This is a genomic window from Deltaproteobacteria bacterium, assembly GCA_016875395.1.
In the GTDB taxonomy this organism is placed as follows: domain Bacteria; phylum Myxococcota_A; class UBA9160; order UBA9160; family UBA6930; genus VGRF01.
In genome coordinates this window covers 1-57,221 of record VGRF01000012.1, presented here as the reverse complement: position 1 = coordinate 57,221, position 57,221 = coordinate 1, and the positions used below count along the sequence as shown (strand labels likewise).

Sequence of the window (57,221 nt, the reverse complement as noted above, 5' to 3'; positions counted from 1 at the left end):
CTCGGACCAAACAGCAGCAGCGCGAGCCCGACGGCCGCGATCGCGCTGCCCGGCACGACTCCGACGAGCTTCTGAACGTGCTCCGCCGCGCCCGCCGCAGTCGCGGCTTTTTCCACGATGCCCGCGGCCGCCTTCACCGCGCCGTTCTCAGGCGCGAGTGCGCTCGCGAGGCCGAAGCCGCCCAGCGCAATGCACACGAGCGCAACGAGTGTCGTAACGGCGCGAATCATCCGGGGCCGTATCGGAAGGGCGGCGTGCCTTACTGAGGGCCTGTTTGCAGGTCCGCGACGCCCTCAGAACAGGTGTCCCTGACCCGCTCCCCCAGCAGGCGGCGCGATGCCGAGGTGGTCGTAGGCGCGGCGGGTGGCGACGCGGCCGCGGGGCGTGCGATCGAGGAAGCCGCCTTGGATCAGGAACGGCTCCACCAGCTCTTCGAGCGTGCCGCGGTCCTCGGAGAGCGCGGCGGCGAGCGTCTCCACCCCCACGGGTCCGCCGCCGAACTTCTCGATCAGCGTGAGCAGCAGCGCGCGGTCGAGCTTGTCGAACCCAGCAGCGTCTACGTCGAGGCGCTCGAGCGCGAAGCGCGCGATCTCGGCGCCCACCGCGGCGTCCGCGCCGTGCTCGACCGCCGAGAAGTCGCGCACGCGGCGCAGCAGTCGATTCGCGATGCGCGGCGTACCGCGCGAACGCTGCGCGATCTCGCCCGCGGCGTCGCGCTCGAGCGAGATGCCGAGCACCTTCGCGCTGCGCACGAGCACGCCCACGAGATCCGCGGTGGGGTAGTAGTCGAGCCGCGCGCTCCAGCCGAAGCGATCGCGCAGCGGCGAGGTGAGCAGACCGGCGCGCGTGGTGGCGCCGACCAGCGTGAAGCGCGGCAAGTCGATGCGCAGCGAGCGCGCGCTCGGGCCCTGCCCGATCAGGAGATCGAGCTGGAAGTCCTCCATCGCCGGATAGAGCACCTCCTCGACCGCGGGCGGCAGGCGGTGGATCTCGTCGATGAACAGCACGTCGTTCGCTTCGAGGTTCGAGAGCAGCGCCGCGAGATCGCTCGCGCGCTCGAGCACGGGCCCGCTCGTGGCGCGGAACTGCGCGTTCATCTCGCGCGCGACGATGCGCGCGAGGGAGGTCTTGCCGAGGCCCGGCGGGCCGTAGAAGAGGAGATGATCGAGGCACTCGCCGCGCCCCTTCGCAGCGGCGATGAAGACCGCGAGGTTCTCGCGCAGGCGGTCCTGCCCGACCATCTCGGCGAGGGTCTGCGGGCGTAGCTTGTCCTCGAACGCGGCCTCGCCCGGCAGCGGCGCCTTCTCGAGAATCGGCGCGCTCATCGGGCGAGCCTGCGCAGTGCGGCGCGCACGAGCTCGCCGAGACCTGCGCTCGCGCCGAGCTCTTCGAGCACGTCGTCGGCGACGCGCTCGGCCTTGGGCCGCGGCGTTTGCAGGTTCAGCAGCGCCGAGACGAGCTGCGCGCGCGTGCCGTCGTCGTCGCCCGCACGCGCGCGCGCCGGCGCGGCCGCGCCCTCGCTCGCGAACGCCGCGAGCTCTTCGACGCGATCGCGAAGCTCGACGCAGATCTTCTCCGCGAGCTTCGCGCCGACGCCCGGCACGGTGCGCAGCGTCGCGAGATCGCTCGCGCGAATCGCGCGCACGAGCGCGGCGGCCTCGATGCCCGAGAGAATGCGCTGCGCGAGCTTCGGCCCGACGCCGCTGGCGTGCAGTAACAACTCGAACGCCGCGCGCTCCGCCTCGCTGGCGAAGCCGTAGAGCACGAGCGCGTCCTCGCGCACGTGCGTGTACACGCGCAGCGCGACCGTCTTCCCGTCGTCGGGGAGCTGCGAGAACGTCGAGAGCGGAATCCACGCCTCGTACCCGACGCCGCGCACGTCGATCACCACGCGCGTCGGCGTGCGCTCGAGCAGCACTCCTTCGAGCCGCGCGATCACCGCGTCGTCCTTTGCGAGCTCCGCTCGCCTTCGGCTCGCGGCGCGCGCACCGTGCTGCCTCGCGGCGCTGGGTCGCTTGCGCTTCCCGAGCCGCGTCCGGTCGGGGCAGCAGCGACCGCGCCGGAGTTTCGCAGCACGAACTGCGCGGCCCGCGCGCCGCGACCGCGCTTTCGGCTCGCGCTCAGCTCGTACAGCCGGCGCGCCTCACTCACCGCGACGGGCGCGCCCTCGAGCGCGCGCAGCGCGCGCGAAGTCGCGCCTTGCCTCTGCGCGCGGCAGATCGCCGCAGCGAGCGCGTCGGCCGCATCGCGCTGCGGCGTCGCGTCGAGTGCGAGCAGCCGCCGAACCATCGCCTGCACCTGCACCTTCTCCGCCGCGCCGTTTCCCGTCACTGCGAGCTTGATCTGCTGCGGCGCGATCTCGTCGAACGGCAGCCCCGCAGCGCCGACCGCCGCGAGCGCCACGCCGCGCGCCTGCCCGAGCACGAGCGCCGAACGCGAGCTCGCCGCAACGAAGATCTTCTCGATCACGACGTGCGTCGGCGAGTGCAGCGCGATCAGCGCCGTCAGCCCCGAGTGAATCTCCGCCAGCCGCGCCGCCATCGACTGCGCCCGCACCGGCCGCAGCGTGCCATGCGCGACGTGCGTAAGCCGCGCGCCGGCGCGCTCGACGACGCCGAACCCCGTCGCATTCGTGCCCGGATCGATCCCGAGGATGCGCATGCGCTGAACCTATTAGGGAGGAGAGCCAATCGCGCGCAGGGGATAGCGCTGCACCACTCTAGAACCCATCTCAAAATTCCTCCCATAGCCGGGCGCGCGTCCTTGTCCGTTTGGCTTCGTTGCGCTTCGCTCGAAAAATCGACGGATGCACCTTCGCTCGCGCGCCTCGCCAGCTGGCAAAATCCGCGCGCCGGGCTCGGTCCGAAACTCTGAGATGGGTTCGAGTACCCGAGAGCTTCGGCTGCACCGCCGCAATCGAGCCGTGAGCGTTATCGTCCGCGCGTTCGAGGAGGACTCAATGGGCGCAAAAGCCGGATTCGAGATCTCGGCCTTTCTAGGTGCGCTCAAGCAGCGGCGCGAGGCATCCGAGCCCGCGAGCGCGACCCCCGTGCAACTCATTCGAGCACTCGCGGACGGGGAAATCGAAGTTGGCGCCCTGCGCCGGCAGCTCCGCGTCGACCTATTGGCATTCGCGAAGGCACTCGCCGTTCTGAGGTCGGAGGGGCTTGTCGATCTCGAGGCAAAGGGGGATGACGAGTTCGCACGCCTCACCCCCGACGGCCAGCGAATGCTCCGGCTTGCAAAGCAGAGTGAAGCGGAATGAGCCCCGACACCGGGAATGCCTTGCTCGCGTGCTTGTTGGGAGAGGCCGTTGGCGGGATCGAGCTCGTTGGCCGGTACCGCGATGCCCCTGCGCGGGCCCTGCGGACCGCGCCGGGCGGCTCTTACGTGGCGATCAATGCTGTCGCATCGATCGCGGCATTCCTCATGGCGGAATCCTTGACTTGGCCAGCGGGGATCACTTCCCCGGTAGCGAAAGTGCTCCTGAGTGGCTTGGGCGCGATGGCGATCTTTCGTACGGCGTTCTTCACCGTGCGAAGCGGTGACCAAGATGTCGGAATTGGGCCCTCGGCTCTGCTCCAGATTCTTCTGCAGGCGGTAGATCGCGCCGTCGATCGCGGTCGCGCTGCGCCGCGCGCCGAATCCGTTGTCCGCATCATGTCGAACGTCGACTTCGAGAAGGCGAAAGAGGGACTCCCCGCGTTCTGCATGGCGCTGATGCAGAACGCTTCCGCCGAGGAACAGCAGTCTCTCGCGCGCCAGATCGATGCGCTCGCGAGCTCGGGAATGCCGCCAGCAATCAAGAGCTACTTGCTGGGGCTCGCTGTGACCGGGCTTGTTGGCGAGGCGGTGCTGGAGAAAGCCGTCGCTGCGCTCGATTCTCAAATCCGCTGATCCGCAAGGTCCCACGCGCAGAAGAGCGGGGCGCCGCGGCATGCCCTTCTACTCGCTGTGCTCCGTACTCCGACTCGTCTCGTCGCTGCGGAACTCTTGACCGCGGCCATCGGGGCTCAAGCGATCCGCGCCAGCTCCTCCGCCGCGATGTCGAAATTCGCGTGAACGTTCTGCACGTCGTCGAGGTCCTCCAGAGCCTCCGCCAGCTTCACCATCGACTCCGCCGCGTCCCCGGTGAGCGGCACTTGCGTCGACGCCTGCATCGTGATCTCCGCGCTCTTCGTCGCGAAGCCCGCCTTCTCCAGCGCCGCCTTCACGCCTTCGAGGTCGCTCGGCCGCGTCACGACGGTGAACGTGCCCTCGTACTCCACGACATCGTCCGCGCCGGCTTCGAGCGCCGCCTCCATCAGGGCGTCGCCGTTCACGCCCTCGAGCACGACCTGCCCCTTCTTCTCGAACAGGTGCGAGACGCAGCCCTGCGCGCCGAGGTTGCCCCCGTGCTTCGAGAAGGCGTGGCGCACTTCGCCGACCGTGCGCGTGCGGTTGTCGGTGAGGCCCTCGATCAGAATCGCGACGCCGCCGGGGCCGTAGCCCTCGTACACGACCTCCTCGAAGTTCGAGCCGTCGCCGCCGCCGGAGCCCTTCTGGATCGCCCGCTGGATCGTGTCCTTGGGCATGTTCTCGGAGCGCGCCTTCTCGACCGCGAGGCGCAGCCGCGGGTTCCCGTCGACGCTGCCGCCGCCCATGCGGGCAGCGGTCTGAATCTCGCGGATCAGCTTGGTGAAGATCTTCCCGCGCTTCGCGTCGATCGCGCCCTTCTTGCGCCGAATCGTCGCCCATTTCGAATGGCCGGACATGCGTCACTCCCTGCAGAAAGGCTCCCTCTAGGAGAACGCCGCAGGATGCGCAACCAGCGTCCCGGCGGCTCCAGAACGCCACGGGCACGCTCGAACCTCGCGCCGCTTTGCCTCGCTGCGCGCCCCGCTACCGCACTCGACTTCGCTCGGCTTCGCCTCGCGGCGCGCTCCGCTTGCGCACTCGAGTTGCGCGCGAAGCCGCCGCGGCAGCCGGCGTTTTCCAATCTCAAGGGGACCGCCGTGAAGCGCCGATACGCAGCCGTGGAGTCCCGCACACGCGGGCGGAGGGCGCATGGCGGAAATCGCGGTCGGCATCGATCTCGGAACGAGCAACTCGTGCGTCGCGATCGCCCGCGGCCGCACGGTCGAGGTGCTTCCGAGCGGCTACGGCGAGCGCATCACCGCGAGCGTGGTTGCCTTCCACGAGGACGGCAGCGTGCAGGTCGGCAACGCCGCGCGCGCAAACCTGATCCTCGATCCGCAGAACACCGTCGCGTCCGCGAAGCGCCTGATCGGCCGCTACTCGTTCAGCGAGGAAGTGAAGAAGGCGCGCGCGATCTGCGCGTACAAGATTCTCGACGGCCCGGGCCACAGCGTCCGCATCCAGATCCGCGACGAGCTGTACTCGCTGCCCGAGATCTCCGCGATGGTGCTGAAGGAGATGAAGCAGATCGCGGAGGCGCGGCTCGGCCAGCCCGTCACGAAGGCGGTGATCACGGTGCCCGCCTACTTCAACGACAACCAGCGCCAAGCCACGAAGGACGCGGGGAAGATCGCCGGCCTCGAGGTGCTCCGGCTGCTCAACGAGCCGACGGCGGCGGCGCTCGCCTACGGCTTCGGCAAAGGCCTCTCGCAGAAAGTCGCGATCTACGACTTCGGCGGCGGCACCTTCGACATCTCGATCCTCGAGATCGGCAAGGACGTGTTCGAGGTGCTCGCGACCTGCGGCGACACCTACCTCGGCGGCGACGACTTCGACGACCGCATCATCGACCTGCTCGCCGACGAGTTCGTCTCGCAGCACGGCACCAACCTGCGCAGCGACATCTACGCGCTCGAGAAGCTGAAGGCCGCGGCCGAGGCGGCGAAGCGCACGCTGTCGGTGGAGGAGCAGGCGGAGATCCGCATCCCCGACATCGCGAAGGACGCGCAGGGCAATTCGATCTCGATCGAGCGCATGCTGACGGCCGCCGAGTTCGAGTCGCTCGTGGGCGACCTCGTGCTGCGCACGTTCAAGGTGTGCGACGAAGCGCTGCAGCAGGCCAGCCTCGTCGCGCGCGACCTCGACGGCGTGATCCTCGTGGGCGGCCCGACGCGGCTCCCGCTGATTCGCAACCACGTGCGCGCGTACTTCCAGCAGGAGCCGCGCACCGACGTCGACCCCGACGAAGTCGTCGCGATGGGCGCCTCGATCCACGCGGCGTCGCTCGTCGGCGATGTCGTCACGGAAGAGGCGGCGGGCGGCGGCGCGTTCCTGCTCGACGTCACGCCGCTCTCGCTGCGCATCGGCGTCGCGCGCGGGCTCGCCGAGACCGTGATCGAGCGCAACACGCCCGTGCCGATCGAGCAGACGCGCAGCTTCACGACCACGCAAGACAACCAGGAGCGCGTGCAGATCCGCGTGTGTCAGGGTGAGTCGCGCCGCGCGGAAGAGAACGAGCTGCTCGGGCAGTTCGACTTCAGCGGGTTCAAGAAGGCGCCGCGCGGCGGTGTCCGCATCGACGTCACCTTCGAGATCAACGCCGACGGCATCCTCAACGTGCAGGCGAAGGACCAGGAGACCGGCAAGGTCGCGGCGACCACGCTGACGTACTCGTCGGGCCTCTCGGACGGCGAGCTCGACGAGATCGTCCAGGCGAAGCGCACGGACCGCGTGCAAACGCAGGCCGCGCCCGATCAGGAGATCGAGCCGGCGCCGCCGCCGAAGCCTGCGCCCAAGCCCGCGCCGGTCGCGAAGGCGGCTCCTGCTTCTGCGCCAGCGGCGAAGCCCGCGGCCGTAGCGAAGCCCGCAGCACCACCCACCGCGCCCAAGCCCGCGGCGGCCCCGAAGCCGGCTGCGCCTGCCGCTGCCAAGCCCGCGGCGGCGCCTTCCGCTCCGCAGCCTGCGCCTGCGCCGGTCGCGGCGAATCCGGTTGCAGCGGAGAAGCCTGCCGCGCCGGTCGCGAAGGCTGCGCCGAAGGCGCCGGCGGTGATTGCAATCGCGCCGAGCGCGCCCGAAGACGTCGCCGTGATCGACAGCGAGGACACGAGCGACCTGATCGACGACGCCGACGATCTCGACCTCGACCTCGCCCTCGACTCGACGCAGCCGAGCGGGGCGCGCGCCGATGCGAACGAAGACACGCAGACGCGCGACGCGGCGCCCGTGGAGGCCGCCGAGCCGCCGAAGCCCGCGACGAGCGCGGCAGCTCCCGAAGCCGAGGCGCTCGATCTCATCGACGATCTCGAGATCCTGGCCGAGGTGGCCGAGATCGAGGAGGCCGACCTCGAAGGGATCGAGATCGAGGCGAGCGGTGACCCGGGCCAAGCACCCGACCTGATGACTGGCGCCGAGAGCCTGTTCGATCACGGTGCCGACCTCTCGCGATACCACCACGACGACGAGTAGGGATTGGCGCCGTGATCTCTGCTGCTGAAGTACGCGCGCTCGCGAGGCTGGTCGACGAGCTCGACTACTACCAGCTGCTCGAGCTGGAGCGCGGCGCCGCGGCGTCGGCGGTGAAGCAGGCTTATTACGGCGCGTCGCGAAAGCTGCACCCCGACGCGAACCGTCACCTCACCGGCGCCGACGCGGAGGCCCTCGGGCGGATCGCGAAGCGCATCAGCGAGGCGTACCAGGTGCTGCGCGATCAGCGCCGGCGCCAGGCCTACGACGCGCAGCTCGCGAGCGGCCAGACGCGCATCGCGCTCGCCGAAGCGGAGACGCGCGCGGACAAGCAGGCCCTCGACGACTACCTCGGCAAGACGCCCAATGGCCGCCGCTTCTTCGGCCTCGCGCGGGCCGACCTCGACAAGGGCGACCTCGCCTCGGCCGCGCGGAACATGAAGATGGCGCTCACGTTCGAGCCGGGGAACGACGGGTTCAAGAAGTTCGCGGAGCAGATTCGGGTGGCGCTTCGGAATGCGCCGCCGGGACAGGTCGGGCCACCGCCGATCGGTAGGTAGGTCGGCTCTTCTTCTTCGTAACTGGGGCTCGTGCTCTCCGCGCGTTTCCTTGTGCTTCGCTCGCCTCCGCGGACTCCGGCTCGCTGCGCGCCGCGTCACGCAACGAGCGCACACCTGCTTGGGCGCTCGCGGCTTGCGGCACACATCCAGCCCGCGGTTCGTTGTCCTCGCATCTCGCCAGCTTGCGGGGCCGCTTCGCTTCCTGGTTTCTTCTGTCGCTTCTTTGCGCGAGTTGAGGTTTCCTGCGCGCTTCACTCTTCTGAGGAGCGCGCATGTCTACGGATTCTGGTGACTTCAACGAGCTGGCCGCGTCGCTCGATTCGATTCCCAAGCTCGGGGTCGAGGAAATGCGGCTGATGTTCCGGCTCGAGAACGCGGGCGAGACTTTCTACAACCTGCTCGCGGACCGCCTCGCGAACGCGCAGGCGGCGGACCTGCTGCGCAAGAACGCGCGCGAGGAGCGCGGACATGCGGAGCGGCTGCGGCGCGCGATCGCGCTGAAGCTCGGCGGCAGCTGGGAGCCCGAGGCGCGCGACCTCGCGCCCTTCGCGATCGCGCTGCCCGACGCCGTCACGGGTGAGATGCTCGCGGGCATCGTGCAAGGCGAGCTGCAAGGCGACGCGGGCTACCAGAAGTGGGCGGACGCCGAGGAGAACGCCGAGATCCAAAAGCTCTTGAGGCAGAACGGGCGCGAGGAGACGGTCCACGCTGGGCGCGTCCGTGAAGCCCTCGCGTTGCTGGGCGGGTAGGCCGGAAGCGCGAGTCCCTGAAATCGCTTCGCCTGCTGCGGCCGCCTCGCTTCTCTGGCCCGTCGCTGCTAGCCGACGCTTCGGGGCTAAGTCATCCTCGCGCCTTCCGCGAAATCTCTCGCGAATCCCAGGAGACCCCCCAATGTCAGACGCGGCCAAGAAGCCGCTCCCGGCAGTCGACTTCCTCAAGCTGCCCGAGAACGGAGATCCCTACCTCGAAGGTCACAAGTGCGGCGCTTGCGGAGCGATCTTCCTCGGCGAGCGCGAGGTGTGCTCGAAGTGCGGCACGCGCGGGAAGCTGAGCGCGACCAAGCTCGCCAACACCGGCAAGCTCTACGTCTACTCGATCGTGACGCGCTCGTTCCCCGGCGTCGCGGTTCCGTACATCTCCGCGGTCGTCGATCTCGACGGCGGCGGCACGGTGAAGGGCAACCTGATCGGGATCGATCCGAACCCGGAGAAGATCAAGTTCGGGATGCCGGTCGACGTCGTCTACAAGGACGCGCTCGGCCGCAAGGATCGCGAAGGCAACTCCTACATCTCTTACTTCTTCCAGGCGCGCGCCTAACAACAGGCGAGCAAGGAGACACTCATGAGCGACGTTTACATCGTTGGCATCGACATGCTCAAGTTCATGAAGGCCGGCACCGGTCCTTCGGTGGACGTGATGGGCTCGCAGGCGGCGCTGATGGCGCTCGACGACTGCGGCCTCAAGATCCAGCAGATGGAGGCCTTTTACTGCGGGAACCTCGGCCAGGCCTCGGCGATGGTCGGCCAGCGTATCCTCCAGCAGATCGGCCAGACCGGCATTCCGGTCGTGAACTGCGCGAACGCCTGCGCGACCGGGGCCACGGCATTCCGCGAGGCGTGGATGTCGGTGAAGGCCGGCGTGTACGACGTCGTGCTCGCGGTCGGCGTCGAGAAGATGGGCGGCGGCCTGCTCGGCGGCGCGGGTGGCGGCACGGGCATCCCGAAGGAAGGTCTGCTCGGCTCGGGCACGATGCCGGCGGTGTTCGCCGAGGCGGGCCAAGAGCACGCGCGCAAGTACGGCACGACCTTCAAGCAGTTCGCCAAGGTCTCGGTGAAGAACCACTTCCACTCGACGATGAATCCGAAGGCGACGATGCAGAAGGAGTTCAGCCTCGAAGAGGTGATGAACTCGGAGATGATCGCCTACCCGAACACCAAGTTCATGTGCTCGATCAACGTCGACGGCGCCGCGGCGGCGGTGCTGTGCAGCGAGAAGAAGGCGAAGGAGCTCGGCCTGATGGGCCGCGCGGTTCGCGTGAAGGCGAGCGTGATGGCGAGCGATCCGTGGCAGGAGCGCGACCTCGTCATGCCCGACGTGAACACCTGCACGCGCATCGCGGCGAAGAAGGCCTACGAGATGGCCGGCGTCTCCGCGAAGGACATCAACCTGGTCGAGCTGCACGACTGCTTCGCGACCGCCGAGATCCTCCACTACGAGAACCTCGGCCTGTGCGCGGACGGCGAAGCCGGCCAGATGATCGACAGCGGCGCGGTGCAGCTCGGCGGGAAGGTGCCGGTGAACGTCTCGGGCGGCCTGCTCTCGAAGGGCCATCCGCTCGGCGCGACCGGCATCGCGAACATCTACGAAGTCTCGACGCATCTGCGCGGCGAGGCGGGCAAGCGCCAGGTTCAAGGCGCGCGCCTCGGGCTCACGCACGTGATCGGCCTCGGCTCCGCGTGCGGCATTCACATCCTCGAGAAGGTGTGATCGCACGAGTGACCTGAAGCACGGGCCGGTTGGCGAGCGCCAGCCGGCCCGTCGCTTTTGCACACGGGCCGCGCGTCCAGCGCGTTGCGATGAAGTCGCCCCCGCCTACCCTGCGCGCCGTGCGCAAGCCCGCCCTACTCCTCGCATCGGTCGTTCTCGCCCTAATCACTCTGCTCGCCGGTTGCCCTGGCGAGAAGCCGAGCGCGAGCGCTCCGGCCGCAGACCCTGGCGCCGCGCAGGCCGCGCCCGCGCCCAGTGCGCAGACGCCCGCGAGCGAGCGCCGCGGGACGCCGCTGCCTGCCTTCGAGGGCATCAGCATTCAGGGCGAGCCGCTCTCGGTCTCGAAGTTCATCGGCAAGCGCACGCTCTACTGGGGCTTCAATCCCGAGCTGCCCGACGCGCGCGTGATCGCGACGGCGATGAAGGCGATCGCGGCGGAGCGCGTGCACGCGAACTTCCAGATCGTCGGCTTCGCGATGGGCTCGAACGCGGCGACGACCCAGGCGTTCCTGGCCGACAACGGCCTCGACATCACGAGCTTTCTCGACGACGGCGGCGCGTTCATCTCGAAGCTAACCCGGCAGCCGATTCCGGCGTTCGCGATCGTGGCCGACGCCGACGCGAACATGATCGGCAGCGCGAGCTACTTCCCGACCGACATCGCGGAGCCCGAGAAGGCCGTCGAGAAACAGCTGCGCGAGCTGCTGCGGCTCGAGATCACGACCGGAACGCCGCTTGCGCCCGACTTCACCGCGGATCAGTTCGAGGGCAAGGGCAAGTTCACGCTGTCGTCGCTGCGCGGGAAGCCCGTCGTGCTGATGTTCTTCCTCTACACGTGCCCGCACTGCCACGAGGCGATGGCGTTCCTGAGCGAGGAGCTGCCGAAGCTGCCCGCCGCGAAGCGGCCGAAGATCGTGCTCGTCTCGACGCATGGAAGCGAGACCGCGGTGCTCGAGGATCTGAAGAGCCGCTTCACGAGGTACGACGCGATCGTGCCCGACTACGACGTCGCGATCCGTAACAAGTATGGCGCGACGCTCGGCGTGCCCGTGCTGATCGGGATCGACGCCGCGGGCCAGATCCAGTGGCGCTCGCAGGGCTGGGCAGCGGAGCGCTACGTGCCGCTCGCGCGCATGCGGCTCGCGACACTCGCAGAAGTGCCGGCCCCGATGCTGCTCAGCCAGAGCGGCTACAGCGGCAACGACTTCTGCACCGCCTGCCACACCGAGCAGCGCGCGACCTGGGAGATGACGCAGCACGCGACGGCGCTGAACACGCTCGTGAAGCACGGCGCCGACGCGAAGGGCGAGTGCGTGACGTGCCACGTCGTCGGCTTCGGGAAGCCCGGCGGCTTCGCGATCGCGCAGCCGAACACGGAGCTCGAGAACGTCGGCTGCGAGACCTGCCACGGCCGCGGCGGCCCGCATCTCTCGCCGGGGCACGTCGCCAATGACGACTACGAGCCCGTCTGTGCGACCTGCCACACGCCCGAGCACTCACTCGGCTTCGAGTACGCCGCGTTCCTACCCCGCGTCTCGCACGCGAAGCTCGCGGCACTCTCGCCCGAGGAGAAGGCCGCGCACGTCGCCGCGCTCGGCAAGCCGCGCAGCGACCTGCTACCCGAGACCGTGGCGAAGGTGGGCAGCGAGGCCTGCGCGAGCTGTCACGCGAGCGAGACCGCGAAGTGGCAGGCGCACCCGCACGCGAGCGCGACGCCGGAAGTCGGCTGCGAAACGTGCCACGGCGGCGGCGCGGACCACGTCGCCGAAGGCGCGGCGAAGAAGGGCACGATCATCAGCCTCGCCGACAAGTGCGGCTCGTGCGCCGTCACGCAGCTGTGCGGCTCCTGCCACAGCGAGGAGAAGGAGCCGGGCTTCATCTTCGACATCAAGGCGAAGATCGAGCACCAGCGCCACAGCGATCGCCCGCTGAAGGGCCTCGTCTCGCACGACCTCCCGCCGAGCGCGGTCGCGGCGGCGATCGAAGGCGCGCTCGTGGCGGGCGGCGGGCGCTAGCGGCCGCGCCGACGCGGAGGTCCTCATGACGCGCGTGCGTGTCGCCCAGACGCTGCTGTGGCTCGCGCTAGTCGGCTGGGCCATCGGGCTCGGCGCGAAGCTCTTCGACCTGGTCGTGCTCGGGAGCGCGTGGGGCGCGAACCCACCCGAGTCGCTCGCGCTCATGCCCTACGGCGCGAAGTATCCCGTCGATCCGGGCCTCTTCTTCCAGCCGCTGAGCGCGCTGCTGCTGCTCGGCACGCTCGGCGCCGTGGTCGCAGCGTGGCGAGCGCTGGCATCGCATCGCTGCTGGCTGGTCGCGCCGCTCGCCGCGTTCGCCGTGATTTGGGCGCTCACGCCGACCGTGTATTGGCCAATGATCGAGGCGCTCCGGGTAGCGGGCGCGGGCAAGGGCGTGCGCGATGTCGTGGAGCTCCAGGCACTCGTGAGCCGCTGGATGTGGTGGGACTCTCTGCGCACGGCCCTGATCGCCGTGGGCCTGGTCGCGCTCGTGAGGCTGCTCGTGCTGATCGAGCCGCGGCGGACCCCGTAACAAGTCGAGGAATCCGATGCCCAACGTGAAGCTCGAAACCGCAGGCGGCATCGCCACCATCACGATCGATCGCGAGGAGAAACGCAACGCGCTCGACCGCGCGACGCTGCGCGAGCTCGAAGCCGCTTTCGACGACGCCGCGAAAAACACGGGCGTGCGCGCGATCGTGCTGCGCGGCGCAGGCGACAAGGTGTTCTGCGCGGGCGCCGACCTGAAGGAAGTGCTCGGCCACGCGAGCATGGACGAGAGCCGCCAGCACTTCGACGGCGTGGTGCGCGTGATGCGCGCCATGGAGCGCGCGCCGCAGCCCGTGATCGCGCGCGTGCCCGGCTTCGCGCTCGCGGGCGGCTTCGGCCTCGCGGTGGCGGCGGACCTCACGATTGCGGGCGAGAGCGCCCAGTTTGGCCTGCCCGAGATCACCCTCGGCCTGCTGCCGCTGATGGTGAGCGTCCCGATCCTGCGCGCGGTCGGCAGCCGCAAGGTGCTACTCGACCTCGTGCTCACCGGCCGCCGCGTCGCCGCATCGGAAGCGCTCACGCTCGGCATCGCGACGCGCGTGGTTCCGGATGCGCAGCTCGACGCCGCGATCGCGAAGCTGTGCGACACCTTCATCTCGTACTCGCCGTCGACGCTGCGCATGGGCAAGGAGGCCGTCTACACGATGGCTGAGATGGAGGCGCACGCGGCGCTCACCTACCTGCGCGAAGCGATCGTTCTGACGTCGCGCACCGAGGACGCGCAGGAAGGCATCGCCGCGTTCTTCGAGAAGCGGAGCCCGAAGTGGACCGGGCGCTAGAGGCCGAAGCGAAGGCGCTGCTGCAAGCCGCCCGCGCGCGGCTCGCGGAGCTGGCGGAGGAAGACTTCGCCTGGGCGCCACCACGGGGCGCGGAGCGTGCGCCCGAGGCCACATCGCCCGCGCGGCCCGAGCCACTGCGCACACCTCCCGCGAGCGAAGTCGTTACGCGCGCGCCGACCGCGGCAACTGCGCCGTCGCCTGCGCCCACCGGCGAGCGCCGCACGCTCGAGCAAGTGCAGGCGCATCTCGGCGACTGCACGCGCTGCCCGCTGCACGCGGGCCGCAACAAGATCGTCTTCGGCGACGGCAACCCCAGCGCGGAGCTGATGTTCGTGGGCGAGGGCCCCGGCGAGCAAGAAGACCTGCGCGGCCTGCCCTTCGTCGGCCGCGCGGGCGAGCTGCTCACGCAGATGATCGAGGCGGGTCTGAAGATCCCGCGCGCGAGCGTCTACATCGCGAACGTCGTGAAGTGCCGCCCGCCGAACAACCGTACGCCGCTGCCCGCCGAGGTCGCCGCCTGCCGCGAATTCCTCGACGGCCAGATCGACGCGATCCGCCCACGCGCGATCGTCGCGCTCGGCAAGCCCGCCACGAGCCTCTTGTTAGGGCGCGACGTCTCGATCACGCGCGTACGCGGCACCTGGCACGACTACCGTGGCATCCCCGTCATGCCCACCTTCCACCCCGCGTTCCTGCTGCGGCAGTACACGCCCGAGAATCGGCGGCTCGTGTGGGAGGACCTGAAGGCGGCGCTGGAGCGCAGCAAAGCCTCGGTGTGAGCTGAACGAGCGCGAGGTGTGAACCAGGTCATCGCGCTCGGGCTCGCCGCTGCACCAACGTGACGCCTCACCCAGGAGGCTCCATGGCGGCAAGGAAGGCGAAACGGCGCGCGGGTCAGCGCGGAGAAAGCACGGCGCGAGCGAAGGATCTCTACACCTATCGCGGCGGCGTGCGGGTTCCCCTCAAGAAACGGGTGGATCAGTTCGTGGCGCGCGTCTCGCCCGAACGCGCGGCGGCTGCGGGGTTCGCGAAGGCCGAGCGCGTCTCACCGCACTCGACGCGCGTGACGACGACAGCCGCGGAGCTCGACGCTGCGATGCTGCGCGCGCGCGAGCTTGCGCCCGTGCACCACGCCTACGACGAGGCCGCCACGGGGCAGGAGTTCCTGATCACGGATCGTGTGATCGTGACCTTCAAGCGCGCGCCCAGCGCGGCAGAGCTGAGCGAGTTCCTCGCGCGCTATGCGCTGATCCAGCTGAACGCCTACTCGGACCGCGAGTTTCTGCTTCAGCTCACGAACCACACGGGCATGAACCCGGTGAAGGTGGTCGTGCGGATCTCCGAGGGCGAGCCGCTCGTAGACACGATCGATCATGACCTGAACATGCGTGCGACGACGGCGCAGCTTGCGCTCCCGAGCGATCCCGCGTACCAGCGCCAGTGGCACCTCCACACGCACTCCGGGCTCGCGAACGTCGACCGGCGCTCGTGCGCGAACTGCGAAGGCGCATGGCAGCTACTCGACCACTTCGGCGACGCGCAGGTCGTCGTTGGCGTGACCGACGACGGCTGCCGGCTCGACCACGGCGACTTCAACTCGCAGGCGAAGTTCGCCGCCTGGGGTTACTTCGAGGGCAGCACGCTCGTCACGAATGGCTCGCCGAGCGCCGACGCGCAGCGGATGTACTCCCCCGGCGACAATCACGGCACCAACTGCGCGGGCGTCGTCGCTGCCGAAGTCGACGCTGCGCTCACCGTGGGAGCGGCGCCCGGCTGTCGCTTGCTGCCGATCAAGTGGGAGCTCGACGTCAACGGGTTCCTCCAAATCTCCGGCAGCAAGCTGCGTGCGGCGATCGACTTCATGGCGGACAAGGTCGACGTCATCTCGAACTCGTGGGGGAGCTCGCCGAGGGCGACGTATTCGAGCCTGGTGCTGAGTCGCGTGCGCCAGCTCGCGGTGACGGGTGGCCGCCGTGGGCGCGGCATCGTGTTCTTATGGGCGGCGGGCAACGACAACTGTCCGATCCAACACTCGGGCAGCCTGGATATCCCTTACACGAACGGCTGGAACGCTACGGCCACTCAGTGGGTCGGCGTGAGAACCGCGCGCGCGTTCGAGCACAACTTGACCACGGTGCCGGGAGTCGTGCACGTCGCCGCACTCGCCTCGACGGCGCAGCGCAGCCACTACTCGAACTACGGCACGGGCATCGGCATCTGCGCGCCTTCGAACAACTCGCACAAGTACCGGCGTGCTTCCGTGCAGGGGAGGGGAATCACGACCGCGCAGGGGACCAGCCCGACCAGTACGACTGACCTGTTCGGGGGAACCTCGAGCGCCACGCCGCTCGTCGCCGGCATCGCGGCGCTCGTGATCTCCGCGAATCCGCAGCTCACCGCGCTCGAAGTGGTCAGCGTGCTGCAGCGCACGGCGAGCAAGGATCTCGACGCGACGGCGTACGCGCGCACGCCGGCCGCGTCCTTCGATCAGAACCCGACCTGGGACATTTCCCCGGCGGCTCCATTCGCGAGCGGAGCGTTCCAGAACACGGGTCACCCCGACGGCACGTGGAGCCCCTGGTTCGGACATGGACGGGTCGACGCGATTGCTGCCGTCGCCGAGGCGATTCGGATGCGGCCACCCGCGCAGCAGGGCCTCGCTCGCGCGAGCGCTCCCGGTCGTGCGATCCCGGACAACGCGCCCGCGGGCGTGAGCGACTCGATCACGTTCAGCGAAGCGGGGCGCGTCTCGGCACTCAGTGTCTCAGTCGACATCTCACACAGCTACGTCGGCGACCTCACCATCTCCCTTCGCGCACCCAGCGGACGGAGCGTGAATCTGCAGAGCCGATCCGGCGGCAACGCAGCGAACTTGCGCAAGACGTTCTCGCTCGCGAACACGCCCGCGCTTGGCGGTGTCACGGGCGAATCCCTCGCTGGCGCGTGGACGCTACAGGTGGTCGACGCGGCGCCGGTCGACACGGGCGTGCTCAACCGCTGGGAGATCGACGCCGCGCTCGCCGAGCTTCCGGCAGTCGAGCTCGAGGACGCGCCGGGGCTCTCGATTCCCGACAACGACGCGCGCGGGATCGAGCGCAGCCTGACCGTCAACGGGGCGGGCGCGATTGGCGACGTGCGCGTGTCGCTCGACATCACGCACTCCTACATCGGCGACCTCGAGATCACGCTCGTCCCGCCCTCGAGCGCGCCGATCGTGCTCCATCAGCGAGCGGGCGGCGACGCAGACAACATCCTCGGCGTGTACGACGCCACACGAACCCCCGCGCTGGCAGCGCTGCGCGGGCAAGCGATGTCCGGCGCGTGGCGGCTGAAAGTCGCGGACCGAGCGCGCGTCGATACCGGCAAACTAAACCGTTGGTCGCTGCGCATAGATCGATGACTCCGCGCGATGCACGCCAGCGTCCCAAGACAGGATCCCCGCCGCAGCTCTTCTACAGCCCAACGTGCAGGCCCGACGACCGCGCTCGCGTCCGCCGCGTCGCCGGGCCCGTGGCTGTTCGACGATCACTTCACCGCCGCCGACCTCTACCTCGCCTCGTCGCTCGGCTTCGGCATGCGCTTCGGACTTCAGGACAAGCGCCCTGCGTTCGAGTCCTTCGTCGCGCGCGCCGAGCAGCGACCCGCGTTCCAGCGCGCACTGCGCCTCGGTGCCTAGAACCCATCTCAGAATTCCGGACCGAGCCCGGCGCGCGGATTTGGCCGGCTGGCGAGGCGCGCGAGCGAAGGCGTATCCGTCGATACTTCGAGCGAAGCGCAACGAAGCCAGACGGACAAAGACGCGCGCCCGGCGACGGGAGGAGTTTTGAGATGGGTTCTAGTCACTCTCCAGCGCCGCGCGAAAGTTCGGGTGGGCGATGCGCGCCAACGCTTCCGCCCGCGCGCGCAGCGGCAGCCCGCGCAGGCGCGCGACGCCGTACTCCGTAACGACTCGGTCCGCGAGCCAGCTCGGCACCGTCGTCGTCGCCTCGGCCGCGAGGCTGCGCACGATGCGCGAGACGCGCCCGCGCGCGGCGGTCGACGGGAATGCGAGGATGCTGCGATGCGATGCGGCGAGGCTCGCGGCGATCACGAAGTCAGGCTGACCGCCGGGACCCGAGACAAGCTCCGCGCCCACGGATTCCGCGTTCGCGGCGCCGTCGAGCGCGACCTCCACCGCGGAGTTGATCGCGACGAAGTCCGGGCACGCGGCGAGCGCCGCGGCGCCGTGCGAGATCTCGGGCGGCGCCATCTGCACGAGGGGATTGCGGTGCACCCAGTCGTAGAGGCGCCGCGAGCCGATCACCTCGCCCGCGACGAGGAAGCCCGGCGCGAACGGCTTGCGCGCGCCCGTGAGCGCGCCGCGCTCGACGAGCTCGATGCAGGCGTCGCCGATCATGCCGCCGTGCAGGCCGAGCTCGCGGTGATCGCGCAGCGCCTGCAGAATCGCGTCGGGCACCGCGCCGATGCCGAACTGCAGCGTCGCGCCGTCGGGGATCTCGCCGGCGGCATGCTTGCCGATCGCGCGCGACACGTCGTCGAGCGGCAGCGGATCGACTTCGAGAATCGGCTCGTCCGCCTCGACGAGAAAGTCGAACGCGCTGCGCGGCAGCTCGCCCGCTCCGAACGTGTACGGCATCTGCGGATTCATCTGCGCGATCACGAGCGGCGCCCCGAACACGACCGGGAGCGTGCTGCCCGTGCTCACGCCGAGGCTCACGCGACCGCCCGGCCCGGGCGTGCTCACCTGCACGAGCGCGGCGTCGCACGGGTATGCGCCGCCCGCGCTGAAGAGGCGCCCGTAGTCGGAGTAGCGGCACGGCAGGATGTCGAGCGCGCGCGGATCCGAGATCGCGCGGAGCGCGTCGCTCGCGTGCAACGACGTGATGCGAAACGGCGCGCCCGCGTGCGCGAAGGGCGCGAGGGGGCGGCGCAGGTGGCCCACGACGAGCTCGAGCGAAGTGAAGTGATCACGCAGCGCGTCGAGCTGTTCGAGCAAGCGAAACGGCGTCGAGCACGCGGCCGAGATGAACACGCGCGAGCGATCCGCAATCGCTCGCAGCGCTTCCTGCGCCAAAGCGATGCGGCCGGCGCGCTGCCGCGGCGGCGGGAGGTGCTGAGCCCAGTCGATTTGCGAAGCGCCCACGCGCGTCACGCTAGGCGAAGCGCACCGGCTCCTTCGCTTACGGCCGCTCCGGCACGCTCGCGCTCTGCTTGGCGCGGAACTCGTCGAGCTTCTTGCGCACGGCGGGGTCGCGGCCCGCGATGATCGCGCCGGCGAAGAGGCCCGCGTTCTTCGCGCCGGCCTTGCCGATCGCGAACGTGGCGACGGGGATGCCGCCGGGCATTTGCACCGTGCTGAGCAGCGCGTCGAGGCCCTGCAGCGGCGACGAGTCGATCGGCACGCCGAGCACGGGCAGCGTGGTGTGCGCGGCGGTAACCCCTGCGAGATGCGCGGCGGCGCCGGCACCGCAGATCACGACCTCGATGCCGTTCGTCTCCGCCATCGCGAGGAAGCGCGTGAGGCGCTCGGGCGTGCGGTGCGCACTGATCACGCGCACGTCGCTCTCGATCCCGAGATCCTTGAGCGCGTCCTCCGCCGCCTTCATCACGTCGTAGTCGTTCGCGCTGCCCATCAGAATCCCCACCCGCGCCGTCATCTCGATCGCTCCTTTGGTTGAGAAGGGTCGGCACTCTAGTGCATGCGAAGCGCGCAGCGAGGCAAAGCCGCGCGAAGTTCGAGCGCGGCCTCGTGCGTTGATCGCGCGCCCAGCGACGTCAACGTAGGCTTAGGGCTTGGAAGTCGGGAGATGCGATGCGCGCAGTGGTTTCACGAGCACCGGGCGAGCTCTCCGTCGAGGAGGTGCCCGAGCCGAAGCCGAGCGCGGGGCAGGCGGTGCTGCGAGTGCTCGCGTGCGGCATCTGCGGGAGCGATCTGCACCTGCATCAGCACAAGCTGCTGCCCGCCGGCGCGATCATGGGCCACGAGTTCTGCGGCGAGGTGGTGGAAGCCGCGGGCGTGCTGAAGGCGGGCGAGCGCGTGTGCGCGATCCCGAATCTCTCGTGCGGCGCGTGCGAGCGCTGTCGCGCGGGGATGGGCGCTTACTGCCAGGCGCAGACGCCGATCGGCCTCGGCGCGCCGAACGGCGCGTTCGCGGAGTACGTCGCGATCGCGGCGCACGAGGCGGTGCGCGTGCCGAGCGGCGTGAGCATCGAGCTCGCGGCGCTGACGGAGCCGCTGGCGGTGGGCGTGCACGCGCTGAACGCGAGCCGCCTGCGACGCGGCGAGCGCTGCCTCGTGGTCGGCGCGGGCCCGATCGGCCTCGCGATCGCGCTCTGGGCGCGCCATTTCGGTGCGCGCGAGGTGATCGTGTCGGAGCGCGCGGCCGGCCGCCGCGCGCTCGCGGAGAAGCTCGGCGCGACTCGCGTCGTCGACCCCGTGCGCGAGGACCTGACCAGCGTGCTCGAGCGGGTCGCGCCCGGGGGCCCCGACATCGTGTTCGAGGCGGTCGGCGCGCGGGGGCTGATCGAGGACTGCGTGAATCGCGTGCGCTTCCGCGGCCGCGTGGTCGTCGCTGGCGTGTGTGTCGGTGCGGATTCGATCACGCCGATCACCGGCGTCATGAAGGAGACGGCGCTGCAGTTCGTGCTCGCTTATGAGAAGGACGACTTCACCTACACGCTCGACATGCTCGCGCAGGAGCGCATCGACCCCGCGCCGCTGATCACGGACCGCGTCGCGCTCGACGCGGTGCCCGCGGCGTTCGAGTCGCTCGCGACACCGCAGGGGCAAGGCAAGGTGCTCGCGTGCCCCACGCTGTGATCACCGCGAAGACCGCGCTGTGCGGGATCTTCCTGCACCCCGCCGGCCACACGCGCTCGCCCGCGCTGCACAACGCGGCCTACGCCGCGCTCGGCCTCGACGCGGTGTACCTCGCCTTCGACGTCGTGCCCGGCGATCTCGCCGCGGCCATCGCAGGCGCGCGCGCGATCGGCGTCCGCCAGCTCTCCATCTCGATCCCGCACAAGGAGGCGGTTTTCCCGCTGCTGGATCGCGTCGACGAGACCGCGCGCGCGATCGGCGCGGTGAACACCGTCGTGCGCGACGGCGACGCGCTCGTCGGCAGCAACACGGATTGGCTCGGCGTCGCGCGCGCGCTCGAGCGCGAGACGGCGCTCGCCGGGAAGACCGCGGTGGTGCTCGGCGCCGGCGGCACCGCGCGCGCGGCGCTGTTCGCGCTGCGCCAGCGCGGCGCGCGCGCGATCGTGCTGAATCGCACGCCCGGCAAGGCCGAGGCGCTCGCGCGCGAGCTCGGCGCCGAGCGCGCCGGCGCGCTCGAGGAGCTCGCCGCGATTCCCCACGACGTGCTCGTCAACACGACGAGCGTCGGGCTGAAGAGCGACGCGAGCCCGGTCGCTGCTGCAGCCCTGCGCGCCGGAAGCATCGTGCTCGACGCGGTCTACGACCCGCTCGAGACGCGGCTGCTGCGAGACGCCGCGGGTCGTGGCGCGCGCGCCATCTCGGGCAAGTGGATGCTGATCGAGCAAGCGCGCGAGCAGCTGCGCGCGTGGAGCGGCGAGAACGCCCCGGGGAGCGTGATGGAGGCGGCGTTCGACCGCGCGAGCTGATTCGCCGCCCTAGAACGCGCCCTGCGTTTACGCCGCCGCCGCGAGCCGCGCTGCCATCACGGCGGCCTGCGCGAGCAGCTCCTCGGTCGTCGGCCCCTTCACCGAGGGGCAGAGCTTCTCGCGCTCGGCGGCGAGCCGGTAGACGCGCTCGCGGCTCGACAGCTCCCACAGCTCGTTGCCGCGCTCCTTCGCCCAGGTCGCATCGCGGTCGTAGCGACCGATCTGCTTGGTGAGCTTGATGCACTCGCCGCGGTGCGCCTTCTGGTTCGGACGCATCTGCCACTTCTTCGGGGGCACCGGCGCACCGTTCGGATTCGACGCGTTGTTCGGGTTGTTAGGCGTCGCAGGCGGTGTGCCCGGCGCAGGCGCCTCTGCGAACACCGGGGCGCACACGAGCACCAGCACGAGTGCCAACCAGCGCATGTCTCCCCCCGTCTTGCGCACCGCCTCTCATCGGCCAGCCGAGGCGTTGCACTGAAGCGCTGAGTGCCGGCCCGGGATGCGCGGCCGGTCGGCATGGATCCCGGCAACCCCGACTCCCGCCTCAGGAATCGGCCCAGGCAGGCCGATTCTCCGCCAGATGACCACGGACGTACTGACCGGGATCACGTGGGGGTTCGGCACCTTCGCGTTCTGCACGGCCGTGTTCAATCTCTGGGTCTTCTGGATGCGCCCGCGTGACCCCGCCCACCTCTGGCTCGGGGTGATGTCGCTCGGCGTGGTGTGGCTCTCCGGGGCCTTCGCGGCGAGTTATCAGGCCCACACGCTCGAGAGTGCGCAAGCTTGGGTCACCAGCGCGACCGTCGGGACGCTGCCGTTCGCGGTCGCGATGCAGCGCTTCAGCGAGCTGTTCGCGGGCATCCGCAACCTGGTGCTGCGCGCGGCGATCCCATACCTGGCGATCGGCGTCTGCATCGCGCTGGCTGCGCCGCAGCTCTACTTCACCGGAAACGCGATCGAGGTCCGCGCCGAGGGGCTGGTGAGTGCGTACCTCGTGCCCGAGCTGTCGCTCGCCGCAACGGTGTTCTTGGCGCCTTTCGCGATCGTGGTCGGGGTTCAGCTGCATGCGTTCCGACGTGCGGCGCCGACCATCCACGGCGGCGCCTTGATCTCCGCCGCTCTGATGGCCTTCGGCGCGTGCCTGGTGAACGACCTCTGCGTCGTGCTCGGCACGCACTGGGCGCCGTTCCTCTCGCCCCTCGGCTTCGGGCTCTTCTCGGGCGCCTTCGGGGCCGTGTTGTTGCGGCGCCTCGTGCGCTCGCAGCGCCACCTCGAGCGCAGCGCCGCCGAGCTCAACGCGCTCATCGATGCGCGCACGGAAGAGCTGCGCCGCAAAGATCTCGAGCTCGCGCACGGGGCACGCCTCTCCACGCTGGGCGCGCTCGCGGGCGGCATCGCAGCGCAGATCGAGAGCCCACTCGCTGAAGTCGCGGGCCACGTGAAGATTCTGCGCGACGCTTGGCACGCGCCATCGCGCCGCGACGCCGCGCGGGAGCCGCTGGCGCATGCGCAGCGCGGGATCGAGCGGATCCGCATCGTCGTCGCCGAGCTACTGCAGCTCGCTCGCCGAGAGCAGGGCGCTACCGGGCGCCACGACCTCGCTGCGATCGTCGCGAGGGTGCTGCCGGTCGCGAGCTACGAGCTGACTCGTCGCGCGCGACTTCACACCAGCCTCGCGAGCGCGCCGCCCGTGCACGGCGACTCCGCGATGCTCGCGCAGATCACGCTGCACCTGATCGTCGGCGCGATCCAGGCGTCGCCCGAGAGCGGCGATGGCCCGACCCCGGTGGTCTCGATCGAGACCGGCGAGCGCGAAGGCCACGCCTACCTCGCGGTAACGGACAACGGCGCGCCGCTGTCCACCGCGGCTGGAGCCGGCCTCTTCGATCCCGCGACGCGCCTCGACGGCGACTCGCGGACCGCGAGCTACGCGGTGACTCGGCAGCTGGTCGAACGCCACGGCGGCGCGTTCGCGATCGAGAGCACGGCCGCGGGCAACCGCGTGGTCGTCGAGTTCGCGCCCGTTTCGCCGGAGCCGGGCTCGTGAGCGACAACTCGGCGCTCCTCGCGTTCCCGGTGGTGGTGAGCTTGTTCGCCGCCGGCGTGAACTTCGGGATTTGGACCTACCGCCGCGCCGAAACGGTCCACTACTTCTTCGCGCTCGCCTGCCTCGCGACGGCGGTGATGTTCGTCGGGCACGGGCTGATCTACTCGGCGGACTCGCACACGGCCGCCGTCGCGGGCCGCACGGCGGTTCTCCTCACCGCGATTCCGCTGCAGTTCCTGGTCGTGCGCCTCATGGAAAAGACGATGTCGCACACGTTCCCGAAGCTCGCGATTGCGGGCGCGGGCCTTCAGTGCGCCCTCGCGCTGGCGGGTCTGATCCCCGGAGTCCTGTATGCAGAGGGCGAGCTGCTGCGCACGGCGCCCTTGATCGGCTCCTACACCGACACGGCGCTCACGGAGCTCGGACGCTGGGCGCCGTTCGCCACGGTGCTGTTGTCGATCGCCAACGGCGTCGCCCCGTTTGTCGCCGCGCCGCCGGAAGAGAAGCGGTCCGTGTTGATGGGCAACGTGGTCGGCAGCTCCATCGTGATGTCCGATGCGCTCGTGCTGGGCGGATGGGTCGATCTTCCGTACCTGTTCCCGATCCTGTTTGCCGTCACGTGCTTCGCCTTCACGGCGTCCTTGCTGATTCGCTTCGTCGAGGGCCTCGCGCAGGTCGAGTCGAGCGCGGACAACCTGCAGCGCGCGGCCGAAGCGCGTGCGCGCGAGCTGCGCGAGACCGACCTGCACCTCGCGCACGGCGCAAAGCTCGCCGCACTCGGGACGCTCGCGGCGAGCCTCGCGCACGAGATCAACAACCCTGCCGCCTTCATCCGCTCGAACCTCAACTACCTCGCGGAGCTGTCCGAGCGCCCCGACGACGACGCGGAGTTCGAAGAGGTGCTCGCCGAGACCGAGGAGGGCGTGGAGCGCCTGCGCGGGATCGTCGCCGAGCTGCGCCAGATGTCGGACCACTCGCGCGCAGGCTTCGGCGAAGTCGCGCTCAGCGAAGTCGTCGACGCCGCACTGCCGACGCTGCGCTTCGAGGCGCGCGGCGACGTGGCCCTGGAAGCGAGGCTCGCGCCCGTCCCGACCGTGCGCGGCGACCGCAACTTGTTAGGGCAAGTCGTCGCGAATCTCGTGATCAACGCGATTCACGCCGTGCGCGGCAGCGGAGCGAGCGGAGTCGTCTCGATTGCGACGTTCGCCGACGACAAGCGCGCCGTCCTCGAGGTGGCGGACAGCGGTCCCGGAGTTCCCGCCGAGCTGCGCGAGCGCATCTTCGAGCCGTTCTTCACCACCAAGGCCGCGGGCCATGGCACGGGCCTCGGCCTCGCCATGGCGCGCCAGCTCGTCGAGCGCCACGGCGGCCGCCTCACGCTCGCACCGAGCGAACGCGGCGCGCGCTTCCACGTGGAGCTGCCGCTCGCGCGCATCGTCAACGGCGGTGCGCGCTAGCGCCGCCGCTTCGCCTTCGCCTTGGGCTTCGCCTTCGCGGGCTTCTTCGCCTCGCGCGCCGGCGCCTTCTTCTTCTTGGCGGGCGCGTCCGAGAACTTGCGCTCGGGCCACCAGGGATAGGGCTGCGGGAGATCCGTCGAGACGCGGCCCTTGAACTTGGCGGGGCGCTTCTCGAGGAAGCTCGACACGCCTTCGTAGGCATCGGGCGATTGCCCGAGCGCGTGGATCATGCGCGAGTCGAGCTTGTGCGCCTCCATCGGGTGATCGGCGCCGAGCATCCGCCACAGCATCTGGCGCGCGAGCGTCACCGAGATCGCGCTGCAGTTGTCCGCGATCTCGCGCGCGAGCGCGCGCGCGGTGGGAATCAACTGGTCGTGCGGGACCACGCGCGAGACGAGCCGGCCCGCCAGCGCTTCGGCCGCGGAGAACACGCGCCCCGTCGCGACCCACTCCATCGCCTGCGCGATGCCGACCGCGCGCGTGATGAAGTACGAGCTCGCCGCTTCGGGCACGATGCCGCGGCGCGCGAACACGAAGCCGAAGCGCGCCTGATCGCTCGCGATGCGGATGTCCATCGGCAGCGTCATGGTCGAGCCGACGCCGACGGCCGGCCCGTTGATCGCGGCGATCACCGGCTTCTTGCACTCGAAGATGCGCAGCGTGAGCAGGCCGCCGCCGTCGCGATGCTCGCTCCGCGCCTCGCGGCCACTGTGGTCGAAAGTGCCGCCGCCGCCGCCGAGATCGGCGCCGGCGCAGAAGCCGCGGCCCGCGCCGGTGAAGATGATCGCCTTCACGTCGTCGTCGGCGTCCGCGTCGTCGAGCGCCGCGAGCGTGTCCATCAGCATCTGGCCGTTCAGCGCGTTCAGCCGGTCGGGCCGGTTGAACGTGATCGTCATGATGTTCTCGCTCTTGTCGACCAGGATCGTCTGATAAGTCGTCACGCGCGCTGCTCCTCGTGCGGTGGAAGGCGCGCAGCCTACGCCAGCGCCAGTCGCAATCTCCATCTCGCCGCCTACCCTGCGCCCACTTCGGAGAGAGCGCGTGCGCATCGCGGTCGTGAGCGACACCCATAACAACCTGCGCAACGTGACGCGCATCGTGGAGCTCGTGAACGCCGCGCGCGTCGAGCGCGTGGTGCACACCGGCGACATCACGCAGGCGAAGACCCTCGAAGTGCTCGCGCGGCTGAACGCGCCGCTCGTCGGCGTGTACGGGAACAACGACGAGCGCGAGGCGATCGCGCCGGTTGCAGCGCGGTTCGCCATGCAGCTCGTCGAGGGCCACCTCTCCTTCGAGGCCGCCAGCCGCCGCATCGGCGTGATCCACAACCCCGACCACATCGACGACGCGCTGCTCGCCGCCCACGACCTCGTGCTGCACGGCCACAACCATCGCCTCGTGCTCGAGCGCCGCGGCGGCGCACTGCTCTTCAACCCGGGCGAGTGCGCGGGCTTCCTCGAAGGCCACAACGCGGTCGGCGTGGTCGACCTCGCGAAGCTCGAGGTGGAGCTGCTGAAGTTCTGACGAGCGAGGGCCGCAATGCTCGCGACCAGAACGCGTCATCTACTGCGTGTGCGGCGCAATGCCCGCGCGGCGTTCGCGCGCCCTTCGCGCGCTCGACTTCGTTTGGACTGCCACTGCGCTCGCGGCGATCGCGTGGTGGTTGGAGGGGGAGCGGGACTCGGCGGGGACCGGCCTCATCTTTGCCATGATCCTGTGCGCACCCGCCGGGGCGTGGGGGATGAGGCGTCGCGAGTGCGCATGCGCCACGAGGGCTCTCTGCGGCCTCGTCGCCCGCTCGTTCCTGCGAGGCTGAGATGAGTGAAGCCGGGCGCACGGCAACTCGGCGCGCGGACGCGCGGATCGCCCCCCTCGAGCTCGCCGTCCTCGCTGTCGCCTCGCTCGCCCTCCTGCTCGCCACCGCCACGCAGCTCGCCCCCTTCACCTGGACCGAGACGCTCGGCTTCATCAGCGGCGGCGCGTGCGTGTGGCTCGCGGTGCGGCAGCACATCCTCAGCTGGCCGCTCGGGCTCGCGAACAACGCGCTCTACTTCGCGGTGTTCTTCGAGGCGCGCCTCTACGCCGACATGGCCCTGCAGGCCGTGTTCTTCGCGCTCGGTTGTTACGGGTGGTGGAAGTGGTTCGCGCGCCGCGGCGCAGCGCCGCTCGCCGTGACGCGCATGGCGCGCTGGGAGGTCGGGCTCGTGCTCGCGGGCGTGCCGCTCGCGACGCTCGGCTTGCGCGAAGTGCTGATCGCCGCGAACGGCGCGGCGCCGCTGCTCGACGCGCTCACCACCGCGATCAGCCTCGCCGCGCAGTACCTGCTCGGTAGAAAGCGCCTCGAAAACTGGGGGCTCTGGATCCTCGCCGACGTGATCTACGTGCCGCTCTACGTGAGCCGCGGCCTTCACCTCACGGCCGTGCTCTACGCGATCTTCCTCGCGATGTGCATCGTCGGCCTGCGCGATTGGCTGCGCGCGCACCGCGCCGGAGCGGGCGCGTGACGCGCTTCGCGAGCGGCGTCGTGGTGGGCAAGTTCCTGCCGCCGCACGCGGGCCACACGCTCGTGATCGAGACGGCGCTCGCGCAGTGTGCGCACGTCACCGTGATCGTGTGCGAGCGCGAGGGCGACGGGATTCCCGGCGAGCTGCGCGCGGCGTGGCTGCGCGAGGCGCATCCGCGGGCGCACGTGCGGCGCATCGACGACGCGTACGACCCCGACGACTCCGCGCTGTGGGCGCGCCTGACGATCGACTGGCCCGGCGCGAAGCCCGACGCCGCATTCACCTCGGAGGCGTACGGCGAACGCTGGGCGCGCGAGATCGCGTGCGCGCACGTCGCGGTCGACCCCTCGCGTGCGCGCGTCCCGATCTCGGGCGCGGCGGTGCGCGCCGACCCGTTCGCGAGCTGGGAGTTTCTCGCGCCGCCGGTGCGCGGCTGGTACGCGAAGCGCGTCGTGCTGGTCGGCGCCGAGTCCACCGGCAAGACCACCCTCGCGGAGCGCCTCGCGCAGCGGCTCGCGACATCGTGGGTTCCCGAGTACGGGCGCGAGTTCACGCTCGTGAAGTACGGCCGCGGCGACACGGAGTGGCGTTCGAGCGAGTTCGTGGAGATCGCGGCGGAGCAGCAACGCCAAGAGAATGCCGCCGCGCGCGCAGCGAACCGCGTGCTCGTGTGCGACACGAACGCGTTCGCGACCGCGCTCTGGCACCGCCGCTACATGGGCGCGCACGACGCCGAGACGGGCGCGATCGCCGCGCGCGATCGCTGCGACCTCTACCTGCTCACCGGCGACGAGATCCCGTTCGCGCAAGACGGCATCCGCGACGGCGAAGCGATTCGCCACGACATGCACCGCTGGTTCGAGGACGCGCTGCGCGCCCAGCCTGTGCCGTGGCGCGTGCTGCGCGGCAGCCTCGAAGCGCGCGAGCACGAGGCGCTGCGCGCGATTGAGGAGCTGTTCGCGGGGTCGCGCTGGAAGCCGGGAGCTGCGGCGTGAGGCCTCTCGGAGAAGCGATCGCTTGGGTACGAGCGCGTTGGGAGATGCTGCGACGAATCGATCGACCTCGATGTGACCATCGAGGTCGCGATGGAGCGTCTGCAGCGCGTCACTCGGCCACTCGACTGGAAGGTCGAATGGTTCCTCCCGCTCGAGCAGCGAGTGCTCTACGGAGTGGTCTCGCCCGAGCAAGTTTCGCTCTCGTTCTCGTCGGGCGCCTACGATGGCGAGGGTCAACACATCGCACGCTTCTGTGGGCAGTTCGTGGACTCCACAGACGGCCCGCGCTTGGTCGGCAGCTACGAGCCGCGCCCGATAGGCGGGAAACCCCACTGGCCGGTGGCGTTCTTGTGTTTGTGGACGCCGCTCTGCTGGCTCTTGATCGACGATCTCGCGCCGGCGCTGCTCTTCTCGGGCTTGGGTCTCGCGATGCTCGTCTACATGTTCGTCGATGCGCCGCGTTACAGCGAGAAGCTCAACGGCGACGTCCCGCTCCTCCGCGCCCGCATCCGCCGCGAGCTCACGCGCCCGTAGCGCGCACCTCGCCCGCCTGCAGGAACCACAGCTCGAAACGCGGCGCGGTTGTTAGGCCGAGTGCGAGCTGGACCGCGCGCGTGTAGGCCGCGCCTTGGGGCGCGTACTTCGCCGCGAGCTCGGCGAGCTTCACCTCGCTCTCCGCTTCGTCGGTCTTGTAGTCCGCGACGACGTACTGGCCGCCCTCGTCCCGATACAAGAGGTCGATCGCGCCCGACACGAAGCCCACGGGCGCGTCGTCGCTCGCAGGCAGTGCGCTCGGCGCGAGCAGCACGGGCAGCTCGCGCGCGACGATGCTCGGCTCGAGCGCGCGCAGCTTCGCGAGCAGCCTGCCCGCGCAGGCGCGCGCCCAGATCGCGCGCGCGCGCTGCGCGGCTTCAGCGCGCTCGTCCGCAGGCTCGACGCTTGCGAGCGCCCCCTCGATCGCGGCTTCGCCGTGGCTGCGCAGATCGCTCCCGCTCGCGTCGAAGCTCGCGTGCTCGAGCGCAGCGTGCACGGCGGTGCCGGCGGCCATCGCGATGCGGCGCGCGCGGTCGGGCGCGTCCGGCGCGCGACGCGTAGTGGGCTCCTCGGCGGCGTCCTCGCCGCGCGCGTCTTCGCCCTCTCGCAGCTCGGTCGTGTGCGCGAGCTCCGACGCCGCCAAGTGCCAAGGGCGCGACTCCGCGCGTTCCGCCACTTCGCGCGCGGCTCGCAGCCGCTCCACGTCCGCATCGATGCGCGCGACCTCGAGCGCGCCGCTCGAGCCCGCCGCGCGCGGAAGCGCTGGCGCCTCCTGCCAGTCGAGCGCGCGCCAGAGCGCGCCGTGCTCGTCGCGCACGGCGCCCCCCGCGTCGATCGCCGCCTGCGCGCGCCGGCGCGGATCCCCGCGATTCGTGAGCAGATCCGCGAACGAGCGCGCCGCCTCCGGCTCCGGCGCGTTGCCCGGCCGCCGCGACCAGCCCACGACCAGTCGTTCCCGCGCGCGCGTCGCCGCCACGTAGAGCAGGCGCACGCGCTCGTGCTTCTCGAGCACGGTCTGGTCGATGCGCGCCTGCCAGGCGCTTGGCGAGGGCATGCCGAGCAGCTCGAACGCACGCCGTCCGCGGCCGCGATGCACGCGCGTCTCGCGGTCCGGCGCGTTCGGGTCTTCGCGATGCCCCTGCAACAGGTACACGTGATCGAACTCGAGGCCCTTGGCGCGGTGGATGGTCATCACCTGCACGGCGTCGTCGGCGATCGCGCGCGGACGCCCCTCTTCATGCTCGCGCGCGATCGTGCCCGAGCGGTGCAGCGCGGCGAGCAAGCCAGCCGCAGAGCCATCGGCGTCTTCGAGCGCGGCGACGAGATCGCGCAGCAGCCGGTCGACGCTCGCGACTCGATGCGCGCCGAGGAAGCGAGAAGCTTCGGCGGCTTCGAGCAGCCACACCTCGCGCAGGCGCTCGACGAAGCGCTCGGGCGATGCGGTCGCGAAGCAGCGGCGCAGCTCGGCGAGCCCGCGCAGGAAGGCAATCAGCCCCGGCGCAAAGCCCGCTAGCAGCTCGGCACCGGGTACCGCCGGCATCGCGGCCGCGGTCTCCTGCACGACCCGCTCGAGGCTGGCGAGGCGCTCTCCGTCGTCGCCGCCGAGCTCGGCCGCGAGCTTCGGGAAATCGCGCCGCCACAGCGGCACGAGCGCAGCGTCGGGCACACCGACCGCGGGCGCGCGCAACGCCGCGACGAGCGCGAGCTGATCGTGCGGGTCGAGCACGCAGCGCAGGAATGCGCGCGCCTCGACCAGCTCGCGGCGCTCGCCGTGCTTCGTCTCACGCTCGACGACGAACGCAACGCCAGCACGCCGCAGCGCGCTCAGCACGGGCTCGAAGCCGGTCGTGTTGCGCATCAGCACGGCGACCTTGCCGAGCGCAGCACCGTGCGCGCGCAGCCGCAGCAGGTCGCGCGCCAGTGCTTCCGCCTCGAGCCGACTTGCGCGCCCGACGAGAACCCTGTTCTCGATCGAGCCGTCCGCCGCACGCGCAAAGCTGAGCCAATGCTCGATCGCGGCCTGACCATCGGCGAGCGGCCGAGGCGGCGCGCGCCTGGGGTGGAGCTGCAGCGGCTCGTAGGACGGCTGCAGCTCGGGCGTCTCGATCATCACGGGCGCCACGAGCCGGCCGACTTCGTCGAGCACCGCCTGGGTCGACCGGCGGTTCACCACGAGCTGCTCGACCGCCCCGCCCGCGTCCCGCACGCGCTGGCGCATGCGCTCGTAGGCCGCGAGGTCCGCATTCCGCCAGCCGTAGATCGACTGCTTGGGATCGCCGACGAGGAACAGCGCCGGCCTCGCTTCGCCCTCGAACGCGATCGTTTCGATCAGCTCGCACTGCAGCGCGTCCGTGTCTTGGAACTCGTCGACGAGCAGCTGCCGAATGTCGCGGCGTACGCGCGCTGCGACTTCGGGCCGCGCGCGAACGAGCGCGTGGGCGTCGCGCAGCAGGGCGCCGAACGTCGCGATGCCGGCCGCGCGCAGCCGCAGCTGGCACTCGTCGAGGAGCTCTTCGACGAGGCGCCGCGCAGCGGCAAGAGCGGGCGGGTTCATGTCAGCGAGCTGGCGCAGGCCGTCGCGCAGCCGGCGCGAGCACTCCGCCACCTCGGGCGCGCGATCGCCGAAGCACTCCGTCTCCGCGGCGCCAAAATCGTCCCCGCGCGCCCACGTCGTGAGCTTGCTCGCAGTGCTGCTCCAGTCGCGCGCGCAAAGCGGCGCCAGCTCGGCGAGCGCGATGTCTCGCTCGCGCAGCGCCGCGAGATCGCGCACGAGGCCGCGCAGCTGTTCGCACGCGGCGGCGCTCGTGGACGCCCGCGAGCCCGCGAGGCCACCGGCCTCGATCGCGAGGATGCGCTGCGCGAGCGAAGCGATCTCGCGCGCGAACTCGCTCGTCGCGCGCGGCCCGAGCAGCTCCTCCGCGAAGTCCTCCGGCCTCGCGCCCTCGGCAAGCAGCTGCACCAGCGCCTCGTGGAGCGCGCTCGGCCCGATGCCGGCGTCGGCGAGTGCGGCGAGATCTGCGTCGAGGACAGCGCTGAGACTACGCGCGACGCGCGCCTCGATCGCATCCCGCGCGATCGCGTCGACGCGCACGGCGTCTGCATCGACCTCGAGCTCCGGGTGCAAGCCCGCCTCGAGCGGATGCGCCGCGAGTAGGCGACGACAGAACGCGTGAATCGTGCGCACCGTGAGGTGATCGAGCGCGCCGATCAGCGCCTTCGCACGCAGCGCTCGCTCGCTCTCGGGCGGCAGCGGCGCGTCGCTGAAGTACGCCTCGGGCGTCTCGGCGCGCGCGATCAACGCGAGGTCGGCCGCGATGCGCGTTGCCATCTCCGCCGCTGCGGCCTCGGTGAACGTGATGGCGACGACGCCCGAGAGCACCGAGGCAGCCGTGTCGTGCGGGCTCGCATCGTCACGCGCGGCCAACTCCCAGCCTGGTCCGAGCGACCACACCACCACGCGCGCGACGAGCGCGGCGGTCTTGCCGGTACCCGCGCCGGCTTCGAGCAGCACCGGCTTGTCGAAGCAGGTCTGCGCGAGCAGCCGAGCGCCGTCGTCGACGAGCGGGATCCTCACGGGCGCGCTCCCGCACGCTGCGCGCGCCACGCCGCGAGCCTTCGCTTCGCACCGGCGTCGCCCTTCCAGCACGCCTCGGACACGTCGCAGAACTTGCAGCTCTCACCCTCGCTGTCGGGCTCTTCGCCGACGAGGTCCGGCGTGAGCTCGCCGCTGCGCCATGCGTGCACTGCGTGCTCGACCGCTTCGACGAACGCTGCCCGCAGCGGCGCGTCCCCGCTCGGCGCGCGCACGACGGCGAGCTCCGCCTCGAGATCGGGCTTCGCGAACAGGTATCGCCCCGCCGCCGGAGCGGGCGAAGCCGCGGCGTATGCGACCGCCTGCAGCTTCTTGCCCGCGACGACTTGCTCGAGGAAGTGGGCCGCGCGCGTCTTCGCGGTCTTCGCGTCCGAGATCGGCTTGCCCGTCTTGTAGTCGGTGAGCGCGAGTCCTTCCTCCGTCTGGTCGACGCGATCCGCGCGACACGTGACGCGAAGCGGCTCGTCGCGCGGGATCGCGAGGTCGAGCGCGCACTCGACTTCTGCGCCGCGCACGCCGCTGCGCAGCCCGCTCGGCCAGTCGATCCGCTGCACTCGCTCCAAGTACGCGTGCGCGCGGCGAGCGAGCAGCTCGGCGAAGCCCGGCATCAGGATGCCGTCGTCGCCCGCGGCAGCGCGCGCCGCTTGGCCAACGATCGCGGCCAGTTCCTCCGGTGGCGGCCAGCGCACTTCCGCCGGGGCTTCCGCGAGCGCCTCTGCGAGCGGCACACCGACCTTCACGCCGGCGCGCCGCACGATCTCTTCGAGCGCTCCGTGCACGGCATTCCCGACGAGGAGCGGACTGAGCTCGGGCAGCGCCGCGAGCGCGTCGGGCGGCGGCTGCAGGCCGAGCAGCTTCTCGAGAAAGGCTCGCCACGGGCAGCGAGCGATCGCCTCGAGGCGCGTGACCGACAGCTCGCGCGTGGTGGCGAGCGCATCGCCGATCTGCCCGAGGTGCGGGCCGAGCACGCTCGGCGGCCGCCAGTCGTCGCGGAACGAGAGCGAAGCGGCGCGCGAGCGCGCGGCAGCCTCCGCTCCGCTCCCTAACAACGGCGCGAGCGCCTGCGCCGTCGCGTGCACGGCTGCATCCTCGTCGCGCGCGAGACCTGCGCGCACCGCGTGCTCGTGCGCGGGTCTCGGCGTTTCGTGTGCGTCCCACACGAGCGGCGCGACGGGCGCTTCGTCGCGCATCTCGTGCGCGACGCGCAAGCGCTGTACGAGCGGAGAGACCGCGCGCTCCTTTCCGTCGTCGCTCGTCGCCTGCCACGACAGCTGCACGCGGTCCGCCGCGGCGCAAAGCTGCGCGAACAAGAAGCGCTCCTCGGCATAGCCGCGGGCCTTGATCGGGATGTCCAGAAGCACCGCTTCGAGCTGGCGTCGCAAGCGATCGGGCAGCAACGGATCCTCGCTGACGACGCGCGGAAACACGTCGCGCTCGAGGCCAATCACGAACAGCTGCGAGAACGTGCGCGCGCGCGCGGCGGTCGCGCTCAGCACCTGAACGCCGCCGCCACGGCCGCCGAGCGCCGCGATACCGACGTCGCGCAGCGTGCGCTCCAGCAGCAGACGGAACTCGCCCGCGCTCAGCGCGAACGAAGCTGGAATCTCGCGCGCGAGGCCAGCGAGCGCGGCGTCGAGCGCCGCGCAGCCCGCCGTGTCGCGCGCCCAGCGCAGCGCGCCGTGCGTGAGCTCGCGCAGCGCGCGCGCGTGATCCGCGAGCGTCGAGGCTCGCTCCTGCTGCGCGAGCGCCGCCAGGGTCGCCTCCGCATCGCCCCGCGCCCACACGAGCGACTCGCGCGAAACACTGCGCCGCTCCGCGCGCGCGACTCCCGCCTGCCGAGGCGCCACGGAGTCGCTGCGAGCGGCGTCGTCTGCGCTCTCCCCCGCCAGGCGAACGCGCACCGGCAGCCGATACCGCGCGCGACCGTCCAGCGCCGCGTCCGCGTCCAGCGCCGCGACCTCGCCGAGCCGGCCGCGACCGAGCGTGTGTAGTGCGAGCCGAAGATCCGCGAGGTCGAGCTGAGCGCCGCGTCGCAAGTTCGCGGCGTCGAGCCAGCGGTCGGCCGTCGCGCGCGCGCCCTGTTCGAGGAGCGCAAGCAACGCGCGGAGGCGGCGACCCGCCGGATCGAGAAATCCCGGACCGCCGCTGAACGGAACTCCGAGTCGCCGGAAGTGGGTGGCAATCGCGAAGCGCAGCGGCTGAAGATTTCGCGCCACCACGGCGATCGACTCCGGGCGCATTCCCGCATCGAGCAGCTTGCGGATGCGTTCTGCCACGGCGCGCACCTCCGCGTGGGCGCCCGGCGCGCGCAACAAATCCGGAGGCGCCGGGAGCCTTGCGGGCTCCGCTGGCGGCCGCGGCGCACTCAGCCGCTCGCGCAGGCGCGCCGTGAAGGCGCCCACCCCGCCCGCGCCGGTGGGATCCGGGGGGTGATCGATCACCACACGCGCGTCTGCCAGCGCAACGAGTTGCTTCACGAGGGCGAGCTGAACGCCGGTGATGTCGGCGTAGCCGTGCACGAACAGCGCGCGCGCGTGCGCGATTCGCGCGTCGCGCTCGAGTGCTTCCGTCGCGCGCACGAACAGCGCCGCGGGCGGCGGCAGCCCGAGCGCGCTGAGCTCCGCACGCGCGCGCAGCGCGAGTCCGACGATCGCGCGCGCGCGCTCCGTCTGCGCGTCGCTCGGGAGCTCGGCCAGGGCGTCTTCGGCGGCGCCGGCGTTCGTCTCGTCGAGCCCGGCGTCGAGGAGATCGCGCACGGTCTCGACGACCGCGGAGTAGCCCTCGTCGAGCGCGCCGAGCACATCGAGCAACGCCGGGAGCTCCTTCGCGTGCCTGCGCACGATCAGCGGCAGCAAGAGATCCCCCGCGCGCCCCACGTCCGGCTCTCGCGCGCGACGGAGCAGCTCGCGCGCACAGCCACGCAGCGTCTGCACCACCACGCCCGCCGCCGCGCCGTGCTCCTGCGCGATGCGCGCGGCCACGTGCTCGCGCAGGCTGCGCGACGGCACGATCACGCGCAGCGGCGTCGCGAGCCGACTCGGATCGCGGCGCACGTCCGCCGCGTCTGCCGCGATCGCGCGCAGCAGCAGCGCCTCCGCCGCGCGCGGGCCTGGCGCAATCAGCACGCGCTCGTCGCCTGCCGAGCTCACCGATCCCGCGCCGAAGTCGAGGCTGCCCTGCGTCACGCGCGGCAACGTATCCCGCCGCCATGACGGATGCGGTCACAACTCCCGCCCACTCCTGGGCCCGACCCCAACCGCGAGCTTGCGTCGACTACGCGACGCCGAGCAGACCGCGCACCTCCGCGGGCGTCGCGAGCTCGCGGCCGCAGCCGCGCGCGATGCGGGCGACTTCGCGCACGAGCTCGGCGTTCGTCGGTGCGCCGAGCTCCGGATAGGCGTAGTCGCCGAGCCCGATCGCGACGTGAGCGCCGCGCTCGAGCGCGGCCGCGACGAGCGGCAAGAGGTTTCCGCCGCCGTTGCCGATCGTGCAAAAGATCGGCGCGCGGGTGGGCACGAAGTCGAGCAGCGCGGTCAGGCCGCGCACCGTGGCGGGATGGGTGGACAGCAGCGAGCTCGAGAGGATCGCCTGCGCGCAGACGGGCGCTGCGAGCACGCCCATCTCGACGAAAGCCCCGAGCAGGCGTGCGCTGCCGATGTTCCAGAGCACCGCCTGCGGCAACACCCCCGCGCCGCGAATCGTCGCAGCGATCTCGCGCAGGCCGGCGACCGAGGTGGCGTAGACCATGTCCTCGACCAGAAAGCGCTTCGTCGCTGGATCCCACGGGTCGACGTTGATGCTCGCGAGGTCGACCGGCGCGAGGTCGGGGCGCGTCGCAGGATCGCGCGCGAGCGCGGGGATGATCGCCGCGCGCTTCTTGGGATCGGGCACGGTGTTCGCGCCGAGCGTCGGGTTGATCAGCAGGTCGCCGGCTGCGCGGATCGCGCGCACCGCGGCGCCGTAGGTCGCGACGTCGTAGGCCGGCGCGCCCGTCTTCGGCTCGCGCGCGTGGAAGTGGTAGATCGCGGCGCCCGCTTCCCGACACGCCGCCGCGTCCGCCCCGAGTTCTTCCGCCGAGAACGGCACGTGCGGATTCGCGCGCCGGCTCGTGTACTCGTTCGCGCGGACTTCGACGATGACTTTGCCGAAGCCCGCGGTCGCCACTCGCTACGCCAGCTCTACCGCGACGAGCGCGCGCTGCTTGTATCGCCCGGTGAAGCGCGACACGAACAGGCCCACGCTCAGCAGCCAGTACTTCGCGTGCAGCGCGTCCCAGCCTTGCTGCCACTCGCGCTCGCCCTCGGCGACCATGCGCGCCTTCGCGTCGACGAACTCGCCCTTCAGCTTCCCGCGCGCATCGCACGCCGCCACGCGCGCGCGCCCGTTGTTCCGAATGCGCTTCACCTTCCCCATCGTCGCGTTCGTGTAGACCCACAGCAGCTTCGGGTTCTTCGCGTCGTGAGCGAACCAGACGGGCGTGAGCACTTCCTTCCCGTTCTTGCGGAAGGTGCCGAGGCTCACGTACTGCTCGCGCTTCAAGTCGGACACTCGGTTCTCCTGGCTAGTCGACGCCTTCGCGCCGGACGATGCGGTCGCCCGCGAACGTGCCGATCCAAAGCGCGCCGTCGTACTCGACGGCGATCGAAGCGGCGCCGATCGTTGCCGCGGGGTCGTCGTCGACGAGCTTCGTCACGGCGAGCGTGGTCGGATCGAGCGCGACCACCACCGAGGCGAGCGAGCATGCGCCGGTTTCGAGCGACGCGCAGCGCGGCATCTGCAGCGGCGTCGCGCGCTGGCCAGCGACGAGCAGGCGGCCATCGCTCGCCCACGCGAGATTGTCCGGCGCGAAGTCGAGCGGCACCTCGCTGCGCGCGCTGCCGTCGGGCGCGACGCGCACGAGCCGCCGCGCCGACCACTCCGCGATGAACAGCGTGCCGTCGGGCGCCTCCTCGACGCCGTTCGGCGCGCGACCCTCGGTGTTGGGCACGACCTCCCAGCCCGTGGTCGCGGGCAGGTGGCGGAGCAGCACGCCCGTGTTCGCACCGAACAGCAGCTTCACGACGCCGAGCAGTTGCGGGCGCTCGAGCATCTTCGTCGCGACGAAGCCGCCGCTGTTGAGCGCGGCGACGTCGTTCGCGCTCGCGTCCTCGGGCAGCTCCGTGCAGCGCTGCCATGCGAGCGTCGGCCCCTCGGCGTCGGCGCTGAGCGTGAACTCCTCCACGGCCTCGCGGCTGCCGTGGTTGATCACGAGCAGTGTCGTGCCGGCGAGGTCGATGCCGTGCGGCGCGAAGTCGGCGGCCGGCGGCGCGAGCCCGGCGGCGCACTCGCCCTGCGGCGTGGCGTCGCCCTCGAGCGGGTAGAGCGTGCGCAGCGCGCCGTCACTCGGACGGAACGCGACGAGGCTGCCCGGCTTGTCGCCTGCGACCATTTGGCTCACGAGCAGCCAGTCCCCGACGACGGCGAGATCTTCGGGATTCTGGAAGCGGCAATGCGGCGTGAGATCGCCCGCCGGGACGCACTCGCTGATCGGAGGCGGGCCGTCGCCGCACGCGACACCCGCGATCGCGGCGAGCGCCGCGCAGGCGAGGCGAAGCTGCGCGCTGCTACTGCGCAATGCCGAGCCTCGCGCGCAGCGAGCCGACGCGCTCCGCGAGCAGCGCCTCGGAGAACGCGGTGTCGTAGAGGTTGCGCTCGCGCCGGCCGCGGCGGAACGCGGCGACGACGCGGCGCGGTGCGATGCAGAGCCCGATCAGCGCGGCGGAGAAGTTGAGCCACCAAGCCGCGTAGTGATCGCGGCAGTTCGAGGCCAGCTCCCAGGCGCCGATCTCGCCCTCTCCCGCCCAGCTCGTGTCGTAGCCGGTGAGCACGTGGTGGAGATCGTGCAGGCGCACCGCGCGCACGCGGGCGCGCGTGTTCGGGAAGCCCAGCAGCGGGCGGCCGAACACGCGGAGCGCGACCCAGCGATCCGTGTAGCTGCGCTCGTCGAAGCCCGCGCGCTCGAAGTAGAGCGCGCGGGCTTCGCCGAGCGTGAGCGTGGGCGGATACGTCCAGCCCACCCTCACGGGCGACGCCTCGCGCGCAGCCACGACGGGCATCGAGGCCACTGATCGATCTCCGCTCGCCTGCCGCTCGCTGCGCGCACCGCGCTTGCTAGAGCGCCTTGAGCACGGCTTCCGCGCTCGAGACCTCGAACTTCATCGGCGCCTCGACGGCGAGGTGCTTGATCACGCCGTTCTCGGCGACGAACGCGTAGCGCTGCGAGCGCGTGCCGAGACCGAAGCCCGAGCCGTCCATCGCGAGGCCCATCGCGTTCGTGAAGTTGGCGCTGCCGTCGGCCACGAGCGTGACCGAGTCGCCCACGTTCTTGTCCTTGCCCCAGGCGCCCATCACCCAGCCGTCGTTGACCGACAGGCAGAACACCTGCGCGCCCTTGGCCTTGAACGCGGCCGCATTGTTCACGAAGCCCGGCAGGTGCTGTGCGGAGCAAAGCGGCGTGAACGCCCCCGGAACCGCGAACACGACCACTTTCGGGCCACCGAGCAGCTGCGCCGCGTCGGCGTCCTTCGCGCCATCCGGCGTCACGACCTTCACCTTCGCCGACGGGATCTTGTCACCAACCTTGATCGCCATGTGCTCTCCATTTCTCCAAGAGTGGGAAAGGCGCGCAGCATAACCCCATCGCGCCGGACGTGAGCGGGCGGATGCGCACGCAATCGGGCGAATCGCGGTGCCAGCGTCAGACGCGGAAGCCGCGATTCGGGCAGATCGCGGCGCCGGCGTCTGACGCAAACGCCGCGATCTCGCGTGCGGCTACCGTCGCCGCCGTGCGCCCTCGCATCGGCATCGCGCTCTCGCTCGACGCGCAGCTGCGCGCCGGCCGGCGCACCTGGTTCGCGGATGCTGCCTATGCCGCGGCCGTCGAGGCGGCGGGCGGCAGCGCGCTCCACGTCGGCGCGAGCAGCGAAGCGAGCGCAGATGCCGTGATCGTGGGCCTCGCTGCGCTCGTGATTCCCGGCGGCGACGACTTCCTCCCGCCCGCGCCCTACCCCCCGCACGTCCCGTTCCGCCCGGCGGCGCCCGAGCAGATCGCGCGCGACCTCGCGCTCGTGCGCGGCGCGCTCGCGCGCGGCCTGCCCGTGCTCGGCATTTGTTACGGCATGCAGCTGCTCGCGCTGGCGCGTGGCGGATCGCTCGTGTTCGACATCGCGCACGAAGTGGCCGGCGCGCGGGCGCACAAGCTCGCCGCGCACGAGCGCCACCCACTCGCGCTCGCACCCGGCTCGCGGCTCGCCGCGGCGTTCGGCGGCGCACGGGAAATCGCGGTGAACAGCCGGCACCACCAAGGCGTCGCGACGCCGGGTGACGGCCTCGTCGCGAGCGCGCACAGCCCCGACGGTGTGATCGAGGCGATCGAGTCCGCGCCCGGCGCCGCCTTCGCGCTGGGTGTGCAGTGGCACCCCGAAGACATGGACGCGGCGCACGTGCGCTGCGTGTACGGCGCGTTCGTGGCAGCGGCTGCTGCCGGGACATTCCGCAACTAGGCAACTTCAATGCCCCCGCGCCGCGCAGGTCGCGGCGGGGCCTCAGCTCGGTCGCTGCGCCCCGAGCACCTCGCGCTCGTAGCTCGCGAGATCGGCGTAGATGCGGAACGGCGCGCTCGGCTCGGCGTCGCGCGGCAGCGGAATCGCCCGCGTGCGCGCGCGCAGCTCGGCGATCAGCTTGCGCAGCGCGGCGAGCGGCGACTTCTCGTCCGGCACCAGCGTGCGCGGATCGAACGCATCCGCGCGCAGCCGCACGACGCGCAGCTCCCCCTCGCCGCCGCTCGCGAAGCCGAGCGCGAGGTCGATGAACAGCACGGCCTTGCCGCTCTGCGTGAGCCCTTTCACGCCGGCCGCCGACACCGCGTCGATCTTCGCGAACGCGAGCTTGCCGCGACCGCGTCCCTCGATGTCGAGCGCAATCGCGTCCGCGTCGAGTCGGAGCGGTTTCGCGGTCGTGATGCGCAGCGGGCGCAGCTTCGGCGCCGTGGGCTCGGGCTTCTCGTCTTCGAACAAGTCGTCCAGCGCGTCGCTCAACGCGAGCTCGTCGGCGCTCGGCGGCGGAACACTCGCCGGTTGCGGCTCGACGCTGAGGGCGACGATCGGGACCGGGCCGGACGCCTCGAACGCGGATCGCTGTGGCGCGAAGGAAAGGCGGGGAGGCTGAACGTCAAGCATCTCGGCGCGTGATTCGGCAGCGGCGAGGTCGTTGCCCGCCTCGCCCAGCTCCAGCGGCGCGCCGGACGCCGAGGGCTCGCGCACGTCGGCGTCGAGCGCGCCGGGCGCCGCGCTGAGGTCCGCGTCGTCGCTGAGCGCCGCATGGAGCGCATCGATCAGCGCGGCGTCGCCCTCGCCCGCAGGCTCGGGCATCTCCGCCGGCGGCAACTCGGGGGCAAGGTCGATCGCGCCGCGCTCGAAGAACGCGGCGTTCGCGTCGTATTCCGGCTGGGTGTTCTCCGCTGCCACTTCGGGCTCGGCTGAAGAGTCGATGAGCGCGTCGGCGTCGCTGAACAGCCCGTCGAGCGGAGGCGCCGCGCTCTCGGCCGCGGCGTCATCGCGTGTCAACTCGATTGGCGCCGGGCGCTGCGGCGGTCGCGTTGGCTTTGTTGCGGAGCTCGCTCGCTGCGCCTCGCGCGCGTCGTCGAGCACGACCACTCCGTTGTTGGCCGCCTCCTTGCGCGCTTGCTCCGCGAAGTCGCTCATCACGCCGCGATCCGCAGCGGAGAGCGAGTCGAGGCTCAGCGCGCGCTCGGCGGCTCGCAGCGTGAGCACCGGATCGCTGCGGCGCGCCTCGCGGGCGATGCGCCCCGCCGTCGCGGCGTCCGCTTCGGCGAGCGCCGCCACCAGCGCCACGCGCGCTTCGCCAACGGCTCCGTCGGCGCGGCGCCACTTCGCGAACGCCTGCAACCGTTCGCTCGCAGCGCGAGGCAACTCGCCGCGCATGCCGGCCTCGCGCCAAAGCGCAGCGGCCACCGCCGGCTGCTTCGCGTCGACCGCGGCGGTCCAAGCGCGCTCGATCTCTTCGCGCGCATCTTCGCGCCCGCGCAGCGCCACGCCGAACGCGCGCGCGGCGAGCGCATCGTCCGCCTGCGCCGCGAGGCGAGCCCGTAACAACTGGAGCGCAGCGGGCGCGGCGCCGCTCTTCAGTTGAGCGATCGCCTGGGCGACTTCCGGTGCCGGCGCCGCAGCTTCGTCGCGCAGCCAGCCGAGCCGCGCGAAGCCGAGCATCGCGACCGCACCGGCGCCCAAGCCGCCGAGCTGCGCGAGAGGCGAGAAGCTCGAGGCGGAGAAGCCGGTGAGCGTGCAGACGCCGAGCGCGATCACGCCGAACGCAGCGGCCATGCGAATCGGCGAGCGCTGCTTCTTCCCCGCCGCAAACTCGAGCGGGTCGCGGCTCGTGTCGCCGGGGCGCATCGCGAAGGCGCCGACGATGCCGGCCGTCGCGGCCGAGAGACCGACGAAGGGCGCCGACTCTCCGCCGGCGAGCGCGAGGTGCGCGAGCGCGCCCGCGACGGCGGAGCCGCCGAGCACGGCGCCGTAGTGCGCACGACCGAGGCGCAGCTCGAGTCGCGCGCCGGCCGAGACGAGCAGGCCGATGTTCCACAACAAGTGAAGCCAACCCGCGTGTACGAGGGCGTGCAGCAGCGCGCCGAGCACGCTCGTTCGGCCCGCCGCGATGCCGAAGCGGTGCGCGGGCGTCTCGGCCTCGGCTGCGCGCCACGCCGCGATGAGCGCATCGAGCTCGGCCTGCTCCGCCGTCGTGTCGGCACTCGCGAGCGCCTCGAAGTCGATCTCCGACCCTTCGCCTTCCTCGACGCCGAGCATGATCTCGAACGGCGCTTCCAGATACGGGTGGGTGGCGTAATAACTCGTTGCCTGGGCCTGCGCGCTGTCGCGCTCCGAGACCAACTGCGAACCGAGCAGGCTGGCGACCAGGAAGCCCACGAGCGCGGCTCCGCATAGCGCGGCGCTCACGACCGCGTGGAAGATGCGCAGCTGCTCTGCGCCCCTCCGCTTCATGGCGGTCAGCGCGTGCGGAACAGGCCGGCGATGCGCCCGTCCACGGTTGCCGGGCGCGCGCGAGTGCGCGCCCAGTCGCGCAGCTCCTTGATGCGCTCCTCGTAGGTCTCGTAGAGCGGAACCGTCTCCTGGATCGCGTTGGCGAGATCGTTCTCGCCGAGCTCGCGGCGCTCGGAGAAGGCGGTGTTCAGCGCGGCCGCGACGACCTGCTCGAGCTCGGCGCCGGAGAGGCGGCTCGCGTTCGCCGCGAGCTGCGCCAGCGGGAACTGGAGCGGATCGCGCCCGTGCTTGCGCAGGTGGATCGTGAGGATCTCGACGCGCTCGTCCTCGCTCGGCAGGTCCACGAAGAACAGCTCGTCGAAGCGCCCGCGCCGTAACAACTCGGGCGGCAGCGCCGTGACGTCGTTGGCCGTCGCGACCACGAACACGGGGGCCTGCTTCTCCGCGAGCCAGGTGAGGAACGCGCCGAGCACGCGGCTCGCGCGCGGGTCGCGGTCCGTCGCCGCGAAGCCCTTCTCGATCTCGTCGATCCACAGCACGGCCGGCGCGAGCGACTCCGCGACGGCCATCGCCTCGCGCATGGTGAGCTCGGGCGACTTGGTGGGGTCGCCGAACGCCGAGGCGAGATCGAGGCGCAGCAGCGGGAAGCGCCACTCGCGCGCGACGGCCTTCGCGCACAGCGACTTGCCGCAGCCCTGCACGCCCAACAACAAGAGGCCGCGCGGCGCGGGCAACCCGAACTTGCGCGCCTCGTCGCCGAACGCGCGGCGGCGCTCGCGCAGCCAGCGCTTCAGCTCGCCGAGGCCGCCGATGCCGGAGAGGTCGTCGCTCGCGTCGTGGAAGCTGAGTGCCGGCGTGCGGCGCAGCGCCTTCTGCTTGTCGCGCACGATCGCGGCGACCATCGCGTCGCCCTCCGCGCCCGTCGCGAGCAGCGCCTTGCGGAACACGCGCACCGCCTCGTTGCCCGTGAGCCCGAGCGCGCCGCGCACGCAGTCCGCGAGCACGTCGGGCGAAGCCTTCGCGTTCGGCGTGCTCGCGAGCACCCGCTCGAACAGCGCGTGCAACTCGGGGCCCGTCGGCAGCGGAAGCGTCAGACGCCCCGCTTCGCGCTCGAGCTCGAGCGGCAGTTCGATCAGCGGCGCGATCAGCACGAGGGTCTGGCGGCGCTGGCCGAGGCGCGCGAGCGCATCGCGCAGCCGGCGCAGCCCGAGCACGTTGCCGAAGAGCGTGTGCGCGTCGAGCAGCGCGATCACCGCGGGCTTCTCGAGCGCTTCGAGCGCGAGCACGCCCGCGTCGAGGCTGCCCGCGCCTTCGCCTTTGCCGTCGAGCCCCGCCGCGAGCGACCAGGCGTGGAACGCGCGCTCGCACGATTCGGCAGCGCGCGTCGCCGCGCGAACTGCGCGGTCCTCCTCGAACGACTCCAGCGCCACGAGCTTGTAGCCCGCGCGAAGCAAGAGCGAGAGTTCCTTGTCGACGGCTCGGCTCATCGTCGCTCGGTCCTGGTCACTGCTGATCAGCGGTGAGACGCACCACTTCCTCGAAGGTCGTCGCGCCTTCAGCCAACTTCCTGATCGCCGCCTCACCCAGGGTCCCCATGCCTTCGACGCGTGCGGCGTACGCGATCTCGTTCGCGTCCTTGCCTTCGGTGATCAGCTGCCGCACGCGGCGCTGCACGTCGAGCATCTCGAACACGCCGATGCGGCCATAGAGGCCGGTGTGCCGGCACTTCGGGCAGCCCTCGCCCCAGCGCACGCGCAGCTCTTCGCGGCGCTCGACGGGCACCTTCAGCTGGAGCGCCTCGACTTGCTGCGCCGTGAGCGCGCCCTCGACGGAGCAATCGGGGCACACTTGGCGCACGAGGCGCTGCGCGAGCACGCCGCGCAGCACGCTCGAGAGCAGGAAGCGCTCGACGCCGAGCTCGACGAGGCGCGTGACCGCGCCCGCGGCGTCGCGCGTGTGCACCGTGCTGAACACGAGGTGACCCGTCAGGGCTGCCTGCACCGCCATGTTCGCGGTCTCGGCGTCTCGGATCTCGCCGACCATGATCACGTCGGGGTCCTGGCGAAGGATCGCGCGCAGCGCGTTCGCGAACGTGACGTCGACCTGACGCTGCACCTGCACCTGACAGAAGCGCGGCTCGACCATCTCGATCGGATCTTCGACCGTCGTGATGTTGACTTCGGGCCCTGACAAGTACCGGAGCGTCGAGTAGAGCGTCGTCGTCTTGCCGGAGCCGGTGGGGCCGGTGACGAGCACCAGGCCCGACGGAGACGTGATCCACTTCTCGTAGCGCTCGCGGTCTTCGCGCCCGAAGCCGAGCTGCGCGAGATCCGTCATCAGCGCCATCGGGTCGAACACGCGCACCACGACCTTCTCGCCGAACGCGCACGAGAGGCTCGCGACGCGCAGCTCCACCTCTCGGTCGCCGCGCACGGTCTTGATGCGCCCGTCCTGCGGCCGGCGGCGCTCGGCGATGTCCATGCGCGCGAGCACCTTGATCCGAGACGCGACCGCGGCGTGCACCGCGACGGGCAGCCGCTCGATCTCGTGCAGGATGCCGTCGATGCGGAAGCGGATCACCGCGTCGCGATCGCGCGGCTCGAGGTGGATGTCGCTCGCGCGCTGGTCGAAGGCGTAGTTGAGCAGGTAGTCGACCGCGGCGATCACGTGCTCGTCGTTGTTCGCGGCGAGCTCGTCGTTGCTGCGCAGCTGCACGAGCTGCCCGAGCGCATTGTTCGCGCTCGTTGCCGAGGTCGTCGGGCCGAGCTGCTCGGTCGCGCCGCGCACGCTCGAGCGGAAGCCGTAGATGCGGTCGATCTGCTGCACGATGTCGCGCTTGCTCGCGACCACGACCGAGACCGGCGCCCGTAACAGCTGCTCGAGATTCGCGCGCAGCGCGCCGTCGAAGGGATCGCTGAGCGCGATGGTGAGCTGATCGCCGTTGCGACCGACCGGGATCACCGCGTGGCGGCGCGCGAACGGACGCGAGAGCGTCTTGGTGACGAGGTCGGCGTCGACCTTCACCGGGTCGATCTTCAGGTACGGGAGATCCGCCGACGCGGCGATGGCCTCCGCGATCGCGTCCTCGTCGAGCGTGCGCTTCGGGTTGCTCGCGTCGGCGAGGCGCAGCACCGCGATCAGCTCCGCGGGCGAAGCCTCGTAGCGAGCCGCGGCCTGCGAGCGCACCGAGCCGACGCGCTCCTTCAGCACCTGGCTGCGCAGCGTGGTCGCGCGGCCCACGATCTCGGGCGTCTTCGCGGGATCGAGGCGCTTGGCTTTCACCAGCACGTCGACCAACTCTTCGAGGGTCAGCGGCGCGCGAGCGTCGTCATTCTGCGGCTTGGGCATGACGGCGCATATCGGCCAGCCACGCGCCTCGATTGACGGTTGATTCGCGCGCAACGCCGCTCGTAACCTTTGCGCCCATGAGCACAAAACTCCACTTCGGCGTGACCCTTCCGCAGATCAAACGCACCTGGGCCGAGGCGCGCGATGCCGCCCTCGCCTTCGAGCGGCTCGGCTTCGACTCGCTGTGGGTGTGCGACCACCTCTACGGGGTGCCGAGCCCTAACAACGCGATCCTCGAAGCGTGGACCGAGCTCACCGCGGTCGCGGCGATCACCGAGCGCGTGCAGTTCGGCACGCTCGTGACGCCGCCGTTCTTCCGGAACCCCGCGGTGCTCGCGAAGCAGATCGCGACGCTCGAGCAGATCGCGCCCGGCCGCGCGTTCCCGGGCTTCGGCGCGGGCTGGTTCCAAGCCGAGTTCGACGGCTACGGCTGCAAGTTCCCGAGCCTCGGCGAGCGCCTGCGCGCTCTCGACGAGTCGCTCGCGATCATGAACGGGATGTGGACGCAGGAGAAGACGAGCTTCGCGGGCACTCACTACTCCGTGAAGGACGTGATGTGCGAGCCGAAGCCGGCGAAGAAGCCGCGCGTGCTCGTGGGCGGCGGCGGCGAGAAGGTGCTGATGGGCATCGCCGCGAAGCACGCCGACGTGTGGAACAACATGGCCGTGTTCCAAGGCCAGCTCGCGCAGAAGGTCGACGCGCTGAAGCGCCGCTGCGACGAAGCGCGGCGCGACTTCGGCACGCTCGCGATCTCGCAGCAGTGCACGATCGTGATCGCCGAGAGCGACGCCGGCGCGAAAGAAGCGCTCGCGAAAGCGAGCAAGATCTACGGCGGCCACATGGGCGCCGCGCTCGAGCAGCACGGCATCTGGGGCACGCCCGAGCAAGTGATCGAGCGCATCCAGCGCCACGTGAAGCTCGGCTGCACCGGTTTCGTGATCGAGTTCTTCGGCCGCGACACGAAGGAGCCCGCGGCGTTGTTTGCGGAGACGGTGATGCGGGAGATGAGGCGCTGAAGACGCGCCCCGCCGCGGTCGCACTGCTGCTGCTCGCCAGCGTGGTGCACGCTGCGGACTGGGCGCTGCGCGGCGGCGAGATCGGCGCACTCGCGCTCGCGGTGGCTTACGGTGCGCTCGCGGTGTGGATGCGCGTGCGGACCAGCGCCGCTCCGCTCGTTGCGAGCGCCGGTGCAGGAGTGGTGGGCACCCTGCTCGGCCTCGAAGACCTCACGCCCCGCGGCTTCGCTTGGATCGATCTCGGCACGTGGGCAGGGCTCGCGCTCGTCGGCGTTTGCGCGTACCAGCTCATCACCGGCGAGCTGCACGCCGCAGCGCGACTGCAGCGTGCCGACGAGCTCGAGGCCGCTGCCGCAGAGCATCCGCGCCCGCGCGAGCCGAGACCCGCGACGACCCAGCTGACGTTCGTGCTCCTCGCCGCCGCCTACGCGGTCGCGCTGCGCTTGGCTCCCGACGACGGCGATGGCGCGAACATGCGCTTGGCCGGCTTGCTCCATGCCGTCCTCGGCATCGAGAGTCTCGCGGTCCTGGGATTCCCGTTCATTCTCGCTGCGCTCACCGCCGATCGCGTCCGCGATGTCACCGCCGCGCGGCTCATCATGCTGGCGTGCCCTCTCGCGCTCAGCGTGATCGCAGCCGCGGCTCACACGTTGCTGGAGACCCGCGAGTACCGCGGAGGTCGACTGTTCTTGCTCTCGATGGCCATCGTCGTTCCGCTACCTCAGGTTTTTCTGTTCGTGGGCGCGGCGCTCGGAACACGGTCGCAGCACCTCGCCAAGCTCGGGCGCGCCGAGTGGCCGCTGTGAGACGGTGCGGACGCGTGAGCGATCGGTCCCCGTGACGCAGAGCCGGTCAGCTGCGACGCGCGGCGTCGCCAGCTGCACTGGCCAAGCACGCTGACCGCGGAGGCTCGTCCGAGAGCAACCTTTCCCGACTAACCCCGCACCGCCTTCGCGATCTGCTCGAGAGCGCGCGCAAGAAGCGGGCGCGAGGTCGCGAAGTTGAGGCGCACGAAGCCGCGGCCCGGCTCGCCGAAGTTCGGGCCTTCGCTGAGCGCGACGCTCGCGCGCTTCAGGAAGAACTCGTGCGGCGTGGGCGCGAGGTTCAGGGCGCGGCAGTCGAGCCACGCGAGGTACGTCGCCTCGGGCGCGAAGTGCACGACGCCAGGCAGCTCGCGCGCGACGAAGTCGGCGACGAAGTCGCGGTTCGCCCGCAGATACGCCGTGACGTCCGCGAGCCACGGGTCGCCGTGCGTCCACGCGGCTTCGGTCGCGAGGATGCCGGGGCCGTTGAGGCCGCCGCGCACGTGGCGCGGCAGCGCGTTGAAGCGCTTCTTCAGCTCGGGCGTGCCGAAGATCGCGACCGCGCAGCGCAGACCCGCGATGTTGAAGGCCTTCGACGCGGCGTAGAGCGTGATCGTGCGCGAGGCGGCGTCTTCGCTGAGCGACGCGAACGGGATGTGCTTGTTGGGGGAGAACACGAGGTCCGCGTGGATCTCGTCGCTGACGACGTAGAGGTCGTGCTCGCGCGCGATCGCGGCGACGGCCTCGAGCTCGTCGCGGCGAAAGGCGCGGCCGGTCGGGTTGTGCGGGTTGCACAGCAATAACAAGCGCGCCTGCTTCGCCTGCGCGCGCAGGCCGTCCAGGTCGAGCTCGTAGCCGCGCGCGCCGCGCGGCATCTCGTTCGCGAGCAGCGTGCGCGCGTGGTCCTTGATCACGCCGAGAAACGGCGGATAGATCGGCACTTGCGTGATCACGCCGTCGCCGGGCTGCGTGAGCTGGAGCAGCGAGACGTGCATCGCCTGCACCACCTCGCTCACCACCTCGACCTGCCCGCGCGGCACGCGGTAGCCGAAGCGCTGCGCCATGCGCGCGGCCGCGAGGTCGGGGAGGCGCGTCTGCGGCGCGTACTGCGGGTAGCCCATGTCGCCGACCGCGAAGGCGCGCGCGAGGCGGCGGCGGATCGGCATCGCGGCCTCGAAGTCCATGTCGGCGACCCAGAGCGCGAGCGCGTCCGGGCCGTACTGGTGCCACTTCTCGCCGCTTCGCGCGCGCAGGACGGGCTCGGTCAGCGCGCCGAACTCGGGCGCCGGGTTGCGCAGCGCGAGCTCGAGGCGCGCGAGCGCGGCGTCGCACTCGGCGCGCGTCGGCAGCGGCTCGCGCAGGCCGGCGCGCGCCGCGTAGCCGGCGAGATCGCGGCGCAGCTCGGCGAGCGCGAAGTCGAGCGAGTCGAGCTCGGGCGCGATGGCGGTGATCTCGTCGCGCCCGTCCGAGTCGTTGTGCCAGTGCGCGCCGTCGACGAAGCAGTCGAAGCGGAACAGCTCGTAGCCATCAACCGCCCGCTTCGCGCGCAGCGTCGGCCCGCCGGAAGCGCCGGGCGTGCGGTGCTCCACTTCCAGCGCGAGCGGGCCCAACAGTTCGCGTGCGGCGGCGTCCATCGCGCCACGATACCCGCGCGACCGCCCGTACAACGGGGACGAAATCGCGCGCGCCATGGCGGCCTCGTCCAGGCCACCGCCGAGAAACGCCGCGATGCGCGCGCACTCCGCCGCCGGCGCGCGCACCAGCGCCGCGGTGTCGACGCGCAGCAGCGCGCAGCTCGGGCGCGCAGCGAGCTGCGCGAGGGCCTCTGCGAGCTGCGCGGCGAGGACCTGCGCGAGGCGCTCGGGTGGCAACGGGCCACTTGGGGTCTGACCCCTTTTGGCCCGCTGCGCGGTGGCCTCGCGTCCGAGCATGTCCGCCTGCGACGCGACCACGTCCGCAAGCGCCCGCTCGGCGACGAGGACGCGCAGCGGCACGCCTTCGGGCAGCGCGGGCAGCAGCGCGTGGATCACCTTGAGCGCTCGCCCGCGGGCGCTGCGCACGAGGTCGGCGGCGCGCTCGTCGCGGCCGAGCTTCGGCACGAGCGCGTGCTCGAAGTAGCCGCGCGGGTTGCTCGCGTCGGGGGGGCGCGCGCCGTCCGTGAGCGCGGGAATGCCGCCGGCGTCGAGCACTTGCATCAGGAGCGAGGTGCCCGAGCGCGGGACGCCGGAGACGATCGTCACGAAATCGCGCGCGCGCATCGCGTGTAAGGTGCCGCAATCGCTGCGGAAGCGGACTTCCCCGCCGAACTCGCGCGGCTAGTGTGTTCCGATTCTCAGGACACATTGCCCCGCATGGCGCGCGCGACGATCGATCCGGACCAGCTGCCCAAGCACTTCGACGCCGCCGAGGCGGAGAAGCGCTGGGACGCGCGCTGGCAGGAGCTTGGCGTCTATCGATACGACCCCAGCCGCCGCCGCGAGGAAACCTGGGTCGTCGACACGCCGCCGCCCACTACGTCCGGCACGCTGCACATCGGGCACATCTTCTCCTACACGCAGACCGACATCGTCACGCGCTACCAGCGCATGCGCGGCAAGAGCGTCTACTACCCGATGGGCTGGGACGACAACGGCGTGCCGACCGAGCGCCGCGCGCAGAACCTGCTCAACGTGCGCTGCAACCCGGAGCTCGCGCGCGGCACGAACCTCGAGCTGATCCCGACCGGTCCCCTGAACGCCAAGCAGCGCAGCCAACCTCCCGTGCAGCTCTCGCGGCCGGATTTCATCGAGCTGTGCGCGCGCGTCACGTCCGAGGATGAGCAGGTCTTCAAGGGAATCTGGCGGCGCGTCGGGCTCTCGGTCGATTGGCGCGCCGAGTACGCCACGATCGACGCCACCGCTCGCCGCATCTCGCAGCTCTCCTTCTGCGATCTCTGGGCGAAGGGCCACGCCTACCAGAGCGACGCGCCGTTCATGTGGGATGTCGACTTTCAGATGGCCGTCGCGCAGGCCGAGGTCGAGGACCGAGCTCGCTCCGGCGCCTACCACGATCTCGAGTTCGCGGTCGAAGGCGGCGGCGCCTTCACGATCTCGACGACGCGCCCCGAGCTGCTCGGCGCGTGCGTCGGCGTGACCGCGCACCCGAGCGACGCGCGTTATCAGGGGCTGTTCGGGAAGCGCGCGATCACGCCGCTTTTCCGCGCGCCGGTCCCGATCTTCCCGAGCGAGAAGGCGGATCCCGAGAAGGGCACGGGCATCCTCATGGTCTGCACTTTCGGTGATCAGACCGATGTCGAGTGGTGGCGCGACCAGAAGCTCGCGCTGCGCCAGCTGCTCGGGAAGAACGGGCGCCTCTTGCCCGTGACGTTCGGCACCGACGCGTTCCCGAGCCTCGACGCTGCGCGTGCGAACGCGGCGCACGCAGAGCTCGCGGGCAAGAACGTGAAGCAGGCGCGCGCGCGCATCGTCGAGTTGTTACGCGACGCGGGCGCGAGCGCGAGCGGCCGTGGCGCGCCGCTGGTGCGCGACCCGAAGCCGATCGAGCACGCGGTGCGCTTCTACGAGAAGGGCGAGAGTCCGCTCGAATTCCTGCCGACGCGCCAGTGGTTCGTGCGCTTACTCGACAAGAAGGAGCAGCTGCTCGCGAAGGGCGCCGCGATCGAGTGGCATCCCGAGCACATGCGCAAGCGCTACGAGGACTGGACGCGCAATCTCGGCTTCGACTGGTGCATCTCTCGCCAGCGCTACTTCGGGGTGCCGATCCCGGTGTGGTACGCGCTCGACGCCGCGGGGCGGCCTGACTACTCGAAGCCGATCGTCGCGCCGGCCGAGCGCCTACCGGTCGACCCGATGACCGACGTACCGCCGGGGTACCAGGAAGTGCAGCGCGGAAAACCCGGCGGGTTCGTCGGCGAGGCCGACGTGTTCGACACGTGGTTCACGAGCTCACTCACGCCCCAGATCGCGAGCCGCTGGCTCGACGACCCGGAGCGCCACGCACGCCTCTTCCCCGCGGACCTGCGCCCGCAGGCGCACGACATCATTCGCAACTGGGCCTTCTACACGATCGCGAAGGCGATGCTCCACGAGGACGCGATCCCGTGGAAGCGCATCGCGATCTCGGGCTGGATCCTCGATCCCGACCGCAAGAAAATGTCGAAGTCGATCGGCAACGTGGTCACGCCGAGCGAGCCGATCGAGCAGTTCGGCGCCGACGCGATCCGCTACTGGGCAGGCAGCGCGCGGCTCGGCGTCGACACCGCGCTCGACGACGCCGTCTTCAAGGTGGGGAAGCGCCTCGTCACCAAGCTCTTCAACGCGAGCAAGTTCGCGCTCGCGCAGACGGCGCCCGAGGGCGCGATCGCGAACGAGCTCGATCGCGCATTCGTTGCGGAGCTGCGCGAGCTCGTGACGCAGTGCACCGCGGCGTACGAGAAGCTCGACTACGCGCGGGCGCTCGAGCTGACCGAGTCGTTCTTCTGGAAGCGCTTCACGGACACGTACCTCGAGCTCGCGAAGGCGCGCGCGCGCAGCGAGAGCGACGCCGCGGGGCGAGCGAGCGCAGTCGCGACGCTGCGCCTCGCGCTCTCGGTGCTCGTGCGCCTGTTCGCGCCGGTGTTGCCGTACATCACGGAGGAGATCTGGAGCTGGGCGTTCGCTGCGGAGACGGGCGCAGCCTCGGTGCACGCCGCGCGCTGGCCGAGCGACGCGGACTTCGCGGGCACGGCAAAGCCCGCGGACGGCGCGAGCTTCGATTCCGCGGTCGCGGCGTTCCTCGCCATCAACAAGGCGAAGGCCGACGCGAACGTCTCCGCCGGGCGCGAGACGCTGCGGCTCACGCTCGCCGCCGCGCCGGATGCGCACGCGCGCCTCGCGAGCGTGGTCGCGGACGTGCTCGCTGCGGCGCGCTGCGCAGAGCACACGCTCGCCGCGGATCCCGCGCTCGAGGCAGGCGCGATCGCGGTGCGCGACGCGGTGTTCGCCGAGCGAGCCGAAGCGAGCGCCTCGTGATCCGACCCGCGATCGAGCGCCTGGGCGCCAACACCTCGCGCTTGATCTTCGAGCTCGGCCGCATGGCGGCGTTCGGCGGCGCAGCCTTGCTGAGCTGGCTGCGCCCCACGTTCTGGCTGCTGCCGCGCCTCGTGCGCGAGGTCTACGACACCGGCGTGCTCTCGCTCCCGATCGTGTGCCTCTCGGGCCTCACCGTCGGGATGGTGCTCGGGCTGCAGCTTTACTGGGTGCTGATCGTGTTCGGCGCCGAGACGTCGCTCGGCGGCGTGATCGGCCTCGTGCTCGTGCGCGAGCTCGGGCCGGTGCTGACGTGCCTGCTCGTCACCGGCCGCGCCGGCTCGGCGATGGCGGCCGAGATCGCGGTGATGAACGCGAGCGAGCAGCTCGACGGCATGAAGACCATGGCGATGGACCCGGTGCGCTTCGTGGTCGGCCCGAAGGCGCTCGCGATGGTGCTGTGCATGCCGCTGCTGAACGGCCTCTTCATCTGCTTCGCGATCGCGGGCTCGTGGCTGATCGCCGTGCAGCTGTTAGGGCTCGACCAGGGCGTGTTCTTCGGGAACCTCGAAGACCAAGTGAACTACGAGAAGGACGTCGTCGGCTCGAACCTGAAGGCGCTCGTGTTCGGCGCGCTCGTCGCGCTGATCGCGACCTACCGCGGCTTTACGAGCGGGCGCAGCGCGGAGGAGGTGAGCCGCGCGACGACCTCGACCGTGGTCACGGCGTCCGTCTGGATCCTGCTCGCGGATTTCGTGGTCACCTCGCTCTGGAAGTTCTAGAAGGCGCTTCGTTCGGCGGTCTGGGGGAAACACATGTCCAAGGCAACGCGCGACTTCGTGGTCGGGCTGTTCGTGCTCGCGGGCCTCGCGACGCTCGGATACCTCGCCCTCCAGGTCGGCGGCATCGAAGGCGACGGCGAGGGCGGCCTCGAGCTGTCCGCCGAGTTCGCGGAGATCGGCGGGCTGAAGGAGCGCGCGCCGGTGGTCGTGTCGGGCGTGAAGATCGGGCGCGTGAAGCGCATCGAGCTCACGCAGGACCTGCGCGCCGTGGTGGTGCTCGACGTCGACTCCCGATACCAGCTGCCGGTCGACACTTCGGCCGCGATCCGCACCGAGGGCCTGTTAGGGCAGCAGTTCGTCGCGCTCGAGCCGGGCGCCGAAGAGGAGCTGCTGCAGAGCGGCGGCAAGATCGCTTACGCCGAGAGCGCGCTCAGCATCGAACGCCTGATCGGCGACTTCGTCCACGGCAACGATCTCGAGAAGACTGAGGAGTAACGCGCATGCACAGCCAGAAGCTCCACACGCTCACGCTGCTCGCCGCGCTCGCTCTCACGAGCGCCTGCGCGACCACCGGCGATCCCGATCCGTGGCGCCCGACGAACGAGAAGGTCTTTCGCTTCAACGAGCGCGTGGATCAGGGGCTGCTCGAGCCCGTCGCCGAGGGCTACGACACCGTCACCGCGAGCTTCTTCCAGATCGTGATCGGGAACTTCTTCCAGAACACGACGGTGCCGCGCACGTTCGTGAACAACGTGCTGCAGGGGAAGCCACTGCCGGCGGTGCAGGATCTCGGTCGCTTCTCGCTGAACCTGATCGCGGGCATCGGCGGGCTGGTCGACGTCGCGTCCGAGGTCGGCATTCCGAAGAACGAGGAGGACTTCGGTCAGACGCTCGGCCGCTGGGGCGTTGGCCCGGGGCCCTACGTCGTGCTGCCGCTCGCGGGACCCTACAACGTGCGCGACACGCTCGCCGCGCCGGTCGACGTCGCCACGAACCCGACCACGTGGGTGAATGTGTTCGGGCTCTCGGTCGTCCGTGTCGTCAACACGCGGGCCCAGTACCTCGAGGAGATCGCGCAGGCCCGCAAGGATGCCGTCGACTACTACGTGTTCGTGCGCGACGCCTACCTCTCCAGCCGTGAACGCGCGGTTCGCGACGGTGCGGCGCCGAAAGCGGCAGAGGACGACCTCTACGACATCGACGAGCTCGAGGACGACGCGGGTGAAGGAGCCGAGACCGATGAAGCCCAGCCGTAACAACTCCCTGCGCGCCGCGCTGATCGCGTTCGCCGCGCTGCTCTTCGCCGCTCCCGCACTGGCTGCGGCGACCGACGACGCGCGCGCCGCGATGCAGGGCACGATCGACGCGGTGCTGAAAGTGCTGCGCACCGACGCGGAAGAGAAGGCGCGCCGCACGCAGATCGAGCAGATCGCGAAGCAGCGCTTCGACTTCACCACGATGTCGAAGCTCGTGCTGAAGCGAGACTGGCGCCGCTTCACGCCGCCCGAGCAGCAAGACTTCGTCGCGGAGTTCACCGAGTACCTCTCGGCCAGCTACGGCACGCGCATCGCGCGCTACGCGAACGAGCAGGTCGTGACGCTCGGCGCGCGCGAAGAGGTGAACAAGGACGTCACCGTGCAGACCGCGATCAAGGGTGGCCAGTTCGACGGCGCGACGGTCGACTACCGCATGCGCCTCCTCGCCGGCAAATGGCAGGTGATCGACGTCGTGATCGAAGGCATCAGCCTCGTCTCGAACTTCCGCTCCCAGTTCGCCGACGTGATCGCCAAGGGCGGGCCCCAAGAGCTCTTGAAGAGGATCAAGGCGAAGAACGATGCGGGCATCGTGGACGCGCCACCCACCGAGGCGCGCGCGAAGTAGGGGCTTCGGCGGGGCTTCGCCTTGATCCCTCTTCCTTGTTTACTTCGCAAAGCGCGTCGAAGACTCCGCGCTTTGCTGCGCGCTTCGCTTGCGGCCTCGGCCGACTCGCACTGAGGAGCGTTCGACTTCGAGGTCGTTCCGACTCCCTCGCGAACGCGGCAATGCACCGAGGTGCCTTCGCGCGCGCCGCCACCTCGGTGCATTGGCGCGCCGAGAGAACGGCGGAGCGTGCTCGCTGACGAACGCTACTGGGTGCGAGTCGGCCGAGGCCGCAAGCGAAGCGCGCAGCGTTCGGCGGAGTCCGCGGAGCCGAACGCGAAGTAAACAAGGAAAAACGCGAGCCCCGGTGCAACGGGGACCGCTGGCGTGGACGAGCTACCTGCCCGCGCGCCTCGCACGCACCGCCGCACTCAGCTCTGCGAACACAGGCAAGGTCCGCTCCCACGACATACACGCATCGGTGATGCTCTTCCCGAACGGCGTCGTGTTGGCGTAGTCCTCGCGGCCGTCCTCGAGGAAGCTCTCGAGCATCACTCCGATGATCGTCTTGTCGCCGGCGGCGACCTGCGCGGCGACGGCGCTGGCGGTCGCGGGCTGCTTCAGGTGGTCCTTGCCCGAGTTCGCGTGCGAGCAGTCGATCATCACGCGCCGCGGCAGCTTCGCTTTGTCGAGCGCGGCGCTCAGCTTCGCGACGCTCGCGGCGTCGAAGTTCGTGCCGTTCGCGCCGCCGCGCAGGATCACGTGCGCGTCGGGATTGCCCTTGGTCGCGACGATCGCGGCGACGCCTTGCTTCGTGATGGACAGGAAATGGTGCGGGTTCGCGGCGGAGCGGATCGCGTCGATCGCGATCTGCACGTTGCCGTCCGTGCCGTTCTTGAAGCCGATCGGCATCGACATGCCGGACGCGAGCTCGCGGTGGACCTGGCTCTCGGTGGTGCGCGCGCCGATCGCGCCCCACGCGACCACGTCCGCGATGAACTGCGGAATCAGCGTGTCGAGGAACTCGCAGCCCGCGGGCAGGCCCGCCTCGGCGATGTCGAGCAGCAGCCGGCGCGAGGTCCGCAGGCCCTTGTTGATCGCGAAGCTCTCGTCGAGATCAGGATCGTTGATCAGCCCCTTCCAGCCCACCGTCGTGCGCGGTTTCTCGAAGTAGACGCGCATGACGATGCAGAGATCGTTCGTGTGCTCGTCCGCGACTTTGCGCAGGCGGCGCGCATATTCGAGGCCCGCCTTCGGGTCGTGAATCGAGCACGGGCCCGCCACCACCACGAGCCGGTCGTCCTCGCCGCGCAGCACCTTGGCCACGCTCTCGCGCCCGTGCGCGACCACCTCGGAGGCGGCGTCGCTGAGCGGCAGCTCCTCCATCAGGATCGCGGGGGGCAGCAGGGGACGGAGGCTCTGGATGCGGAGGTCGTCGGTTTGGAAATGCATGAGGCGGAGGAATCTACGGAATTCGCGCGGCCTCGCCCCGCAGCCACGCGGGCCTCAAATCGAGCTCTCGGCGCTCCGATGAGGCGCGCATGTCGGCACCTGCCCAAGTCCCGCTGATTGGCCGCATCGCGGTCCACCTGAAGCTCATCACGGACGACCAGCTCGCCCAAGCGACGCGCCACCAGGCGGAACTGGGCGCCAGCAAGCAGATCGGGCAAGTGCTCGTCGAGCTTGGCTTCCTGTCGCAGGCGCAGCTCGCCGCGGTGATGAAGGCGCGCGATCAGATCGCGGCGAAGCAGAAGGCGATGACCGCAGTGGCCGCCGCGGATCCGGTGCCCGAGGTGAAGCCGGCGCCGCCCGCGCCGCGCGCGAGCGCGGCCCCCGCCCGCAGC

The 57,221-nt window shown here is 70.8% G+C and carries 51 protein-coding genes (1 of these 51 running past the window's edge); 30 read left to right on the top strand and 21 right to left on the bottom strand.

Annotation, left to right across the window (positions count from 1 at the left end):
* From FJ091_11290 to ruvC, 4 genes are all read right to left on the bottom strand, one after another.
* Positions 1-230, bottom strand: the 5' portion of a protein-coding gene (locus tag FJ091_11290) for a protein kinase (GenBank protein ID MBM4383941.1). It extends 2,287 nt beyond the left edge of the window; only the first 230 of its 2,517 coding nucleotides appear in the window; its start codon is at positions 228-230; its stop codon lies beyond the left edge, outside the window.
* A gap of 63 nt (positions 231-293) precedes the next feature.
* Positions 294-1,325, bottom strand: a complete 1,032-nt coding sequence (ruvB, locus tag FJ091_11285; GenBank protein ID MBM4383940.1) for a Holliday junction branch migration DNA helicase RuvB — start codon at positions 1,323-1,325, stop codon at positions 294-296.
* Complete coding sequence (ruvA, locus tag FJ091_11280; protein MBM4383939.1) at positions 1,322-1,939, bottom strand: Holliday junction branch migration protein RuvA; 618 nt, start codon at positions 1,937-1,939, stop codon at positions 1,322-1,324. Before ruvA ends, ruvB begins: the two co-directional genes overlap by 4 nt.
* On the bottom strand, positions 1,936-2,661 hold the full coding sequence (ruvC, locus tag FJ091_11275) for a crossover junction endodeoxyribonuclease RuvC (GenBank protein ID MBM4383938.1): 726 nt from the start codon (positions 2,659-2,661) through the stop codon (positions 1,936-1,938). Before ruvC ends, ruvA begins: the two co-directional genes overlap by 4 nt.
* Before the next feature lie 298 nt (positions 2,662-2,959).
* Between ruvC and FJ091_11270 the strand changes: the two genes are divergently transcribed.
* Positions 2,960-3,265, top strand: a complete 306-nt coding sequence (locus FJ091_11270; protein MBM4383937.1) for a hypothetical protein — start codon at positions 2,960-2,962, stop codon at positions 3,263-3,265.
* Positions 3,262-3,897, top strand: coding sequence for a hypothetical protein (locus FJ091_11265; GenBank protein ID MBM4383936.1), 636 nt, complete (start codon positions 3,262-3,264; stop codon positions 3,895-3,897). The genes FJ091_11270 and FJ091_11265 overlap by 4 nt, the downstream gene beginning before the upstream one ends.
* Before the next feature lie 116 nt (positions 3,898-4,013).
* Here FJ091_11265 and FJ091_11260 read toward each other — a convergent pair whose 3' ends face one another.
* Complete coding sequence (locus tag FJ091_11260) at positions 4,014-4,754, bottom strand: YebC/PmpR family DNA-binding transcriptional regulator (protein MBM4383935.1); 741 nt, start codon at positions 4,752-4,754, stop codon at positions 4,014-4,016.
* Positions 4,755-5,046: 292 nt separating this feature from the next.
* On the opposite strand from FJ091_11260, the gene FJ091_11255 reads away from it, so the two are divergent.
* From FJ091_11255 to FJ091_11205, 11 genes are all read left to right on the top strand, one after another.
* Positions 5,047-7,362 (top strand): Hsp70 family protein, encoded by a 2,316-nt coding sequence (locus FJ091_11255; GenBank protein MBM4383934.1) that lies wholly within the window; start codon positions 5,047-5,049, stop codon positions 7,360-7,362.
* An 11-nt stretch (positions 7,363-7,373) separates the two neighbouring features.
* Entirely contained in the window at positions 7,374-7,919 is a 546-nt protein-coding gene (locus FJ091_11250; GenBank protein MBM4383933.1) for a J domain-containing protein, read from the top strand.
* A gap of 272 nt (positions 7,920-8,191) precedes the next feature.
* Positions 8,192-8,668, top strand: a complete 477-nt coding sequence (locus tag FJ091_11245; protein MBM4383932.1) for a ferritin-like domain-containing protein — start codon at positions 8,192-8,194, stop codon at positions 8,666-8,668.
* Positions 8,669-8,810: 142 nt separating this feature from the next.
* A complete protein-coding gene (locus FJ091_11240) occupies positions 8,811-9,236 on the top strand; it encodes an OB-fold domain-containing protein (protein MBM4383931.1) in 426 nt (141 codons plus the stop codon).
* 24 nt (positions 9,237-9,260) lie between these two features.
* The gene (locus FJ091_11235; GenBank protein ID MBM4383930.1) at positions 9,261-10,406 is read left to right on the top strand and encodes a thiolase family protein; all 1,146 of its coding nucleotides are present in this window, start codon (positions 9,261-9,263) and stop codon (positions 10,404-10,406) included.
* Positions 10,407-10,525: 119 nt separating this feature from the next.
* Positions 10,526-12,421, top strand: a complete 1,896-nt coding sequence (locus FJ091_11230; protein MBM4383929.1) for a redoxin domain-containing protein — start codon at positions 10,526-10,528, stop codon at positions 12,419-12,421.
* A 25-nt stretch (positions 12,422-12,446) separates the two neighbouring features.
* Positions 12,447-12,953, top strand: a complete 507-nt coding sequence (locus FJ091_11225) for a DUF1772 domain-containing protein (protein ID MBM4383928.1) — start codon at positions 12,447-12,449, stop codon at positions 12,951-12,953.
* A 16-nt stretch (positions 12,954-12,969) separates the two neighbouring features.
* The gene (locus FJ091_11220) at positions 12,970-13,749 is read left to right on the top strand and encodes an enoyl-CoA hydratase/isomerase family protein (protein ID MBM4383927.1); all 780 of its coding nucleotides are present in this window, start codon (positions 12,970-12,972) and stop codon (positions 13,747-13,749) included.
* 50 nt (positions 13,750-13,799) lie between these two features.
* Positions 13,800-14,528: a uracil-DNA glycosylase gene (locus tag FJ091_11215; GenBank protein ID MBM4383926.1), complete on the top strand. Its 729-nt coding sequence runs from the start codon at positions 13,800-13,802 to the stop codon at positions 14,526-14,528.
* Positions 14,529-14,611: 83 nt separating this feature from the next.
* Entirely contained in the window at positions 14,612-17,149 is a 2,538-nt protein-coding gene (locus FJ091_11210; GenBank protein ID MBM4383925.1) for a proprotein convertase P-domain-containing protein, read from the top strand.
* A 9-nt stretch (positions 17,150-17,158) separates the two neighbouring features.
* On the top strand, positions 17,159-17,425 hold the full coding sequence (locus tag FJ091_11205; GenBank protein MBM4383924.1) for a hypothetical protein: 267 nt from the start codon (positions 17,159-17,161) through the stop codon (positions 17,423-17,425).
* Between the two features lie 159 nt (positions 17,426-17,584).
* Here FJ091_11205 and FJ091_11200 read toward each other — a convergent pair whose 3' ends face one another.
* Entirely contained in the window at positions 17,585-18,892 is a 1,308-nt protein-coding gene (locus tag FJ091_11200) for an acetyl-CoA hydrolase/transferase family protein (protein ID MBM4383923.1), read from the bottom strand.
* Between the two features lie 37 nt (positions 18,893-18,929).
* Positions 18,930-19,382 carry a 5-(carboxyamino)imidazole ribonucleotide mutase gene (gene purE, locus FJ091_11195; protein ID MBM4383922.1) on the bottom strand — a complete coding sequence of 151 codons (453 nt, stop codon included), beginning with the start codon at positions 19,380-19,382 and terminating at the stop codon, positions 18,930-18,932.
* Positions 19,383-19,561: 179 nt separating this feature from the next.
* Here purE and FJ091_11190 point away from each other — a divergent pair, with 179 nt between their 5' ends.
* Both FJ091_11190 and FJ091_11185 read left to right on the top strand, forming a co-directional pair.
* Positions 19,562-20,569: an alcohol dehydrogenase catalytic domain-containing protein gene (locus FJ091_11190; protein MBM4383921.1), complete on the top strand. Its 1,008-nt coding sequence runs from the start codon at positions 19,562-19,564 to the stop codon at positions 20,567-20,569.
* Entirely contained in the window at positions 20,554-21,375 is an 822-nt protein-coding gene (locus FJ091_11185) for a shikimate dehydrogenase (protein MBM4383920.1), read from the top strand. The genes FJ091_11190 and FJ091_11185 overlap by 16 nt, the downstream gene beginning before the upstream one ends.
* Positions 21,376-21,402: 27 nt before the next feature.
* Here the strand turns inward: FJ091_11185 and FJ091_11180 are convergent, their stop codons facing one another.
* Positions 21,403-21,798 (bottom strand): hypothetical protein, encoded by a 396-nt coding sequence (locus FJ091_11180; GenBank protein MBM4383919.1) that lies wholly within the window; start codon positions 21,796-21,798, stop codon positions 21,403-21,405.
* 157 nt (positions 21,799-21,955) lie between these two features.
* Between FJ091_11180 and FJ091_11175 the strand changes: the two genes are divergently transcribed.
* Together FJ091_11175 and FJ091_11170 are read left to right on the top strand one after the other, a co-directional pair.
* Positions 21,956-23,422 carry a hypothetical protein gene (locus FJ091_11175; protein ID MBM4383918.1) on the top strand — a complete coding sequence of 489 codons (1,467 nt, stop codon included), beginning with the start codon at positions 21,956-21,958 and terminating at the stop codon, positions 23,420-23,422.
* Positions 23,419-24,879 (top strand): hypothetical protein, encoded by a 1,461-nt coding sequence (locus FJ091_11170; protein ID MBM4383917.1) that lies wholly within the window; start codon positions 23,419-23,421, stop codon positions 24,877-24,879. The genes FJ091_11175 and FJ091_11170 overlap by 4 nt, the downstream gene beginning before the upstream one ends.
* On the opposite strand, the gene FJ091_11165 is transcribed toward FJ091_11170, so the two are convergent.
* Positions 24,876-25,883, bottom strand: coding sequence for a crotonase/enoyl-CoA hydratase family protein (locus FJ091_11165; GenBank protein ID MBM4383916.1), 1,008 nt, complete (start codon positions 25,881-25,883; stop codon positions 24,876-24,878). The two genes, FJ091_11170 and FJ091_11165, sit on opposite strands and share 4 nt — an antisense overlap.
* Positions 25,884-25,920: 37 nt before the next feature.
* Between FJ091_11165 and FJ091_11160 the strand changes: the two genes are divergently transcribed.
* The 4 genes from FJ091_11160 (at position 25,921) to FJ091_11145 (ending at position 28,912) form a co-directional block, all read left to right on the top strand.
* Positions 25,921-26,403: a YfcE family phosphodiesterase gene (locus FJ091_11160; protein ID MBM4383915.1), complete on the top strand. Its 483-nt coding sequence runs from the start codon at positions 25,921-25,923 to the stop codon at positions 26,401-26,403.
* 293 nt (positions 26,404-26,696) lie between these two features.
* On the top strand, positions 26,697-27,383 hold the full coding sequence (locus FJ091_11155) for a nicotinamide mononucleotide transporter (protein MBM4383914.1): 687 nt from the start codon (positions 26,697-26,699) through the stop codon (positions 27,381-27,383).
* Positions 27,380-28,378 carry an AAA family ATPase gene (locus tag FJ091_11150; protein ID MBM4383913.1) on the top strand — a complete coding sequence of 333 codons (999 nt, stop codon included), beginning with the start codon at positions 27,380-27,382 and terminating at the stop codon, positions 28,376-28,378. The genes FJ091_11155 and FJ091_11150 overlap by 4 nt, the downstream gene beginning before the upstream one ends.
* Positions 28,379-28,450: 72 nt before the next feature.
* Positions 28,451-28,912 carry a hypothetical protein gene (locus FJ091_11145; protein ID MBM4383912.1) on the top strand — a complete coding sequence of 154 codons (462 nt, stop codon included), beginning with the start codon at positions 28,451-28,453 and terminating at the stop codon, positions 28,910-28,912.
* Here FJ091_11145 and FJ091_11140 read toward each other — a convergent pair.
* The 7 genes from FJ091_11140 to FJ091_11110 all read right to left on the bottom strand — a co-directional run bounded on the left by FJ091_11140 (position 28,899) and on the right by FJ091_11110 (position 39,134).
* On the bottom strand, positions 28,899-32,486 hold the full coding sequence (locus tag FJ091_11140; GenBank protein ID MBM4383911.1) for a UvrD-helicase domain-containing protein: 3,588 nt from the start codon (positions 32,484-32,486) through the stop codon (positions 28,899-28,901). The genes FJ091_11145 and FJ091_11140 overlap by 14 nt on opposite strands.
* Positions 32,483-35,689 (bottom strand): PD-(D/E)XK nuclease family protein, encoded by a 3,207-nt coding sequence (locus tag FJ091_11135; protein ID MBM4383910.1) that lies wholly within the window; start codon positions 35,687-35,689, stop codon positions 32,483-32,485. The genes FJ091_11140 and FJ091_11135 overlap by 4 nt, the downstream gene beginning before the upstream one ends.
* A gap of 88 nt (positions 35,690-35,777) precedes the next feature.
* The gene (locus FJ091_11130) at positions 35,778-36,668 is read right to left on the bottom strand and encodes a 3-keto-5-aminohexanoate cleavage protein (GenBank protein ID MBM4383909.1); all 891 of its coding nucleotides are present in this window, start codon (positions 36,666-36,668) and stop codon (positions 35,778-35,780) included.
* A gap of 3 nt (positions 36,669-36,671) precedes the next feature.
* Positions 36,672-37,052: a PPOX class F420-dependent oxidoreductase gene (locus tag FJ091_11125; protein MBM4383908.1), complete on the bottom strand. Its 381-nt coding sequence runs from the start codon at positions 37,050-37,052 to the stop codon at positions 36,672-36,674.
* A 13-nt stretch (positions 37,053-37,065) separates the two neighbouring features.
* On the bottom strand, positions 37,066-38,118 hold the full coding sequence (locus FJ091_11120; GenBank protein ID MBM4383907.1) for a hypothetical protein: 1,053 nt from the start codon (positions 38,116-38,118) through the stop codon (positions 37,066-37,068).
* Positions 38,108-38,608, bottom strand: a complete 501-nt coding sequence (locus tag FJ091_11115; protein ID MBM4383906.1) for a hypothetical protein — start codon at positions 38,606-38,608, stop codon at positions 38,108-38,110. Before FJ091_11115 ends, FJ091_11120 begins: the two co-directional genes overlap by 11 nt.
* A 46-nt stretch (positions 38,609-38,654) precedes the next feature.
* Positions 38,655-39,134 (bottom strand): peroxiredoxin, encoded by a 480-nt coding sequence (locus FJ091_11110; GenBank protein ID MBM4383905.1) that lies wholly within the window; start codon positions 39,132-39,134, stop codon positions 38,655-38,657.
* A 194-nt stretch (positions 39,135-39,328) separates the two neighbouring features.
* Between FJ091_11110 and FJ091_11105 the strand changes: the two genes are divergently transcribed.
* Entirely contained in the window at positions 39,329-40,045 is a 717-nt protein-coding gene (locus FJ091_11105) for a gamma-glutamyl-gamma-aminobutyrate hydrolase family protein (protein ID MBM4383904.1), read from the top strand.
* Between the two features lie 42 nt (positions 40,046-40,087).
* Here the strand turns inward: FJ091_11105 and FJ091_11100 are convergent, their stop codons facing one another.
* Genes FJ091_11100 through FJ091_11090 form a run of 3 tightly spaced genes read right to left on the bottom strand, consistent with a single transcriptional unit; the run spans position 40,088 to position 45,910 of the window.
* Positions 40,088-42,562 carry a rhomboid family intramembrane serine protease gene (locus FJ091_11100; GenBank protein ID MBM4383903.1) on the bottom strand — a complete coding sequence of 825 codons (2,475 nt, stop codon included), beginning with the start codon at positions 42,560-42,562 and terminating at the stop codon, positions 40,088-40,090.
* Positions 42,563-42,567: 5 nt separating this feature from the next.
* Positions 42,568-44,049, bottom strand: coding sequence for an AAA family ATPase (locus FJ091_11095; protein ID MBM4383902.1), 1,482 nt, complete (start codon positions 44,047-44,049; stop codon positions 42,568-42,570).
* 16 nt (positions 44,050-44,065) lie between these two features.
* The gene (locus FJ091_11090; protein MBM4383901.1) at positions 44,066-45,910 is read right to left on the bottom strand and encodes a type II/IV secretion system protein; all 1,845 of its coding nucleotides are present in this window, start codon (positions 45,908-45,910) and stop codon (positions 44,066-44,068) included.
* Positions 45,911-45,987: 77 nt separating this feature from the next.
* Between FJ091_11090 and FJ091_11085 the strand changes: the two genes are divergently transcribed.
* Positions 45,988-46,926, top strand: a complete 939-nt coding sequence (locus tag FJ091_11085; protein ID MBM4383900.1) for an LLM class flavin-dependent oxidoreductase — start codon at positions 45,988-45,990, stop codon at positions 46,924-46,926.
* Positions 46,927-46,967: 41 nt separating this feature from the next.
* Positions 46,968-47,732: a hypothetical protein gene (locus tag FJ091_11080; protein ID MBM4383899.1), complete on the top strand. Its 765-nt coding sequence runs from the start codon at positions 46,968-46,970 to the stop codon at positions 47,730-47,732.
* Positions 47,733-47,860: 128 nt separating this feature from the next.
* Here FJ091_11080 and FJ091_11075 read toward each other — a convergent pair whose 3' ends face one another.
* Positions 47,861-49,987, bottom strand: a complete 2,127-nt coding sequence (locus FJ091_11075) for a PatB family C-S lyase (GenBank protein ID MBM4383898.1) — start codon at positions 49,985-49,987, stop codon at positions 47,861-47,863.
* 93 nt (positions 49,988-50,080) lie between these two features.
* On the opposite strand from FJ091_11075, the gene valS reads away from it, so the two are divergent.
* From valS to FJ091_11050, 5 genes are read left to right on the top strand one after another with little or no spacing between them, the layout of a single operon-like run.
* The gene (gene valS, locus FJ091_11070; GenBank protein ID MBM4383897.1) at positions 50,081-52,738 is read left to right on the top strand and encodes a valine--tRNA ligase; all 2,658 of its coding nucleotides are present in this window, start codon (positions 50,081-50,083) and stop codon (positions 52,736-52,738) included.
* Positions 52,735-53,517, top strand: coding sequence for an ABC transporter permease (locus FJ091_11065; protein MBM4383896.1), 783 nt, complete (start codon positions 52,735-52,737; stop codon positions 53,515-53,517). The genes valS and FJ091_11065 overlap by 4 nt, the downstream gene beginning before the upstream one ends.
* A 33-nt stretch (positions 53,518-53,550) precedes the next feature.
* Positions 53,551-54,012: an outer membrane lipid asymmetry maintenance protein MlaD gene (gene mlaD / locus FJ091_11060; GenBank protein ID MBM4383895.1), complete on the top strand. Its 462-nt coding sequence runs from the start codon at positions 53,551-53,553 to the stop codon at positions 54,010-54,012.
* Between the two features lie 5 nt (positions 54,013-54,017).
* A complete protein-coding gene (locus tag FJ091_11055) occupies positions 54,018-54,773 on the top strand; it encodes a VacJ family lipoprotein (protein ID MBM4383894.1) in 756 nt (251 codons plus the stop codon).
* Positions 54,757-55,398 carry an ABC transporter substrate-binding protein gene (locus FJ091_11050; GenBank protein MBM4383893.1) on the top strand — a complete coding sequence of 214 codons (642 nt, stop codon included), beginning with the start codon at positions 54,757-54,759 and terminating at the stop codon, positions 55,396-55,398. Before FJ091_11055 ends, FJ091_11050 begins: the two co-directional genes overlap by 17 nt.
* Positions 55,399-55,773: 375 nt before the next feature.
* Here FJ091_11050 and FJ091_11045 read toward each other — a convergent pair whose 3' ends face one another.
* Positions 55,774-56,829 (bottom strand): 3-deoxy-7-phosphoheptulonate synthase, encoded by a 1,056-nt coding sequence (locus tag FJ091_11045; protein MBM4383892.1) that lies wholly within the window; start codon positions 56,827-56,829, stop codon positions 55,774-55,776.
* An 89-nt stretch (positions 56,830-56,918) separates the two neighbouring features.
* Between FJ091_11045 and FJ091_11040 the strand changes: the two genes are divergently transcribed.
* A partial coding sequence (locus tag FJ091_11040) for a hypothetical protein (GenBank protein MBM4383891.1) occupies positions 56,919-57,221 on the top strand: 303 nt, incomplete at its 3' end.

Bases quoted from the DNA above. Each gene is read 5' to 3' on its own strand.
- FJ091_11270 (MBM4383937.1), top strand. From the start codon at position 2,960: ATGGGCGCAAAAGCCGGATTCGAGATCTCGGCCTTTCTAGGTGCGCTC.
- ruvC (MBM4383938.1), bottom strand. From the start codon at position 2,661: ATGCGCATCCTCGGGATCGATCCGGGCACGAATGCGACGGGGTTCGGC.
- FJ091_11095 (MBM4383902.1), bottom strand. From the start codon at position 44,049: ATGAGCCGAGCCGTCGACAAGGAACTCTCGCTCTTGCTTCGCGCGGGC.
- FJ091_11220 (MBM4383927.1), top strand. From the start codon at position 12,970: ATGCCCAACGTGAAGCTCGAAACCGCAGGCGGCATCGCCACCATCACG.
- FJ091_11085 (MBM4383900.1), top strand. From the start codon at position 45,988: ATGAGCACAAAACTCCACTTCGGCGTGACCCTTCCGCAGATCAAACGC.
- FJ091_11045 (MBM4383892.1), bottom strand. From the start codon at position 56,829: ATGCATTTCCAAACCGACGACCTCCGCATCCAGAGCCTCCGTCCCCTG.
- FJ091_11210 (MBM4383925.1), top strand. From the start codon at position 14,612: ATGGCGGCAAGGAAGGCGAAACGGCGCGCGGGTCAGCGCGGAGAAAGC.
- FJ091_11180 (MBM4383919.1), bottom strand. From the start codon at position 21,798: ATGCGCTGGTTGGCACTCGTGCTGGTGCTCGTGTGCGCCCCGGTGTTC.
- FJ091_11110 (MBM4383905.1), bottom strand. From the start codon at position 39,134: ATGGCGATCAAGGTTGGTGACAAGATCCCGTCGGCGAAGGTGAAGGTC.
- FJ091_11075 (MBM4383898.1), bottom strand. From the start codon at position 49,987: ATGCGCGCGCGCGATTTCGTGACGATCGTCTCCGGCGTCCCGCGCTCG.
- mlaD (MBM4383895.1), top strand. From the start codon at position 53,551: ATGTCCAAGGCAACGCGCGACTTCGTGGTCGGGCTGTTCGTGCTCGCG.
- FJ091_11100 (MBM4383903.1), bottom strand. From the start codon at position 42,562: ATGAAGCGGAGGGGCGCAGAGCAGCTGCGCATCTTCCACGCGGTCGTG.
- FJ091_11255 (MBM4383934.1), top strand. From the start codon at position 5,047: ATGGCGGAAATCGCGGTCGGCATCGATCTCGGAACGAGCAACTCGTGC.
- FJ091_11050 (MBM4383893.1), top strand. From the start codon at position 54,757: ATGAAGCCCAGCCGTAACAACTCCCTGCGCGCCGCGCTGATCGCGTTC.
- FJ091_11245 (MBM4383932.1), top strand. From the start codon at position 8,192: ATGTCTACGGATTCTGGTGACTTCAACGAGCTGGCCGCGTCGCTCGAT.
- valS (MBM4383897.1), top strand. From the start codon at position 50,081: ATGGCGCGCGCGACGATCGATCCGGACCAGCTGCCCAAGCACTTCGAC.
- FJ091_11265 (MBM4383936.1), top strand. From the start codon at position 3,262: ATGAGCCCCGACACCGGGAATGCCTTGCTCGCGTGCTTGTTGGGAGAG.
- FJ091_11055 (MBM4383894.1), top strand. From the start codon at position 54,018: ATGCACAGCCAGAAGCTCCACACGCTCACGCTGCTCGCCGCGCTCGCT.
- purE (MBM4383922.1), bottom strand. From the start codon at position 19,382: ATGGGCAGCGCGAACGACTACGACGTGATGAAGGCGGCGGAGGACGCG.
- FJ091_11090 (MBM4383901.1), bottom strand. From the start codon at position 45,910: ATGCCCAAGCCGCAGAATGACGACGCTCGCGCGCCGCTGACCCTCGAA.
- FJ091_11190 (MBM4383921.1), top strand. From the start codon at position 19,562: ATGCGCGCAGTGGTTTCACGAGCACCGGGCGAGCTCTCCGTCGAGGAG.
- FJ091_11225 (MBM4383928.1), top strand. From the start codon at position 12,447: ATGACGCGCGTGCGTGTCGCCCAGACGCTGCTGTGGCTCGCGCTAGTC.
- ruvB (MBM4383940.1), bottom strand. From the start codon at position 1,325: ATGAGCGCGCCGATTCTCGAGAAGGCGCCGCTGCCGGGCGAGGCCGCG.
- FJ091_11235 (MBM4383930.1), top strand. From the start codon at position 9,261: ATGAGCGACGTTTACATCGTTGGCATCGACATGCTCAAGTTCATGAAG.
- FJ091_11155 (MBM4383914.1), top strand. From the start codon at position 26,697: ATGAGTGAAGCCGGGCGCACGGCAACTCGGCGCGCGGACGCGCGGATC.
- FJ091_11205 (MBM4383924.1), top strand. From the start codon at position 17,159: ATGCACGCCAGCGTCCCAAGACAGGATCCCCGCCGCAGCTCTTCTACA.
- FJ091_11175 (MBM4383918.1), top strand. From the start codon at position 21,956: ATGACCACGGACGTACTGACCGGGATCACGTGGGGGTTCGGCACCTTC.
- FJ091_11260 (MBM4383935.1), bottom strand. From the start codon at position 4,754: ATGTCCGGCCATTCGAAATGGGCGACGATTCGGCGCAAGAAGGGCGCG.
- FJ091_11240 (MBM4383931.1), top strand. From the start codon at position 8,811: ATGTCAGACGCGGCCAAGAAGCCGCTCCCGGCAGTCGACTTCCTCAAG.
- FJ091_11165 (MBM4383916.1), bottom strand. From the start codon at position 25,883: ATGGAGATTGCGACTGGCGCTGGCGTAGGCTGCGCGCCTTCCACCGCA.